The organism is Lactobacillus delbrueckii subsp. delbrueckii DSM 20074 = JCM 1012, assembly GCF_001433875.1.
In the GTDB taxonomy this organism is placed as follows: domain Bacteria; phylum Bacillota; class Bacilli; order Lactobacillales; family Lactobacillaceae; genus Lactobacillus; species Lactobacillus delbrueckii.
The window spans coordinates 22,462-73,952 of sequence record NZ_AZCR01000001.1; the positions used below are offsets into that span (position 1 = coordinate 22,462).

At 50.8% G+C, this 51,491-nt stretch carries 45 protein-coding genes and 4 pseudogenes; 47 read left to right on the forward strand and 2 right to left on the reverse strand.

Annotated elements, in window-relative coordinates:
• The 7 genes and pseudogenes from FD23_RS00130 to FD23_RS10030 all read left to right on the forward strand — a co-directional run.
• Window positions 1-678: tetrahydrofolate dehydrogenase/cyclohydrolase catalytic domain-containing protein (locus tag FD23_RS00130; RefSeq protein WP_236743847.1), on the forward strand; the 678-nt coding region annotated here is incomplete at its 5' end.
• Window positions 665-2,035, forward strand: coding sequence for an exodeoxyribonuclease VII large subunit (gene xseA, locus FD23_RS00135; RefSeq protein WP_025895742.1), 1,371 nt, complete (start codon window positions 665-667; stop codon window positions 2,033-2,035). The genes FD23_RS00130 and xseA, both read left to right, overlap by 14 nt.
• On the forward strand, window positions 2,028-2,267 hold the full coding sequence (locus tag FD23_RS00140; protein ID WP_002879682.1) for an exodeoxyribonuclease VII small subunit: 240 nt from the start codon (window positions 2,028-2,030) through the stop codon (window positions 2,265-2,267). Before xseA ends, FD23_RS00140 begins: the two co-directional genes overlap by 8 nt.
• Before the next feature lie 4 nt (window positions 2,268-2,271).
• The gene (locus FD23_RS00145) at window positions 2,272-3,135 is read left to right on the forward strand and encodes a polyprenyl synthetase family protein (RefSeq protein ID WP_025895743.1); all 864 of its coding nucleotides are present in this window, start codon (window positions 2,272-2,274) and stop codon (window positions 3,133-3,135) included.
• Entirely contained in the window at window positions 3,135-3,950 is an 816-nt protein-coding gene (locus FD23_RS00150; RefSeq protein ID WP_052933705.1) for a TlyA family RNA methyltransferase, read from the forward strand. The genes FD23_RS00145 and FD23_RS00150 overlap by 1 nt, the downstream gene beginning before the upstream one ends.
• A 21-nt stretch (window positions 3,951-3,971) precedes the next feature.
• Window positions 3,972-5,660 (forward strand): DNA repair protein RecN, encoded by a 1,689-nt coding sequence (gene recN, locus FD23_RS00155; RefSeq protein WP_025895744.1) that lies wholly within the window; start codon window positions 3,972-3,974, stop codon window positions 5,658-5,660.
• 209 nt (window positions 5,661-5,869) lie between these two features.
• Window positions 5,870-6,556, forward strand: a pseudogene (locus FD23_RS10030) (peptide ABC transporter substrate-binding protein); the annotation flags it as partial.
• Window positions 6,557-6,717: 161 nt separating this feature from the next.
• Here FD23_RS10030 and FD23_RS00170 read toward each other — a convergent pair.
• The gene (locus FD23_RS00170; protein WP_025895749.1) at window positions 6,718-7,023 is read right to left on the reverse strand and encodes a hypothetical protein; all 306 of its coding nucleotides are present in this window, start codon (window positions 7,021-7,023) and stop codon (window positions 6,718-6,720) included.
• Window positions 7,024-7,197: 174 nt separating this feature from the next.
• On the opposite strand from FD23_RS00170, the gene gmk reads away from it, so the two are divergent.
• The 13 genes and pseudogenes from gmk to FD23_RS00230 all read left to right on the forward strand — a co-directional run bounded on the left by gmk (window position 7,198) and on the right by FD23_RS00230 (window position 20,307).
• Window positions 7,198-7,812, forward strand: a complete 615-nt coding sequence (gene gmk, locus FD23_RS00175; RefSeq protein WP_002879689.1) for a guanylate kinase — start codon at window positions 7,198-7,200, stop codon at window positions 7,810-7,812.
• A 1-nt stretch (window position 7,813) separates the two neighbouring features.
• Window positions 7,814-8,035, forward strand: coding sequence for a DNA-directed RNA polymerase subunit omega (gene rpoZ, locus FD23_RS00180; protein ID WP_002879690.1), 222 nt, complete (start codon window positions 7,814-7,816; stop codon window positions 8,033-8,035).
• 62 nt (window positions 8,036-8,097) lie between these two features.
• Window positions 8,098-10,479, forward strand: coding sequence for a primosomal protein N' (priA, locus tag FD23_RS00185; RefSeq protein WP_052933704.1), 2,382 nt, complete (start codon window positions 8,098-8,100; stop codon window positions 10,477-10,479).
• A gap of 12 nt (window positions 10,480-10,491) precedes the next feature.
• A complete protein-coding gene (gene fmt, locus FD23_RS00190; protein ID WP_003611980.1) occupies window positions 10,492-11,439 on the forward strand; it encodes a methionyl-tRNA formyltransferase in 948 nt (315 codons plus the stop codon).
• A complete protein-coding gene (gene rsmB, locus FD23_RS00195) occupies window positions 11,429-12,745 on the forward strand; it encodes a 16S rRNA (cytosine(967)-C(5))-methyltransferase RsmB (protein WP_052933703.1) in 1,317 nt (438 codons plus the stop codon). The genes fmt and rsmB overlap by 11 nt, the downstream gene beginning before the upstream one ends.
• Before the next feature lie 5 nt (window positions 12,746-12,750).
• On the forward strand, window positions 12,751-13,506 hold the full coding sequence (locus FD23_RS00200; RefSeq protein ID WP_025895753.1) for a Stp1/IreP family PP2C-type Ser/Thr phosphatase: 756 nt from the start codon (window positions 12,751-12,753) through the stop codon (window positions 13,504-13,506).
• Entirely contained in the window at window positions 13,496-15,502 is a 2,007-nt protein-coding gene (pknB, locus tag FD23_RS00205) for a Stk1 family PASTA domain-containing Ser/Thr kinase (protein WP_052933702.1), read from the forward strand. Before FD23_RS00200 ends, pknB begins: the two co-directional genes overlap by 11 nt.
• Window positions 15,503-16,396 (forward strand): ribosome small subunit-dependent GTPase A, encoded by an 894-nt coding sequence (gene rsgA, locus FD23_RS00210; RefSeq protein WP_025895754.1) that lies wholly within the window; start codon window positions 15,503-15,505, stop codon window positions 16,394-16,396.
• Window positions 16,397-16,425: 29 nt separating this feature from the next.
• The gene (locus FD23_RS00215) at window positions 16,426-17,109 is read left to right on the forward strand and encodes a thiamine diphosphokinase (RefSeq protein WP_014565090.1); all 684 of its coding nucleotides are present in this window, start codon (window positions 16,426-16,428) and stop codon (window positions 17,107-17,109) included.
• A gap of 195 nt (window positions 17,110-17,304) precedes the next feature.
• The gene (locus FD23_RS09875) at window positions 17,305-17,442 is read left to right on the forward strand and encodes a hypothetical protein (protein ID WP_164477165.1); all 138 of its coding nucleotides are present in this window, start codon (window positions 17,305-17,307) and stop codon (window positions 17,440-17,442) included.
• Window positions 17,443-17,547: 105 nt separating this feature from the next.
• Window positions 17,548-17,811, forward strand: a complete 264-nt coding sequence (locus FD23_RS10035; protein ID WP_230844862.1) for a hypothetical protein — start codon at window positions 17,548-17,550, stop codon at window positions 17,809-17,811.
• A gap of 88 nt (window positions 17,812-17,899) precedes the next feature.
• Window positions 17,900-18,574 carry an LPXTG cell wall anchor domain-containing protein gene (locus tag FD23_RS00225; protein WP_074027712.1) on the forward strand — a complete coding sequence of 225 codons (675 nt, stop codon included), beginning with the start codon at window positions 17,900-17,902 and terminating at the stop codon, window positions 18,572-18,574.
• Window positions 18,575-18,737: 163 nt separating this feature from the next.
• Window positions 18,738-20,307 (forward strand): annotated as a pseudogene (locus FD23_RS00230) (ATP-binding cassette domain-containing protein).
• A gap of 100 nt (window positions 20,308-20,407) precedes the next feature.
• Here the strand turns inward: FD23_RS00230 and rpmB are convergent.
• A complete protein-coding gene (gene rpmB, locus FD23_RS09055; RefSeq protein WP_002879709.1) occupies window positions 20,408-20,593 on the reverse strand; it encodes a 50S ribosomal protein L28 in 186 nt (61 codons plus the stop codon).
• A gap of 175 nt (window positions 20,594-20,768) precedes the next feature.
• On the opposite strand from rpmB, the gene FD23_RS00235 reads away from it, so the two are divergent.
• The 27 genes and pseudogenes from FD23_RS00235 to FD23_RS10050 form a co-directional block, all read left to right on the forward strand.
• Window positions 20,769-21,131: an Asp23/Gls24 family envelope stress response protein gene (locus FD23_RS00235; protein ID WP_002879711.1), complete on the forward strand. Its 363-nt coding sequence runs from the start codon at window positions 20,769-20,771 to the stop codon at window positions 21,129-21,131.
• A gap of 19 nt (window positions 21,132-21,150) precedes the next feature.
• A complete protein-coding gene (locus FD23_RS00240; RefSeq protein WP_025896261.1) occupies window positions 21,151-22,815 on the forward strand; it encodes a DAK2 domain-containing protein in 1,665 nt (554 codons plus the stop codon).
• The gene (gene recG, locus FD23_RS00245) at window positions 22,815-24,854 is read left to right on the forward strand and encodes an ATP-dependent DNA helicase RecG (protein ID WP_025896260.1); all 2,040 of its coding nucleotides are present in this window, start codon (window positions 22,815-22,817) and stop codon (window positions 24,852-24,854) included. Before FD23_RS00240 ends, recG begins: the two co-directional genes overlap by 1 nt.
• Before the next feature lie 25 nt (window positions 24,855-24,879).
• Window positions 24,880-25,872, forward strand: coding sequence for a phosphate acyltransferase PlsX (gene plsX, locus FD23_RS00250; RefSeq protein ID WP_025896258.1), 993 nt, complete (start codon window positions 24,880-24,882; stop codon window positions 25,870-25,872).
• A gap of 61 nt (window positions 25,873-25,933) precedes the next feature.
• Window positions 25,934-26,176: an acyl carrier protein gene (gene acpP / locus FD23_RS00255; RefSeq protein WP_003611988.1), complete on the forward strand. Its 243-nt coding sequence runs from the start codon at window positions 25,934-25,936 to the stop codon at window positions 26,174-26,176.
• A 237-nt stretch (window positions 26,177-26,413) separates the two neighbouring features.
• The gene (locus FD23_RS00260) at window positions 26,414-27,415 is read left to right on the forward strand and encodes an ABC transporter ATP-binding protein (protein WP_025895407.1); all 1,002 of its coding nucleotides are present in this window, start codon (window positions 26,414-26,416) and stop codon (window positions 27,413-27,415) included.
• A 9-nt stretch (window positions 27,416-27,424) separates the two neighbouring features.
• Entirely contained in the window at window positions 27,425-28,381 is a 957-nt protein-coding gene (locus FD23_RS00265; protein ID WP_025895406.1) for an ATP-binding cassette domain-containing protein, read from the forward strand.
• Window positions 28,382-28,384: 3 nt separating this feature from the next.
• Window positions 28,385-29,344, forward strand: a complete 960-nt coding sequence (opp4B, locus tag FD23_RS00270; protein WP_025895405.1) for an oligopeptide ABC transporter permease — start codon at window positions 28,385-28,387, stop codon at window positions 29,342-29,344.
• Between the two features lie 10 nt (window positions 29,345-29,354).
• Window positions 29,355-30,260, forward strand: coding sequence for an ABC transporter permease (locus tag FD23_RS00275; protein ID WP_044880479.1), 906 nt, complete (start codon window positions 29,355-29,357; stop codon window positions 30,258-30,260).
• Between the two features lie 164 nt (window positions 30,261-30,424).
• Window positions 30,425-32,191: an oligopeptide ABC transporter substrate-binding protein gene (locus FD23_RS00280; RefSeq protein WP_025895404.1), complete on the forward strand. Its 1,767-nt coding sequence runs from the start codon at window positions 30,425-30,427 to the stop codon at window positions 32,189-32,191.
• Between the two features lie 136 nt (window positions 32,192-32,327).
• Entirely contained in the window at window positions 32,328-34,106 is a 1,779-nt protein-coding gene (locus FD23_RS00285) for an oligopeptide ABC transporter substrate-binding protein (RefSeq protein WP_052933701.1), read from the forward strand.
• Between the two features lie 124 nt (window positions 34,107-34,230).
• Window positions 34,231-34,926, forward strand: coding sequence for a ribonuclease III (gene rnc, locus FD23_RS00290; protein ID WP_025895403.1), 696 nt, complete (start codon window positions 34,231-34,233; stop codon window positions 34,924-34,926).
• Window positions 34,926-38,486, forward strand: coding sequence for a chromosome segregation protein SMC (gene smc / locus FD23_RS00295; RefSeq protein ID WP_025895402.1), 3,561 nt, complete (start codon window positions 34,926-34,928; stop codon window positions 38,484-38,486). Before rnc ends, smc begins: the two co-directional genes overlap by 1 nt.
• A gap of 2 nt (window positions 38,487-38,488) precedes the next feature.
• On the forward strand, window positions 38,489-39,760 hold the full coding sequence (gene ftsY / locus FD23_RS00300) for a signal recognition particle-docking protein FtsY (protein WP_025895401.1): 1,272 nt from the start codon (window positions 38,489-38,491) through the stop codon (window positions 39,758-39,760).
• Between the two features lie 2 nt (window positions 39,761-39,762).
• Window positions 39,763-39,978 (forward strand): annotated as a pseudogene (locus FD23_RS00305) (C69 family dipeptidase); the annotation flags it as partial.
• A gap of 51 nt (window positions 39,979-40,029) precedes the next feature.
• Window positions 40,030-40,371: a YlxM family DNA-binding protein gene (gene ylxM, locus FD23_RS00310; protein ID WP_025895400.1), complete on the forward strand. Its 342-nt coding sequence runs from the start codon at window positions 40,030-40,032 to the stop codon at window positions 40,369-40,371.
• 1 nt (window position 40,372) lies between these two features.
• Window positions 40,373-41,803 carry a signal recognition particle protein gene (ffh, locus tag FD23_RS00315; protein ID WP_025895399.1) on the forward strand — a complete coding sequence of 477 codons (1,431 nt, stop codon included), beginning with the start codon at window positions 40,373-40,375 and terminating at the stop codon, window positions 41,801-41,803.
• A 94-nt stretch (window positions 41,804-41,897) separates the two neighbouring features.
• Entirely contained in the window at window positions 41,898-42,170 is a 273-nt protein-coding gene (gene rpsP, locus FD23_RS00320) for a 30S ribosomal protein S16 (protein WP_002879737.1), read from the forward strand.
• A gap of 61 nt (window positions 42,171-42,231) precedes the next feature.
• On the forward strand, window positions 42,232-42,735 hold the full coding sequence (rimM, locus tag FD23_RS00325; RefSeq protein WP_003615480.1) for a ribosome maturation factor RimM: 504 nt from the start codon (window positions 42,232-42,234) through the stop codon (window positions 42,733-42,735).
• Window positions 42,735-43,472: a tRNA (guanosine(37)-N1)-methyltransferase TrmD gene (gene trmD / locus FD23_RS00330; protein WP_025895398.1), complete on the forward strand. Its 738-nt coding sequence runs from the start codon at window positions 42,735-42,737 to the stop codon at window positions 43,470-43,472. The genes rimM and trmD overlap by 1 nt, the downstream gene beginning before the upstream one ends.
• Window positions 43,473-43,585: 113 nt before the next feature.
• Entirely contained in the window at window positions 43,586-46,504 is a 2,919-nt protein-coding gene (locus FD23_RS00335; RefSeq protein ID WP_230844861.1) for a DEAD/DEAH box helicase, read from the forward strand.
• On the forward strand, window positions 46,458-47,036 hold the full coding sequence (locus tag FD23_RS10040; protein ID WP_230844860.1) for a DEAD/DEAH box helicase: 579 nt from the start codon (window positions 46,458-46,460) through the stop codon (window positions 47,034-47,036). Before FD23_RS00335 ends, FD23_RS10040 begins: the two co-directional genes overlap by 47 nt.
• Before the next feature lie 121 nt (window positions 47,037-47,157).
• Window positions 47,158-47,505 carry a 50S ribosomal protein L19 gene (gene rplS, locus FD23_RS00340; RefSeq protein ID WP_025895397.1) on the forward strand — a complete coding sequence of 116 codons (348 nt, stop codon included), beginning with the start codon at window positions 47,158-47,160 and terminating at the stop codon, window positions 47,503-47,505.
• Window positions 47,506-47,627: 122 nt separating this feature from the next.
• A complete protein-coding gene (locus FD23_RS00345; protein ID WP_230844859.1) occupies window positions 47,628-49,235 on the forward strand; it encodes a TerB N-terminal domain-containing protein in 1,608 nt (535 codons plus the stop codon).
• Window positions 49,236-49,257: 22 nt separating this feature from the next.
• Complete coding sequence (locus FD23_RS10045; RefSeq protein WP_230844858.1) at window positions 49,258-49,527, forward strand: tellurite resistance TerB C-terminal domain-containing protein; 270 nt, start codon at window positions 49,258-49,260, stop codon at window positions 49,525-49,527.
• Window positions 49,527-50,849, forward strand: a pseudogene (locus FD23_RS00350) (ATP-binding protein). Before FD23_RS10045 ends, FD23_RS00350 begins: the two are co-directional and overlap by 1 nt.
• 22 nt (window positions 50,850-50,871) lie before the next feature.
• Window positions 50,872-51,491 (forward strand): DEAD/DEAH box helicase (locus tag FD23_RS10050; protein ID WP_236743848.1); only part of this gene is annotated, 620 nt, incomplete at its 3' end.

Consider the following 51,491-nt stretch of genomic DNA (forward strand, 5'->3'; position numbering starts at 1 on the left):
CTGGGCATCAAGCAGGTAGTTTATCAATTGCCGGCTGATGAAAGCGAAGAGGATGTCTTAAAGTTGATCGACAGCTTGAACGCGGACCCGGAAGTTTCCAGCCTGATGGTCCAGTTACCGGTTCCCCCGCAGATCAATGCTGACCGGGTCATTGAAAGGATCGATCCGGAGAAGGACGTTGACTGCCTGACTCCGGCCAATATCGGCCGCCTCTGGCAGGGCAAGCACTTTGTCGAACCAGCTACGGCTGCCGGCATCATTGCTCTTTTGGACCACTACCAAATTGACTTGACTGGAAAGAACGCCGTGATTGTCGGCCGGTCAAACATTGTCGGCAAGCCCCTGGCTGCCTTGATGCTGGAAAGAAACGCTTCTGTCTCAATCCTGCACTCCCGCAGCCGGAACTTGGCTGACTTGACCAAGCAGGCCGACATCCTGGTCTGCGCGGTCGGCAAGGCGGAAATGATCAAGGCGGACATGGTTAAAGAAGGGGCGGTCGTGATTGATGTAGGCATCAACCGGGTGGACGGCCACCTGGTCGGTGACGTTGATTTTGCCCCCGTTAAAGAAAAGGCCAGCTGGATCACGCCTGTGCCTGGCGGGGTTGGCCCTTTGACGGTAGAGTTTTTAATGGAAGAAGTCATCAAATTGACGAGGAGACAGCATGGACTCGATTAAGGGGACGGACGAAAAGTACCTGACTGTCAGTGAATTAAATTGGTATGTTAAGCAGAAATTTGACCGGGATCCCTACCTGCGACAAATTTTTCTCCAAGGGGAATTGTCGAATTTCCGCTTCCGGAGAGGTGGTCACCAGTACTTTTCTTTAAAAGACGACAAGTCTAAAATCAATGTGGTGATGTTCCGCGGAGACTTTGACAAGGTTAAGTTCGAGCCGGAAGAAGGGATGAAGGTCTACGTGACCGGCCGCTTGTCAACTTATGAAGCCCAGGGCAGCTACCAGTTTTATGCCAAAAGCATGGAACCGGCCGGCCTTGGTGCCTTGTATGAACGCTTTAGGCAGCTGCAGGAGAAGCTGGCTAAAGAAGGCCTCTTTGCCCAAGAGCACAAGCGCCCTCTGCCCCTTTTTCCAGATAAGATCGCTGTTGTGACTTCAGCCTCCGGGGCGGTCATCCACGACATCATGGTAACGGCTAACCGCCGCTTCCCGCACGCTGAAATTGACCTTTTTCCAGCCCAGGTGCAAGGGGAAAGCGCAGCTGGCAGCTTGGTTTCTGCTATGCAGCAGATCCAAGCCCGGGCAGATGAATATGACGTGCTCATTATCGGCCGGGGGGGCGGGTCTTTAGAAGACCTGTGGCCTTTTAACGAAGAAGAAGTGGTCCGCCAGGTTTATGCCATGAAGATGCCGGTGATTTCATCAGTTGGTCACGAAACAGATACCACCCTCTGTGACCTGGCAGCTGACTGCCGGGCGGCTACGCCAACGGCAGCCGCTGAAATGGCGACGCCGGCCCTGCCCCTGGTCCTGGCTGAAATTGGCCAGCTGCAGACCCGGCTTTTGACCGACATCCGGGCCGTGATCCAGGTCCGGGCCCAGGCCCTGGCCCAGCTGGAGAATTCTTTTATCATGAAAGAGCCCCAGCGCCTCTATGAGCAGAAGATGCAGCAGGTCGACCAATTGTCCCAGCAGCTGAGCCGGATAATGGAAGTAATTGTCAAAGACCAGGGGCAAAAGCTCAGCCTTTTGACCCAGCGCCTCCAGCACCAGGCCCCAGACCGGAGAATCAAGCAGCTTAAGCAGGAAAACAGCTACCTGGCCAAGAGCCTGGAAATGGGGATCAAGCGGATTCTGGAACAAAAGCAGGCTGCCTGCCGGCAGGCCGTCCAGCAGCTGGACGACTACAGTCCTTTAAAGACCCTGGCCCGGGGCTACAGCTACACGACTGACGCGAGCGGCAACGTGGTCAAGTCAGTTCAGCAATTGGCTCCAGGCGACCAGGTTCGCCTGCACTTAAAGGATGGCCAGGCCATCGGCCGGATTGAAGAGATTAAGGAAGGAAAGAATGACTGAGAAGAACAATTTTGAAAGCCAGCTCAAGGAGCTGCAGGAAATCGTTGGCCAGCTGGAAAATGGCCAGTTGTCACTGGAAGAATCATTGGCCCAGTTCCAGACCGGAGTCAAGCTGAGCCGGGAATTGAAGCAGGAATTGACCAAGGCCGAAAACACCGTGGCCAAGTTGATCGAGTCTGATGGCAGCGAGAAGGAACTTGATCCAACCGATGCTTCAGCACCAAAGGAATAAAGCCATGACAACTTTTAAAGAATTTCAAGCTAAGTACACGCCAATCATCAATGATTTTTTAGAAGGACAACTGGCAAAAGAAAGCGATGACTCCCGTTTTGCTGAAATCATGGCTTATTCAGTTATGGCTGGGGGCAAGCGCCTGCGGCCTTTGCTCTTTTTGGCAACTTTAGACGCCTTGGGCGTTGAGATCACCGAAAAAGAAGTCCAGGCCGCCTGCGGGATTGAACTGATCCATACCTATTCTTTGATCCACGATGACCTGCCGGCCATGGACAATGACGATTACCGGCGGGGGGAATTGACCAGCCACAAGAAATGGGGCGAAGCTGAAGCTATTTTGGCCGGGGATGCCCTCCAGCCTTTAGGTATCCAGTGGATCGCCCAGGCTGAACATAACTGGAAGCTGGTCGAGATCATTACTGAAGCTGTGGGTCCAAAGGGGATGGTGGCTGGCCAATATCTGGACATCGATACCACCAACAATGAAGACAGCAGTGAAGAAGTGATTGACCACATGGAATGGTTGAAGACCGGCTGCTTGATTTTGGCCAGCGTTCAGATGGCCACGGCATTAGCTGCTTGCCCTGACCAGCAGGCCCAAAAGTACCTGGCCTTCGCCAAGCACTTTGGCCGCTCTTACCAGCTCTATGACGACCTGGTAGACATCGTTGAAAGCCAGGAAGAAGCGGGCAAGGCGACCCATAAGGACCGGGAAGTGGGCAAGAACAACAGCTTGACCATGCTGGGGGCAGAGGCAACCAGAAATGAACTCAAGCAGCTGATTGAAAAAGGCAAGGCTGACCTGGCCGGGGAAAAGGCAGAAGTTTTGCTGGGCTTTTTGGATTTATATCAGAAGGTACTGTAATGGCAAGTAAAGAACGCGCGGACGTATTATTGGCCGCCAAGGGAATTTTTAACTCCAGAACTCAGGCCCAAAGAGCCATCATGGCGGGTCTTGTAACTGACCACAACCACCAGCGGATCGATAAGGCCGGGGAGAAGTTTCCCGTTGACGAAGAATTTTTCATTAAAAAGGATAAGCTCAAGTATGTTTCCCGGGGCGGTTTCAAATTGGAAAAGGCGGTCAAGGTCTGGAACATTGACTTAAAAGACAAGGTCTGCCTGGATATCGGGGCTTCAACTGGTGGCTTTACCGACGTGGCCCTGCAAAATGGGGCCAAGCTGGTCTATGCCTTGGACGTGGGCTATAACCAACTGGCCTGGCAGCTGCGGGATAACCCCCGGGTGGTGGTGATGGAGCGGCAGAACTTCCGCTACTCGGTTCCCGCCGACTTTACCGAAGGCCTGCCGGACTTTGCCATGACCGACGTGTCGTTTATCTCCCTGGACTTGATCATGCCGCCGATGTATGAAATCTTGAAAGACCAGGGGGATGCCGTCTGCTTGATCAAGCCCCAGTTTGAGGCCGGTCCGGAAAATGTCGGCAAGCACGGGATCGTCCGGGACCACGCGGTTCACCAGGCAGTGATCGAGCACACTATGGCCAAGGCCCTGGAAATTGGCTTTTCCATTTTGGGCGTTGACTATTCACCAATCAAGGGCGGCAAGGGGAATATTGAATTTTTGCTTCACTTGAAGAAGGACCAGGCAAATCCAGGGCAGAATCTCTGGTCCAGCTCAGTCAGCGAGCTGGTTGACCGGGCTGCCCAGGGTCTGTAGAAAGGATGCTGTGGGACGCTTATGCTTGTAGAATTGGATATCCAGAATTTTGCTATCATTAAGAGTCTGAAAATCAAGTTTCAGCCGCAAATGACAGTCCTGATCGGGGAAACCGGGGCCGGCAAGTCCATTTTGATCGATGCTTTGTCACTTTTGCTGGGCCACCGGGCCCAAAAAGAAATGGTCCGGTCTGGCCAGAGCAAGGCAGTGGTGACGGGCCTTTTTACCCTGCAAGATGAGGAAATGCGGGAAGTTGAACAAATCGCGGATGACTACGGCCTGCCGATGGACGGTGATGACCTGATCATCAGCCGGGAGATTTCCAGCAAGGGCCGGAACGTCATCCGGATCAACGGGCAACTGACCACCATCACCGCTTTGGCAAAAATTGGTGAGTACCTGGTCGACATCCATGGCCAAAACGACCAGCAGATGCTGATGGACCAAAGCCGGCAGATTGACCTAGTCGATGAATACGCGGGCAAGGACTTCAAGCCCCTTTTATGCAAGTACCAGGCTGAATACCAGACCTGGCAAAGCCTTAACCAGCGTCTGGAGCACCTGCGCCGGGACAGCCGGGAACTGGCCCAGCGCCAGGACATCCTCCAGTTCCAGGTCGAAGAGTTGACCCAAGCGGATTTGACGGATGAGCAGGAAGACCAGAACTTGGAAGACGAGTTCAACAAGCTGAACAATTACCAGAAGATTGCTGAATCCGCCAACTTCATGATCCAGCTTTTTGACGATGACGAGCATGGCTTAACCAGCCTGCTGGGGGATGCCCAAGGAACGGCAGAAGATTTGGCCGACCTGGACAAGGACTTCAAGAATGTGGCCCAGTCCATTACTGACGGGGTATATTCGCTGAGCGATGCCCGCTCAGAACTGGGCGACATCATGGACAGCTTGGAATTTGATGAAGAACGCTACCAGTACGTGCAAAACCGCCTGGACCTCTTGAACAACTTGAAGAAGAAGTATGGACCAAGCCTGGCAGACGTTTTTGACTTCTATGCAAAAGTATCCAAGGAGCTCAGCCAGTTTGAAACTGGTGGCCTTGACGAAGAAGAACTGGTCAAGCAGATAGCCGCTGTTGAGGAAAAAATGTCAGTCATGGCGGCTGACCTCCACCAGGCCAGAGAATCTACCGCCTTGAAGCTGGAAGAAGCGATCAAGCATGAACTGGCTGACCTGTACATGGACAAAGCCCGTTTCTCCATCCGCTTCGCCAAGACTGATAATTTCACGGTCAAGGGGACTGATGACCTGGCCTTCTACATCGCGCCAAACCCAGGCGAAGAGCTGATGCCACTGGTCAAGATCGTTTCCGGCGGGGAACAGTCCCGGCTGATCCTGGCCCTAAAGGCTATCTTCTCCCGGGTTGAGCCGGTTGGCACCATGGTCTTTGATGAAATTGACACCGGGGTTTCCGGCCGGGTGGCAGCGGCCATCGGCAAGAAGATGCACGCGATTGCCGGCCAAAAGCAGGTTATCGCCATCACCCACTCCCCGCAGGTAGCGGCCAGCGCCGACCACCGCTTTGCCATCGCCAAGCAGGTTGCAGCCGGTGAGACCTTTACCCAGGTCAAGGAACTTAATGAAGACAGCAGCATCAAGATGATCGCCCAGATGATGGCCGGAGCTAATGTCAGCGAAGCTGCTGAGCAAAACGCGGCCGACCTGATTGCCAGTCAGCGGAAACAAGATTAGAAAATAATTATCAAAAAATAACTCTCTTGCCAGAAGGCAGGAGAGTTTTTTGAATGCGCATGGGAAGAATACGCAATTTCTGCTTTAATTGCAGGTGAAAAGCGTTGACAATGGATAATTGCTGTTTTGATTTAAGTTTAAACATACTCCCAGAAAATATAATGTATTTCTGGACCAGTAAAAATCTGCAAGAAAGAGAGGACGAAAAGATGAGATCAATTAAGAATAAAGCACCGCTGGCTCTGGCGGCCTTGTCAATGATTATGCTGACGGCTTGCGGCAAATCCAATAGCCAGGCCAGCAAGAAGCAGGAATTTTCCTGGTCGACTTCAGCTGAAATTTCGACCATTGACATGTCCAAGCCCAGTGATACTGTCAGCTTTGACCAATTGCGGAACACAATGGAAGGCTTGTACCGGACCGGGAAAAATGGCAAGTTGATGCCGGCCCTGGCCACCAGCAGCAAGGTTTCCAAGGACGGCAAGACCTCTATACCTTTTACTTTGTGCAAGTCCAAGTGGAGTGATGGCAGTCCGGTCACGGCCAAGGACTTTGTCTATTCCTGGTGAAGAACGGTCAACCCTAAGACGGCTTCAGAATATGCCTACTTGTTTGACGGCATCAAGAATGCCACGGCTATTACTGCCGGCAAGAAGCCTTTATCCAGCCTGGGCGTGAAAGCAGAAGGCGACTACAAGCTGGTCGTGACTTTGGACCGGCGGATTCTTTACTTCAAGAACTTGATGGCTTTCGCCCTCTTCTTCCCGCAGGCAGAAAAGGCGGTCAAGAAGTACGGGTCCAACTACGGGACGGCTTCAAAGTACATGCTTTATAACGGGCCGTATATGCAAAAAGGCTGGACGGGGTCCAACCTGTCTTGGAAGATGGTCAAGAACAAGTAGTATCTCAACTGCTTACTTGATCAGACCGGAAATCAATAATGTCTACAACGACAACTTCGGCGGCTGGCAGTTCAAGTACGCCAGCGTGAAATAACGAAAAGCGTAAGAGAACATAAGTGCAAAAAGAGTCTGGAAAAGCCAGGCTCTTTTTTGCTTTAAGGCAGCTCAACTGTTAAAATGTCATTAATGTCAAGCAAGTAAAAAATCTTGTTGTCGGCATCGCGGAAAACGAAGCGGCTGGGTGAAATCCGCTTGGTGATCTTGCCAACCCGCCAGCTGCCGTCATTCAAGGTGACCAGGAGATACTGCCTCTTCAAGAAGGCCAGCTGCAATTTAGCTAAGTTAACTGCCAGGCTGTCGCCGCGGAGGGTGAGCCGGTCTTCGTCATAAGCAAAGAGATAGTGAAAGACCTTCTTAAGGGGCTGAGCGGCTTGGCTGGCAAAGTTTTGAAATTTGGACATGGTGAATACTCCTTTAAGTAAATCATTTTCGAACGCCTGTTTGTAAACATATTATACGAACAAGTATTCGAAAAAACAAGCCCCTTTTTTTAAAAAAGCTTTTTTCGGCCTTAAGACTTGATAAGAAGGCGCTTATGGTCCAAAATAGAATTACTAGTCAAAAAAGGAGCTATCATGGCAGATAAAGGATTACTGTTGGTTTTGTCCGGCCCGTCCGGGGTGGGCAAGGGAACCGTCAAAAGCGCAATTGTTGAACACAAGGTCTTCCCCTTCGAATACTCAGTCTCAATGACTACCCGCAAGCCCCGTGAAGGCGAAGTGAACGGGAAAGACTACTACTTTGTGACCAGGGAAGAATTCAAGCAGGCGATTGCTGATAATCAGCTGCTGGAATACAACGAGTACGTCGGCAACCTTTACGGGACCCCTTTGGGCCCGGTCAAGGAAATGTTGGCTGCCGGCAAGGACGTCTTGCTGGAAATCGATGTCAACGGGGCCAGAACGGTTCGCCAACAAATGCCAGAAGGCGTCTTTATTTTCTTGACGCCGCCTGACCTGCACACTTTAAGAGACCGGCTGGAACACCGGGGCACGGAATCCGAAGACGTGATCCGGGGCAGAATTGCCCAAGCGCGCAAGGAAATTCTGGTGATGCAGGACTATGATTACGCGGTAGTCAACGACACTGTCGCCAACGCCGTCAACCACATTAAAGCAATCGTTGACGCTGAACACGTCAGCGTCAAGCGCGTGATCGGTGATTATCGGAAAATGGTTAAGGAGGACTAAGATGAGAATTACCTATCCATCAATTGACAAGCTGCTAGATGAAGTTGATTCAAGATACTCACTGTCAGTTCTGGCTGCCAAGCGGGCTGGTGAACTGGAAGCCGGCAAGCCGGGTGCTTTGGACAACTACCACAACTTGAAGCCGGTCGGCCAGGCATTGGAAGAAATTGCCGCCGGCAAGGTAACGATTGACGCTGACCCTCACGGTGAAGCTGACAAATAATCCTTGAAGAGGAGCGGACCAGAAGCCCGCTCCTCTTTTAGCATAAAGGAAGGGAGAAGGACTTGATCGCAGAAGTTATTGTCGATGTGGCCGCCCACCAGACTGACCGCGTTTTTGAATACCATATCCCTGATGACCTGGAAGTTGAAATTGGCAGCCGGGTAGTGGTGCCTTTTGGCCGTCGCAAGGTCCAGGGCTTTGTCGTCGCGGTAAAAAAAAGCAGCGACTTTACCGGCCAGTTAAAGGACCTGCTCTTAGTGGTCGATGAAATGCCGCCTTTGACTCCAGAGCTGGTCGCCCTGTCCAGCGACCTGGCCCGGCAGATTTTTGCCTACCGGATCAGTATCCTCAAGACCATGCTACCGGGGGTAATGCGGGCCAATTACCGGAAAATCCTCCTGCCAAATAGCCCGCGGGCAGAGCAAATGCCTCTTTTTGCGGGAGACCCGGTGGATTTGGCCAACTTAGAAGAGCCACGTCTGATCAAGCTGGTCAAGCAGCTCCTGAATAAGGGGGAGGCCAGGATAGAATACCTGGTTGAAAATAAGGCGAAAAAGAAGCTGGTTTCAGTCTACTATCCGCTTCTATCGGCCGCTGACTACCAGGAGATTTTTTTAGAAACTAGAAAAACGGCCAGCCAGCAAAGAAAATTGCTGGCAGATTTGGCCGGGGACTTTGCGGCTTATCCTAAAAGCCGGGAAGAATTGACCGGTCTGGGCATCAGTTCAGCAACTTTAAAAACGGCGGTCAGCAAGAAATGGCTGCAGGAAAAAGACCAGGAAAAATACCGGCGGCCAACCAAGCCGGTTGCTCTCAGCCGGCCTTTAGACCTAAATGACGAGCAGGCCGCGGCCTTGAGCCGGGTCAGCCAGGACATCAAGGGCCGGGTCAGCCAGACCATTCTTTTAGAAGGAGTGACAGGGTCCGGGAAAACCGAAGTATACCTGCAGGCGATCAGCCAGGCCCTGGCCTTGGGCAGGGCAGCCTTGATGCTGGTGCCGGAAATTTCCCTGACCCCCCAGATGGTCAAGCAGGTCCAGGCTCGCTTTGGCCAGCAGGTGGCGGTTTTACACTCGGCCTTGTCGGAAGGTGAGCGCTATGACGAATGGCGCAGGATCCGCCGGGGGCAGGCCCAGGTGGTCGTAGGCGCTAGAAGCGCGGTTTTTGCCCCCTTGGACAATTTAGGCCTCATCATTATCGATGAAGAGCATGAAGGCTCCTACAAGCAGGACAACAATCCCCGCTACCATGCCCGGGACGTGGCAATTTGGCGGTCCCGCTACCACCACTGTCCCTTGATTTTGGGTAGCGCGACGCCGTCTTTGGCCAGCCGGGCCCGGGCCCAAAAGGGGGTCTACCAGCTTTTGCGCTTAAAAAAGCGGGCCAAGAGCCAGCCTTTACCGCGAGTCGACCTGCTTGACTTAAAGCACGTGCAGTTTGCCGGCAGCCAGTTTGACATCTCCTGTCCATTGGCTGCGGCGATTCAAAAGCGGCTGGAGAAAAAAGAGCAGGTAATCCTGCTTTTAAATCGGCGGGGCTTTGCCAACTTCATGCTCTGCCGCAATTGCGGCTTTGTTTTAAAGTGCCCTAACTGCGACTTGTCCTTGACCATGCATAAGGACACTTGTACTATGCAGTGCCACTATTGCGGCTACCAAGAAGCTGTTCCGGAAATTTGTCCCAACTGCCGGGACCGGCAGATCCGCTTTTTGGGGACGGGAACGCAGAAGGTGCAAGAAGAGCTGGCTGAGCTTTTTCCGCAAGCTAAAATCCTCCGCATGGACGTGGACACGACCCGGAGGAAGGGCAGCTATGACAAGATTTTGACCAGTTTTGGCCAAGGAGAAGCCGACATCTTGCTGGGCACGCAGATGATCGCCAAGGGCCTGGACTTCCCTAATGTAACTTTGGTTGGGGTAATCAATGCTGACACTGGTTTATGGCTGCCCGACTACAACGCTTCTGAGCGGACTTTTGAGCTGCTCACGCAAGTAGCTGGCCGGGCAGGGCGGGCCGACAAGGAAGGGCAGGTCATGATCCAGACTTATAATCCGGACCACTACGCTATCCACCTGGCGCAAAAGCAGGACTATGAGCTTTTTTACGCTAAAGAAATGCAGGTCCGCCATGCCGGCGACTACCCGCCTTACTTTTACACGGTCCTGGTCTCCGTTTCAGCCAAAAATGAGCAAAACGCGGCCCGGGAGGCTTTTAAAATCAAACGGCAATTGCAGAGGGAATTGCGGGCGCCGACTATTATCTTAGGGCCGGCTCCGGCAACGATCAGCCGCTTAAATAGCCAGTATTATTACCAAATACTGGTAAAATATAAAAGAGAAAAACACTTAAATGAGCTCCTGCATCAGATCCAGGACCAGGCCCAGGAAGTGAAAAAGTACGGCTTGACTGTTGAGATCGATTCAGAGCCAGAGAGAATTATGTAAAGGAATAAAAACGTGAATTCAGTAATCTTTTTAGGAACGCCGCAATTCGGCGCTACAGTTTTGGAAGGCCTAATCAAGGCCGGTTATCATATTTTGGCTGTGGTCACCCAGCCGGACAAGAAGGTTGGCCGCAAGCAAAAGGTCGTTTACTCCCCGGTCAAGGAAGTGGCTTTGGCCAACGACTTGCCTTTATACCAGCCAGTCCGCCTGTCCAAGTCAGCTGAACTTGACGAATTGCTGCAGCTTGACGCCGATTTCATCATCACCGCGGCCTTTGGCCAGTTTTTGCCGACCAAATTCCTGAAGTCCGCTAAGATCGCTGCTGTTAACGTGCACGGATCCCTTTTGCCGAAATACCGGGGCGGGGCACCGATCCAGTATGCGGTCAGAAACGGGGATGCGGAAACCGGGGTCACCATCATGGAAATGGTCAAGGAAATGGACGCCGGCGACATGTATGCCCAGGCCAGCCTGCCGATCAGACCAGATGAGACCAGCGGGGAAGTCTTCGAAGAACTGGCTCCGCTTGGCCGGGACCTGCTTTTGGAAACTCTGCCAAAGATTGCCAGTGGCGAAATTGTCAAAAAGCCGCAGGATCCAAGCCAGGTAGTCTTTTCCCCAACCATCAGCAAGGCTGAAGAAAGAATTTCCTTGAAATTGACGGCCAAGGAGGCCAAGGACTTGATCCGGGCCCTCAATCCGGACCCAGGCGCCTACCTGGTCATCAAGGGCCAGCGCTTAAAGGTTTGGAAGGCAGAAGTGGCTGACGACAACACCAGTCTGCCAGCTGGCCACCTTTTGACCAACCAGGGCCGCTTTGCTATCAGCTTTGCCGGCAACACGGTCTTGAACCTGCTTGAAGTCCAGCCAAATGGCAAGAAGGCCATGGCCATCAAGGACTTTTTGAACGGGCAGGGGAAGAAGTTTGCAGCAGGAGAAAAGATCGTAGATGAAGACTAACGCCCGCACCGTGGCTTTGGCCACCTTGATGAAGGTGATTAACCAGGGCTCATATTCAAATATCAGCTTAAACCACGCGTTAAAGGCGGCTAAGCTGCCGGGTGAAGAGAGCCGGCTGGCCACCAACCTGGTCTATGGGACCATCCAATACCAGCTTTACCTGGAATACCAGCTCAAGGACCTGGTCAAGGCCCGGCTGAGAGAGCCATATATCAAGCCCCTTTTATTGATGTCGGCCTACCAGATCTTCTTTTTAGATAAGGTGCCAAATCGGGCAGTCTTAGACGAGGCCAACAAGCTGGCTAAGGCCTATGGCCGGCCAAAATCTAGCGGCTACCGCCTGGTTAACGGGATTTTGCACTCGCTTTTACGGCGAGGAGAGGTCCTGCCGGAAAAAGACGCGCCAGACTATCTCAGCGTCAAGTGCAGCATGCCCCTTTGGCTGAGCGATTATTTCGTAGCCAACTGGGGCAAGAGCAGGGCAGAAAAAATCATGGCCAGCTTCAACAGCAAGGCGAAAAACGAAATCCGGATTTCGGCTTTGGCTGATGAAAAGCGGGTCGTCCGGGACCTGGACCGGGCCCATTTTGCCCCTCAGGAGTCGCCTTTGGCCAGCCGCAGCTATGCCTTAAGCCGGGGCGGGATCGTGATGACCGACTTTTTCAAAGATGGTGAAGTGACGGTGCAAGACGAAGCAGCCAGCCTGGTGGCAGAAGCCTTTGACTTTAAGGGAAATGAGCAGGCCCTTGATGCCTGCAGCGCCCCAGGCGGCAAGACCATTCAAATAGCTGAGCAATTGCCTGACGGGCAAGTGACTGCTCTGGATATCCATGAAAAGAAATTGCGTCTGGTCAAGGAAAATGCCGCCAGAATGCGGGTTGCTGACCGGGTCAAGGTCAAAGCTTTGGACGCGCGGAAGGCAAGGGAGTATTTTTCCGGGCAAGAATTTGATAAGATATTGATAGACGCACCATGTTCCGGTCTGGGACTGCTGCGCCGCAAGCCGGAAATCCGCTACACGAAAACAGCGGAAGACATCAGCCATTTGGCTGAAATCCAACTGGACATTTTGAACGAAGTATCCGGCTTGCTGAAAAAGGGCGGGGAGTTAGTCTACTCCACCTGCTCAATCTCTGTAGAAGAAAACGAAGAAAACGTGCGGAGATTTTTAGCCGCGCATCCAGATTTTGCATTGAAACCATTTGAAACGGCCAAGATCTCCGCGCCCAAGGGGATGCTGAAGATCCTGCCCGACAGCTACAACAGTGATGGATTTTTCATTGCCAAGTTTACGACAAGAGGTTAGTACTTGTGATTAAAACGGCATTTGCTTCAAGCATTGGTAGAGTTAGAGAGAGCAATCAAGACTTCGTTCAGATTTTTCAGAATCGCGTTGGGGCAACCATGGCCATCGTCTGTGATGGGATGGGGGGCCACCAGGGCGGCGACGTTGCTTCCACGATGGCAGTCAGCCACTTGGGCCACAATTTTGCTAACACCGACCTGCACGACAAGAATCTGGCTAGAAAATGGCTGGACGTCCAGCTGCGCTCAGAAAACGAAACGATTCTGAAGGCCGCAGACCGCTTCCCGGACTTGAACGGGATGGGCACGACGATTGTCCTGGCCATGTTCTTTGACCATGAAGTCTTGCTTGCCCACCTGGGTGACTCCCGGGCCTACAGCTACTCTGAAGGGAATTTCCGCCAGATCACTGAAGACCACTCTTTAGTCAATGAACTGGTCAAGATGGGGCAGATCACCAAAGAACAGGCGAAGACCCACCCGCAGAAAAATATCATTACGCAAGCCTTAGGCGTTTCAAGCACTATTGATCCGGAATATAATGAACTTGAAATGAAGACTGACGACGTGCTCCTTCTCTGCACTGACGGCTTGACCAATTCCCTATCGGATCCTTTGATTCAACAGGTTTTGGCGACCAAGGGCCTGAACCTGCAGGAGAGGTGCAACAAGTTGGTCAATGAAGCCAATCGTCTGGGCGGCGGCGACAATATCACCGTCTGCCTGGCCGTAAATGAGGAGGATGGCGCGAGTGATCAATAAAGGTTATTTGCTTGGAGACCGTTACCGGATCGTCGACACCCTGGGTGAAGGCGGAATGGCCAACGTCTACCTGGCTGATGACATAATTTTGAAGAGACAGGTCGCCGTTAAAATTATTCGCCTTGATTTGCAGAAGGACTCCCAGGTTCTGGCCCGCTTTCAAAGAGAGGCCCTGGCCACCAGTGAACTGAGCCATCCTAATATTGTCTCCGTTTTTGACGTGGGGACCGACCATGGCCTGCCATATATGGTCATGGAATACGTGAAGGGACCTGACTTAAAGGACTATATCCGGGAAAACAGCCCGATTCCCCTCCCGCAGGTCATCAACATCATGGACCAGATTTTGTCAGCGATGGAGCTGGCCCACAAGCACAATGTGATTCACCGCGATTTGAAGCCGCAGAATATTTTGATGGATGAAAAAGGCAACATCAAAATTGCTGACTTCGGTATCGCGGTCGCCTTGAACCAAAGCGCGATTACCCAGACCAACTCGGTCCTGGGTTCGGTGCACTATATGTCTCCTGAGCAGACCCGGGGCGGGATGGTCACCAAGCAGTCTGACATCTATTCTTTGGGGATCATCCTGTATGAGGCCTTGACTGGCCATGTACCCTTTAATGGGGAAACGCCGGTGGCAATTGCCCTCAAGCATGCTGAAGACGATATTCCGTCCCTTAGAAAGCAAAACAAGGCCATTCCCCAGGCCCTGGAAAACGTTGTTTTAAAAGCGACGGCCAAGGATCCGCGGGACAGGTATGCTTCCGTGGCTGAAATGAAGGCAGACCTGGACTCCAGTCTGGATCCGAGCAGGGCAGGCGAAGCAATTTACCGGCCAAGCTACGGCAATAATGATGAAACTAAGATCCTGCCAGCCTTGAACGGCAAGGTCATGCAGGCTGAGAAGGCCAAGGAAGGCAAGGCTGAAGAACCAAAGAAGCGGTCTTTCTGGGCTAGTATCAAGAAATATAAGTGGTGGTGGATTGGGTCATTATTCCCGTTTTTTGCCATCCTGCTCTTCATGTTTTTGGCAGTTGGCCATAACAATGTCCGGGTGCCGGACGTCGTGAACATGACGGAGAAGGCAGCCAAGACTTCTTTGAAGAGCTCGGGCCTGGCAGTAGGTGCTGTTAAGCGGACTTACTCCAGCGATGTTAAAAAAGGCAAGGTGATTTCGACCACGCCGAAGGCCAACAGTCCCGTTGACAAAAGGGAAAAGGTCAACCTGCTGGTGTCTAAGGGACCAAACTTGCCCAAGGTGCCCGATGTTGAGGGCCTTTATTTGTCGACCGCCAAAAAGAAGCTGAACAAGCTGGGCTTCAAGGTCAAGAGCCGGGAGGCACCATCAAATGAGTACCTGCCAGGCTTGATCATTTCCCAAAGCGTCAAGGCCGGCCGCAAGGTAGATGCCTCTAAGACAACGATCACTTTGGTGGTAGCCGTGGCTTTAGAAGACCAGCCTAAGCCTTCAAGCTCCTCCAGCAGCAAGAAGGCAACTTTTAAACTGGCCGATCTGACGGGCAAGAGCCTGGAAGACGCCCAGTCTTACGCCAAGAGCAAGAAGCTCAACGTCAAGGTTGAGAAGGACCACTCGGACAGCGTGGACAGCGGTGACGTGATTTCCACTGATCCTGCCGCTAGCAGCGAGGTCTCTGAGGGTGATACTTTGACGATTACTGTCTCCAAGGGGGCTGAGAAGAAAGAGGTCAAGAAGACCTTCACGGTTGACTACCAGGCTGCAGAGAGCTCATCAAGCTCAAGTGAGTCAAGCTCCAGCTCTTCCTCCAGCCAGGGCAACCATGTCCGGATTTATATCCAGGATGACAACCACAGTCTCGGCAATATTTACCGGGACCTTTACATTACCAAGGACACGGACTTTACGATCACTTTTTCTGTTACTAAGGGTGACGGTAAGATTAAGATTGTCCGTGATGACCAAACTGTAGTTGATGAGACGATTTCGGCAGATGACAGTGAAAGCGGGAATTAAATGGCAGAAATAGTACAAGGAACGGTAGTTTCTTTAATTGCCGGCTACTACGACGTGCAAACGCCGGCAGGAGTCGTGCGGACCAGGGCCCGGGGCGTTTTCCGCAAGAACCGGGAGAAGCCCCAGGTCGGTGACAGCGTGCAGGTCAAGCTGGATGAACAGGGCTTGGCTTATTTGGTGAAGATTCTGCCCCGGAAGAACCGGATCGGCCGGCCGGCGGTGGCTAATGTCGATCACGTGCTTTTGGTAATTTCGGCAGTTGAACCAGATTTCTCCACCGCTCTTCTGGACCGCTTCTTGGTCTTTTTTGCCTGGCAGGGAGTAAAGGTAACGATCTACCTGTCAAAGAGCGACCTGCTGGAAAAGGAAAAATTGGCAGAAATTGAAAGCCAGCTGGCTTACTACCAAAAGATCGGCTACCGGGTTTACCTGGACAGGGAAAGCCTGGCAGCAGAACTTCCCAAACAGATCGGGGAAAGCGAGATCTGGACTCTGGCTGGCCAGTCAGGGGCGGGGAAGTCAACTTTGCTGAACTTTATCAAGGAAGACGCGGGCCAGGCGACGGGGGCGATATCAACCAGCTTGAACCGGGGAAAACATACAACCCGGACGGTTACCCTTTTCAAATTAGGGGAAGGCTTTTTAGCAGACACCCCAGGCTTTTCGGCAATTGATCTGACCCCGATCAAGCTGAATGAACTGTGTACGTATTTTAAGGAATTTAAGGCCTTGAGTACGGGTTGCAAGTTCCGGGGCTGCCAGCACCTGCACGAACCGAAGTGCGCGGTCAAGGACCAGCTGGCTCTAGGTGAAATCGCAGCTTTCCGCTATGATGACTATCTGGCCATGCGGACGGAAATCGAGGAAGGCCGGATGCCGGAATATTTGAAGTGATGAAATAAGTTAGGGTAGGGTGTTTTGTGATGGACGCGGCAGTGTTGCTTGGCGGGCCAAAGGAAGAATGGCCGGCTGATTTGAAGGAGCAGCTGAAGCAGGCGCAAGCTAAGGGTGACCTTTTGATTGGGGTCGACCGGGGAGCGCTGCTTTTGCTGGAATTAGGTTTTAAGCCGGATTTGGCAATCGGGGATTTTGACTCGCTGAAGGCTGATGAACTGGCCTGGGTAGAAGGGACGGTCGCGGATATCCGCTATTCGGTGCCCAAGAAGGACTGGACTGATTCAGAATTGATGCTGGGGATTGCTTTTGGCGATTATAAGATTGACCAGCTAAAGGTTTACGGGGCTACTGGCGGCCGGCTTGACCACGCGGCGATCAATGCTTTTGGCATTTTGAACCCGGACCTGCGCAAGTATGCCAACCAGCTGACCTTGATTGACAAGCAGAATCTGATTTTTTACCGGCAAGCTGGCAGCTACGAGATGAAGAAGCAGGACTATAGCTACTTTGGGGTGACCTGCCTTCTGCCAGTAGAAGATTTGACGATTGAGGGGGCCTTGTATGACCTGGCTCCTTATAGCGGCGACTACCTACGCTCCTTTACTTCTAATGAGTTTTTGCCGGATAAGGATAGCTGCCGGTTATCCTTGAAGAAAGGCTTAGTAGCGGTTGTTTATTCTAAAGATTTAGACCGCTACCAAATGGCTTGATTTGCAAAAGATAGTTTAATTAATATTATAAAAAAGTCTCGCTGAAAAGCGGGACTTTTTTGCACCTTTGACGTGATTTTACAAAGAAATGCAAATATTCTTCCATGAAAGCGCTCAGCAGTAAATGACTTATTTATATAATAAAAGTTAAGAGATATTATCTCGAACTATTGTGTGTTTATAGAGGTGAGTCATATGGAAAATAAAGCGAAGAAAGATTTACGGAAAATTGCTGTAGTCGCGACTGCCGGGATTGGCGTGGTCGGTGTAGGCGCGGTTAGTCAAGGCAGCGTCAAGCTGAAGGAGCGCAGAAAAAGGCGCAAGATGATTTAAGCAAGTTTGGCGTAAGCTGCTGCTAAGGCGGCCACTGACAAGAAGGCCCAAGCTGCTAAGGCAGCTAAGAGCGCGGCAGACCAAGCCCAAAAGAGCGAGGAAAACTTGTCAAGCGCGCAAGAGGCAGAAAAGGCTGCCGAAGATGAAGCAAGTGCAACTGAAATGACGGCAGACTCAGCCAGCCAGAAGGCGCAAGCAGCCAAGACGGCTGATGATGAAGCTCAAGCAGCTTTGGCTGACCAAGAAGGCAAGGTAAGCCAAGCTCAAGATAAGGTTGATCAAGAGAAAAAGGCAGTTGACCGGGTAAACGGCCAGGTTAAGGAACTGACGAGGCTAAGGCTGCCAGCGACGCCGCAAATAAAGACTTAGCTGCAAAGAAGGCAGCCGAAAGCGAAGCTGAGCAGGAATACCAGGCTTTACCTAAGGTAGTGGCCAATGACGCCTTGAAAAGGAAAAATTGACTAAGGCGCAAGAAGCAACTTCTGCCGCTCAAAAGACGATTGATGAAAAGGCTGACGCGCTCAAGGCAGCTGACGCTAAGCTTTCTCAAGCCAAACGAGAACTCGCAAGCGCCGAAAGCAACCTGTCTGCTAAGCAAGCAGCTTTGACTACGGCAAATGAAACTCTTGCTGCGGCTAAGCAGGAAAAGACTGCTGATGCCCAAAAGGCATTGGAAGCCGATAAAGAAGCTTCTGCAGCAGACAAGGCAGCACAAAGCAAACTGGCCAGCGTAAACAGGGAAGCAGCGGATTTGGCACTTACTGAAGCAAAGAAGCACCTGGCTATTTTGGAAGCTTTGGAAGAAGCAAACGAGCCGAGCGAAACTCCGACTGCTCCAAGCGAAGACGAACCAAGTGAAAATCCGGCTGACTCCGGGGAAACCGAAACTATCGTAATTCCAGCTGGCAAGAGTGAAACCAAGACAACTGGCAAAAAGCAAGCCGCTCCAGCCAGCCCTGTTCAAAAGACTGCTCCAGCAACCTCTGCTGTTAAGGATCCGGCAAAAGCAAGCGTAACTTTGCCGCAAACCGGCGAAAGCCAGAATAAGTCCGCCTTTTTGGCAGGGATTGTGGCACTGCTGGCCAGTGCAAGTCTCTTCGCCTTTGGCCGGCGTAAGAAGAACGAAAAGTAATTGTATAAATAATAAAAGTATTGGAAAAGCGACTCTATTTCAGAGCCGCTTTTTGTATACAGTTTTTTAAAAAATTATAATAGCATATTTACATTTTAATTTTTCAGTAGTATTATTTTAATCATATTTGGAAATGCTTTATTATTTAATGAGGAGGAAAGAAATGACGTTAAAATATGCTAGCAAGTGGGAGTTGCCGGTCTTTGCGGTCTTCGCCGCCGCCAAGGCACTGCAGGCAGTTTTTATCGCTTATGTCTTCCAGGAATTCATTAATTTTGCCGGAAATCCTAAGGGGAGTTTATTACAATTAACTATTAAAGCGGTTGTGGGTATTGTCCTTTTTGCCTTCCTGGCCTTAATCTACCAAATTATGCAGGCGAATATAATTAAGGACGTCAACTTGAAAATCAAGGAGCAGGCAACAAAATATTTGTTGTATTCAGATAATTCTAATCCCAAATTTGACCTGTCTTTTATGACTAATGACCTCAAGCAGGTGGAAAGTCACCGGGTGGAAGCTGAACTGGATATTATTTTCAATGGTTTGCAGTTTATCGCGGCATTTGCGGCAGCCATGCTGTCTTCCTGGGCTTTATCCTTGATCTTCCTGGTCGCCTCCCTGGCTCCCGGCCTTTTGCAGAATATTTTCGGGCCAAAAATTGAAGCTGCTTCTTCTGCCTGGGAAGGGGAGAACAGCAAATATACTGAGGCAATGACGGACACCATCAATTTTGCCGCTTTTGCCAGACTCTATGACGCTGAAGACAGTATTTACAGTAGAATGCTCCACTACAGCCAGAGAATGGAAACGGCCCTGGCCAAGATGAAAAAGGTGGAAATGGTGACAACAGAAGTCATCACTTCCTTTGCCTACGTCTGCAGCATGATCATTCCTTTCAGCCTGGGGATCTACTTTGTGACTCAAGGGCAGATCACTTTGGGGACCTTCATGATGATCTCCCAGCTGGCCAACAACTTTATCAATCCGATTGTCGGTATCTTTTCTTCGGTCAATGACATTAAAACCAGCAATCCGATCTGGGAAAAGTTTACTGCCGTGGCAGATTTTACAGCAAAAGAAAGTGCTGCGGACCGGGATGAATTTAAGGAACTCTCTTTAGACGATGCAAGTGTGCAAAGAGGGGACCGGAAGCTTTTAAACAATCTCGATTTGACTGTTAAAAATGGTGAAAAAGTCTTGCTGGAAGCACCGTCTGGCTGGGGCAAGACAACCTTGCTTAACGTCTTGGTTGGCCGGATCAAGCTGGCAGATGGAGATTACGAGATCAACGGTGAAGACGCCAATGGTGACTGGAGCAAGGACCACGAGTACTTCTCATTTGTCCAGCAGAAGCCTTATATTCTTGATGATACAATCGAATATAATATCTCTTTACAGGGAAGTCAGCCGGGAAGACCTGCTGGCAGTTTGTCAAAAAGCCGGTTTAACCAGCTTGATTGAGGAAAAAGGTCTGGACTACCAAGTCGGAAAAGAAGGCAAAAACTTGTCCGGCGGTCAGGGGCAGCGGATGGAAATTGCCAGAGCTCTGCTGGCCAAGCGGCCGGTATTATTGGCCGATGAAGCGACCTCAGCCCTGGATCCCCGCTTATCAAAGCAAATTCACCAGACAATTCTACAGAATTTCCCTGGCACCGTAATCGAAGTAGCTCACAAGATTTCAAATGAAGAAATAGCTATGTTTGACCGGGTGGTCAATTTAGCCGAGAAGTAACAAAACAGGCAGCTCAATGAGCCGCCTGTTTTTATTGCTGATGAATTTTTGTCAAAAATAAAACCCGGCAGATCATTGATCTACCGGGCTCGTTTCGTCACTAGACACGGGTAACTTTACCAGACTTCAAAGTCTTGGTTGAAACCCAAACGCGCTTAGGCTTGCCGTTTACAAGAATGCGAACTTTTTGAAGGTTTGGCTTCCAAGAACGACTTGATGAGTTCAAAGCGTGTGAACGCGTTTTACCAAAAGTGGTCTTCTTACCGGTTACGAAATCTTTTGCCATGCTGCTAAACCCCCTTTACATGTCATGTCATACTATTAGACTTTACCATAAAGTTTGACCTTTTTCAATTATTATTTTGAAAAGTATTTTCCAGAAAATAAAGTTGGAACTGTTAGCTTTTGATCTCGTTATGATAAAATAAGGATGTATATTGGAAATAAGACGGAGGATAAACATGGCTGTTAAAATCAAGACAAAGTATGGTTTGATTGATATTTCAAACGGTGTAATTGCAACTGTTGTTGGTGGTGCAGCTACGTCTAACTATGGCGTTGTCGGTATGGCATCCAAGAATGCCATCAGAGACGGAGTCGACAGCATTTTGAGTCGGGCAAACTACAAGCGCGGCGTCGTTGTTAAGTCTGACGAAAATCAAGTAACTGTTGATGTCTATATTATTGTTGGCTACGGCTTGAAAATTTCTGAAGTAAGTCGTAATGTACAAGACAGTGTCAAATATAACTTAAGAAGCCAGCTGGGGATCGACACCAAGGCGGTCAACGTCGTTGTTCAAGGTGTAAAGGTTCTCGACGACTAGATAAGTGGAGGATTCAATATTGGTTTTAAGTGAAATTAGCAGTAAAGAATTTAGAGACATGGTGCGGATTGCCTCTCACCGGATGAGCAAGAACGTGCAATTCGTCAATGATCTAAATGTTTTCCCAGTTCCTGACGGCGACACTGGCACGAATATGAATCTCACGATGGAAAGCGGGGCTAAGGCCGTTTACGAAAACGCAAGCAGCAGTGTCGGCGACTTGACCGAAAGCCTGGCTAAGGGGATGCTGATGGGCGCGCGCGGCAACAGTGGGGTTATCACCTCCCAGCTCTTCCGCGGCTTCTACAAGGCAACTCAAGGCAAGACCACTTTGAACGCCCAGGAATTGGCAAATGCCTTTAGCAATGGTGTAGCTACTGCCTACAAGGCTGTGATGAAGCCGGTTGAGGGGACCATCTTGACTGTGGCCCGGGTCGGCGCTCAAGCAGGTGCTAACAAGGCAAATGAAACCGATGATGTAGAAGAAGTAATGCAGGCGATCGTTGAAGGCGCCAAGGAAGCTTTGAAGAGCACTCCTGACCTGCTACCAGTTCTTAAGCAAGTCGGCGTGGTTGACTCCGGCGGCCAAGGTCTGGTCTTTATCTATGAAGGCTTCCTGGAAGGCCTTTTGGGTGAAAACTTCGATGACAAGTACGTGCCAGATGCTGACGACATGAACTCCTTGATCAACGCTACCCACCACCAGGCAGTGCAAGGGCAACTGGCAACTTCCGACATTGCCAACGGCTACTGTACTGAAATCATGGTTGACCTCAAGGCTGACGTGCCAAACAAGAAGCCATTCGACCTGGAAGAATTCAGAAGCTACCTGTCAGAACTGGGTGACTCCCTCTTAGCAGTTTCTGACGGAGAAATCGCCAAGGTTCACGTTCACACTGAATACCCAGGCAAGGTCTTCCTTTACGGGTCACAATTCGGCCAATTGGGCAAGATCAAGATCGACAACATGCGGATTCAGCACGAAACGATCGTTGACAACGAGCAAGAACAACAAGAAAGCGTTGACTTTGCAGTGATCGCAGTGGCTTCCGGCAACGGTGTCCGCAAGCTCTTTGAAAGCGAAGGGGTCAACCGGATCATCTCCGGCGGGCAAACCATGAACCCTTCAACTCAAGACATCATGGACGCCATCACCAAGTCTGGCGCCAAGCAGGCGATCATCCTGCCAAACAACGGCAACATCATCATGTCCGCCAAGCAGGCTGCTGAAGTTGCTGAAATCCCAGTCGGCATCGTGCCTTCCAAGACTATCCAGCAAGGTTTAACTGCTATGCTGGCCTTCAACCCGGAAGCCAGTGTTGACGCGAACGTTGAAGCCATGACTGATGAACTTGGCTCTGTCAAGTCCGGTGAAGTAACCCGGGCAACCCGTGACACTGAAATCAACGGCGTTGAAATCCACAAGGGCAACTTCATTGGTATCGTTGATGGCACTATTGTGGTTGACGACGTTGATCCAATTGTCGCAACTGTCGCTATGACAGAAAAGATGCTGGATGAAGACTCTGAAATCGTGACCGTGATGTACGGCAGCGATGCTACTGAAGAAGAAGCCCAGGCAGTTGTTGACCGCCTGGAAGCAGCTCACGAAGATGATGACTACGAATTCGAAATTCACGACGGTGGCCAGCCAGTTTACAACTTCTTGATTTCTGTAGAATAATGACTTTAAACGAAGCTATTTTCAGACCGGTGACGGCCTTGAAGGGCGTGGGGGCCAAGACGGCAGAAGCTTTGCAGTCGCTGGGCATTTATAGCATCTACGACTTGCTCTTCTACTTCCCTTACCGCTATGACGAACTGGAGAACCTGCCGCTGGACCAGCTGGAGGACGGACAGAAGGTCATGCTGAAGGGGATCGTGGCCACCAACCCCTACCAGAATTACTTTGGCTACCACAAGAGCCGGGTCAGCTTCAAACTACGAATTGATCATGATATTATCATGGTCAATTTTTTTAACCAGCCATGGCTGACCAAGCAGCTGAGCGTGGGCCAGGAAATCGCCGTCTATGGCAAATATGACCTGAGAAAGCAGTGCCTGTCAGCTTATAAGCTCTTAGCCAATAAAAACAGTGATGACGGGATGGCGCCGATTTATTCGGTCAACCGGCAGATCAAGCAAAAGAAGCTGCAGACCATGATCGACCTAGCGATTGCCGAAAGCATGGATGAGATGGGCAATGCTGTGCCAGAGGACTTGCGGAAGCACTACCGGCTCATGGCTGACCAGGACCTGGTCATCGCCATGCACCACCCTAAAGACCTGACTGAGGCTAAGGAGGCCCGCCGAAGCGCTGTTTTTCGGGAATTCTTCCTCTTTCAAATGCAGCTGGCCTTGATGTCCAGCCAAAATAAGAGCCACAGTGGTTATGCCAAGCATTACGACCTGGAAGAAATCGGCAAGCTGACCAAGTCTCTGCCTTTTGCCCTGTCTCCTGACCAGAAAAAGGTGATTAATGAGATTTTTGCCGATATGTTTGTTGACCAGCAGATGCAGCGCCTTCTTCAGGGGGACGTTGGGTCCGGGAAAACCGTAGTGGCCGTGTTTGCCATTTACGGGGCAGTGACAGCTGGCTACCAGGCCGCCTTGATGGTGCCAACTGAAATTCTGGCCAATCAGCACTATCACAAAATTTCCGCCATGCTGGAAGATTTCGGCGTCCGGGTGGCCCTCTTAACGAGATCAACTAAAACCATGGAGCGGCGGGAAATCTACAAGGAGCTGGCTGATGGCAGCATTAATGTGGTGATCGGCACCCATGCCTTGATCCAAGAGCAAGTGTCCTTTAAAAAGCTGGGCCTGGTTATTATCGACGAGCAGCACCGTTTTGGCGTTGTCCAGCGCCTGGCCTTGATCAACAAGGGGGACCGGCCGGATATCCTGGCCATGACGGCGACCCCGATTCCCCGTTCATTGGCCTTGACTGTTTATGGCGACACCGCCTTGTCAGAAATCAGACACTTGCCAGCCGGCCGTAAGCCGATTAAATCCTACTGGAAGACCAGCAGCCAGCTAGATGAGGTGTATTCATTGATGCGCCAGCAACTGGCGGAAGGCTTCCAGATTTATGCGGTTACGCCCTTGATCAGTGAGTCGGAAACGATTGACCTGGAAAATGCTGAAGCCCTGCACGACAGGCTGGCCGGCGAATTTCCAGACCAGGAAGTTGTCCTTTTGCATGGGAAAATGGCGGCAACTGACAAAGAGCAGATCATGGACCGCTTTGCGGCAGGGGAGGTCGATATTCTGGTTACTACCAGCGTGATTGAAGTTGGCGTTGACGTGGCCAATGCCAACTTGATGGTTATCTTTGACGCTGACCGCTTTGGCTTAAGCCAGCTCCACCAGCTGCGTGGCCGGATCGGCCGGGGGCAGACGCAAAGCTACTGCGTCTTTTTAGCTGACCCGAAGACAGAAGCCGGCAAGCAGCGAATGAAGATCGTGGCTGAAACTAACGACGGCTTTAAGCTCGCCGAAGAAGACCTCAAGATGCGGGGCGAGGGTGACCTCTTTGGCAAGGCTCAGTCAGGCCTGCCGGAATTCAGGACGGGCAGCGTTGTCAGCGACTACCAGGTCATGGTGGTAGCCAGGGATGAGGCCAAGCGGATCGTCCAGGCTGATCCGGACCTGAAAGCAGAAAAGTTGGCAGACCTGCAAGCTGTGATAAAATATAAGAAAATCGTACAAGCGAGAGCTTAGTCCAATATAGAAAAAGAGATTATTGATGAGAAAAATCGCGATTGACGCCATGGGCGGGGAAAACGCTCCTGAGGCGATTGTAGAAGCAGTTTTAAAGGCCAAGCCTGAACTGCCGGAAGACAAGTTTATCTTCTTCGGCGATGAAGGAAAGCTGAAAGAGCTGCTGCCAGCAGGCGATGACCAGATCGAAATCGTGGCCACCACGGAAGTTATTCTTGATGAAGATGAGCCAGTCAAGGCCATGCGGACCAAGAAGGATTCTTCCATGGTCGTGGCAGTTAACTGGGTCAAGGAAGGCAAGGCAGACGCTTTGCTGTCACTAGGCAATACCGGGGCCCTGTTAACCTGCGGGATCTTCATTGTCGGCCGAATCAAGGGCGTGGCCCGGCCAGGCCTCATGCCGACCATGCCAGTTGAATCTTCAGATGACGGCTTCAACATCATTGACGTTGGCGCTAATGCTACTAGCAAGCCGGAATACCTGCTGCAATGGGCGGAAATGGCCTCCTACTATGCGGAAAAGGTTCGTGGCGTTTCCAAGCCAAGAGTAGCTCTTTTAAACAATGGGGCTGAATTTGACAAGGGCGACGACCTGCACAAGGAAGTCTACCAGCTCTTGCAGGACAGCTCCCTGAACTTCACCGGCAACATTGAAGGGCACGAACTCTTGCAAGGAAAGGCCGACGTTGTGGTCACAGACGGTTTTACCGGCAACGCGGTCTTAAAGAGCATCGAAGGAACGGCCAGCGTCATCATCCACATGCTGAAAGACGGCCTTTTGAACAATGGTGTTAAGGCCAAGCTGGGGGCCCTGCTGGCTAAAGACGCCTTGAAGTCTGTAGCCAGCCGCTTTGACACGGCCAAGTATGGCGGGGCGGTTTTGCTCGGCTTAAACTCACCAGTCGTCAAGCAGCATGGCCGGTCAGACGCCCGGGCCGTCTACTACGCGGTTAAGCAGATCGACAAGATTTTGGCTGAAGACTTAACAAATACCTTTAAGCAAGAATTCAGCAAGTAAGGATAAGAAAAAGAAAATAGCCCAAGCAAGCGGGCAGTTAGAAATTATAGGAGAAAGAATAATGACTGAAGCAGAAATTTTTGACAAGATTGCCACTTTGATCGCTGACAACTTCCAGCTGGACAAAGACAAAATCACTATGGACACTAACTTTACCAAGGATCTGGACGCTGACTCCATCGACTTGGTAGAATTCATCATGCAGCTGGAAGACGAATTCGGCGCTGAAATTCCTGATGAAGACGCTGCTAAGATTATCACAGTCGCTGACGCGGTAGCTTACATCAAGAGCCACCAAGGCTAAAGTGCATTGAAAACGAAATGAAAACAACTAATATTTAATTAGCATTTGCCAAAGAAAGATCTGCGGCAAATGCTTTTTTTGTGGTCTCTTTCCAAGAAATGGCGGCAAATATGATAAAAAGCAAACAATAATTTAATGATTATGATGTGGATTGGCAGAAACGATGAAGAAATAACTAAAAAACACTGGAAAATAATTAAAAATACTGACTAATAATTATTTTGAAGGAGAAAAAAGTTGGATAATCAGCAAAACGTTTTACTAGACGTCGAAAAGCTTCATACCGGCTACCGCCTGCAGGGCGAGTTCTATGACGCGGCTGATGGCATCGGTTTTACTCTCAAGTGCAACGAAATTTTGGCTATTGTCGGCGAAAGCGGCTGCGGCAAGAGTACGATTGTCTCCAGCATCGTTGGCCTGTATGACCGAAAAAACACCCGGGTCGAAGGAGAAATTAGGTACAAGAACCTGAACTTGGTCAATTTGAGTGAGGATTTGTTTAACCAAGTTCGCGGCAACAATATTGGCATGATTTTTCAAGACCCGATGGCCAGTTTGAACCCTTTGATGAAGGTTGGGGACCAGGTAGCGGAAGCCTTGCTTTACCATACGGATATGAACAAGCAGCAGCGCCGCGACCGGGTGATTGAACTCTTCAATCAAGTAGGGATGCCTAAGCCGGAAGCCATGTATGACATGTACCCGCATGAACTTTCCGGTGGTTTGCGGCAAAGAGTTGTCATCGCGATGGCGGTGGCCTGCAAGCCGGAAATTATCATTGCTGACGAACCAACGACTGCTTTGGACGTGACCATTCAAGCCCAGATCCTGGACCTGCTCAAGAAGATCCAGAAAGAATCGGACTCTGGCATCATTTTGATCACCCACGACTTGGGCGTTGTAGCGGAAACGGCTGATGAAGTAGCCGTGATGTATGCGGGACAAATTGTAGAAAAAGCTGATGTGAAAACTTTGTTTACTCATCCTTTGCACCCGTACACCCGGTCATTGTTAAATTCCATTCCACAGTCAGATGGTGACAAGGATGACCTGCATGTAATCCAGGGAACTGTTCCTTCACTGAAAAACATGCCGCGGACCGGCGACCGCTTCGCGGCTAGAATTCCTTGGATTCCAGCTGAAGCGCATGAAGTAGACCCGCAGCTGCACGAAGTTGAGCCAAATCACTTTGTCCGCTGCACCTGCTGGAAAACTTTCCACTTTCAAGATGAAGGATAGGTAGCAAGTATGGCAGAAGAAATTATCCAAGTTAAAGATCTGAAAGTCCACTACCCAGTCCGGTCGGGCTTTTGGAACAGAATTACTGATTATGTCCGGGCAGTTGACGGGGTTTCTTTTTCAATCAAGGAAGGGGAAACTTATGGCTTGATCGGTGAATCAGGCTCCGGCAAGTCCACGACTGGCAAGGCAATCGTTGGCGTGGAGAAGGTTACCAGCGGGCAGATTCTCTACAAGGGTGAAGACATAACCAAGGAATCCGTCCGCCGGAAGGTGAACTACAACAAGGACGTGCAGATGATCTTCCAGGACTCCATGTCCAGTCTTAACCCCCGCAAGCGGATTGAAGACATTATCGCAGAACCGATCCGGAACTTTGAAAACTTGACCACTGACCAGGAACGTGACCGGGTCCAGGAACTGCTGAGCATCGTCGGAATGCCAAGTGACGCGATTTACAAGTTTCCCCATGAATTTTCCGGTGGTCAGCGGCAGAGAATTGGGATTGCCCGGGCAGTTGCCACTAATCCGAAATTAATCGTGGCCGATGAGCCAACGAGTGCTTTGGACTTGTCAGTTCAAGCCCAGGTTTTGAACTTCATGAAGCACATCCAACAGCAGTACAACATTGCCTTCTTGTTCATTTCCCATGACCTGGGTGTGGTCAAGCACATGTCAGAAAATCTGGCAATCATGCACCGGGGCCGGTTGGTGGAAGTGGGCAGCCAGGAAGAAATTTACAAGAATCCGGCGCACATTTATACCAAGCGCCTCTTGTCCGCGATTCCGAAGGTTGATGTTGAACACCGGGCGGAACACGCGGCTAGACGGCGGGAAATCGAACGGGAATTTTTGCAGGACCAGGCAAACTGGTATGATGCAGATGGCCGGGTCTACCCATTGACCGAGGTTGGCCCCAACCACCAGGTTGCCCTGCCTAAAGAGCAGATCAGGGGAGGAGAATAGCAAATGTGGAAAACAGTATTAAGACGGGTTTTGATCATGATCCCGCAATTGATCCTGCTTAGCATTATTGTCTTCATGCTGGCCAAAATGATGCCAGGGGATCCCTTTACCGGTTTGATCAACCCTAACTCAAGTCCTAAGGAAATTGCCCGCTTAAAGCAGGCATATGGTTTGAATGACCCGGTACCGGTGCAATACGTACGCTGGATTAAGAACCTCTTGCATGGTGATTTGGGGCAAAGCTACATCCAGCACGTCCCAGTAGCATCTTTGATTGCCGACCGGGCCCAGAACACTTTCTGGCTTTCGCTTTTGTCAACCATCTTTCTTTACGGCATTGCTATCCCGATGGGGATCAGCGCCGGCAAGCATGAAGGTGAATGGCAGGACCGGGCAATCTCAGTTTTTAACTACGTGACATATGCTATCCCAGGCTTTGTCTTCTACCTGCTGGGCCTTTGGCTTTTCGGCTTTACTCTGGGCTGGTTTCCGATCAGCGGGACGGTTGCCGCCAATGCCAGTGGCTTCTGGGGAGTTTTCTTTAGCCGCCTGCAGCACATGATTTTGCCGGCAATTCTCTATGCGATCATCGCCACGACTGGGACAGTGCAATACCTGCGAACCGGGATCATTGACAACAAGGTGGAAGACTATGTTAAGACTGCCCGTAGCAAGGGCGTGCCGGAAAAAGTCGTCTTCAACAAGCACATCTTGCGGAATTCTTTCCTCCCGATCGCTGCCTTTATGGGGAACACCATCACCGGTCTGCTTGGCGGGTCACTGATCATTGAAACGGTCTTCTCCTTCCCGGGGATGGGTAAGCTTTTCCTTGACTCAATCAGCCAGCGTGACTATACCACTTTGACGGCTTTGATTATGATTTTCGGGACCTTGACCCTGCTGGGCAACCTGCTGTCTGACATTATCATGAGTCTGGTTGACCCGAGAATTCGCGTGAAGTAGAGGTGAAATGATGGCTTTATTTACTGTTGGTAAAAAGAAGCAGGATGACCGGGCCCAAATTCCACCATCCGCTTTAAAGATTACTTTTAGAGAAATTTTTAAAAGCAAGGCTGCGACTATAGCCTTTTGCACCATTGTCGTTATTTTGCTACTTACCTTTGGCGGTTCTTTATTCCTTGACAGCAGCAAGGTTACTGAAATGCACATTTTGGAATCATACGCCGGCTGGGGACAAAACGGCCACTTGTTGGGAACTGATGACGGTGGCCGGGATATTTTGAATCTGTTGATCATGGGCGGGCGCAACTCGATTATGATTGGTCTCTTGGTCACTCTTTTCTGTGAACTGGTTGGCTTAATAGTCGGCCTTGTAGCCGGCTACTATGGCGGCACTACTGACTCCATCATCATGAGAATCGTCGACTTCGTGCAGATTTTGCCGCAAATGCCAATTTTGATCGTTTTGGTAACGGTTCTGCCAAACTATAATGCCATGACTTTGGTTCTGCTGATTTCGATGTTCGGCTGGACGGGTGAAGCCAGATACTACCGGTCATTCATTCTGTCACAAAGAGAAAGAGACTATGTTCTGGCGTCTAAGACTTCAGGCTCTTCAAATACCAAGATCATGTTCCAGGAAATTCTGCCAAATATTGCATCAATGATCATCATAGATGTCGTTTTGAGCGTTTCCGGCAACATCGGGATTGAAACTGGCCTGTCTTTCATCGGCTATGGTTTGCCAACCAAGATTCCATCTTTGGGGACCTTGATCGGTTTTGCCAATGACCCGGTTAACATCATTGACCGGCCGTGGCTCTGGCTGCCGGCAACTGTCCTGCTTTTGGTGATCTGCTTGAGCATCAACTATGTCGGCCAGGCCCTGCAAAAGGCTGGCGACGCCCGGCAAAGATAAAATTAAAATAATTAGCATTAAATTAAATTTCTCATTGACTTTTAAAAATGAAAATGTTAAAGTAAAAGGCATGAAAGATAAACTTTGTGAATTGCTATCTCGATAACTATTCATATGCTGTGTGTTTTATCTTTTGAATATATTGTGTGGAGGTAAATTAAATTATGAAGAGAAGAATGCTCGGAACATTTGGAGTACTTCTGGCCGGGGCAGCTTTGCTGGCCGGTTGCGGCAAGAGCAGCTCCAGCTCCAGCAACAGCGGGGCTAAGGATGCCAAGAAATTCCCGGAAGCTACGGCAACTGCAACTGCCAAGAAGGGCGGCAGCATCACTATCGCAGAAGAATCTGACACGCCAGTCAAGGGTGTTTTCTTGAACGAACTTTCTGACAGCCAATATGACCAAGACTTTATGGCTTTTGGGAATGAAGGTCTGTTCGCAACCGATGATCAATACAAGATCAATAACAAGGGTGCCGCTACCTTCAAGATGGACCGGAAGGCCAAGACGGTCACTATCGAAGTTAAGAAGGGGGTCAAGTGGTCTGACGGCAAGCAGGTAACTGCCAAGGACGTTGAATACTCTTACGAAATCATCGCCAACAAGGCCAGCCAGTCATCCCGCTACACCAGCTCACTTGCCGACATCGTCGGCTTGGCAGAATACCACGATGGCAAGTCCAAGAAGATCTCCGGGATCGAAATGCCTGATGGTGAAAACGGGCGCAAGGTGGTTCTGCACTTTAAGGAAATGAAACCAGGCATGACCCAGTCCGGTAACGGCTTCTTCTGGGAATATGCCGCACCTTACCACTACTTGAAGGATGTACCGTTCAGCAAGTTGCAATCCAGTGACAAGGTCCGGAAGAATCCACTTTTCTTTGGTCCTTACAAGCTCTCCAAGCTGGTCCGGGGCCAATCAGCTACTTGGGTAAGAAACCCTTACTACTACCGTGGCAAGGCCAAGCTGGACAAGATCACCATCTCAGTAATCTCACCAAACTCTGCTTCCCAGTCAATCAAGTCCAAGAAGTTTGACATGATCGACGTTGTTAACTCCCAATGGAAGGAAGTTAAGGGGACTAAGGGCTATAACTTCGTTGCCCAAATTCCATTGTCATACTCATACATGGGCTTCAAGGTCGGCAAGTGGGACAAGAAGACCGGCTCAGTCAAGATGAACAAGAACTCTAAGATGAGCAACCGCTATCTCCGTCAAGCCATGGGTTATGCCATGAACGTTGATGAAGTAACCCAGCACTACACCCAAGGCTTGTCTTTCAGAGTTAAGACTCTAGTGCCAGAAGCCTTCGGTGACTTTTATGACAAGAGCGTGAAGGGCTTCCCACTGAACATCAAGAAGGCCAACGCTTTGTTGGACAAGGCCGGCTACAAGAAGAAGAAGGGTGAAACCTACCGCCGGGATCCAAATGGCAAGAAGTTAACCATCCACCTGGCAGCCATGAGTGGGTCTCCAAACCAGGAAGCAATCGTGCAAAACTACATCCAGCAATGGAAGAAGATCGGCCTGCACGTAACTTTGACCACTGGCCGTTTGATCGAATTCAACTCCTTCTATGACAAGGTACGAAACGATGACCCATCAGTAGACGTCTTCATGGCCGCATGGTCCCTGTCCAGTGAACCTACCCAAGATGACCTCTACGGTCCTAAGGCTCCTTACAACTTTACCCGTTTTGCAACTAGTGAAAACACTAAGCTGCTGAAGGAAATGAACAGTGACAAGGCCTTTAACCACAGCTACCGGGTACAAAAGTTCCACGAATGGCAACAATACATGCAAAAGGAAGCCTTTGTAATTCCTTTGACTAACTCATACTCGATCACTGCGGTTAACAGCAAGCTGGTCAACTACTCAACTAAGCCATCAAAGGCAGCTACCCTGTGGTACGAAACTGGCTTTAAGAAGTAAGAGATAATAAATAATTTCTCAAAAGAGGAGGTTTTCCCTCCTCTTTTTTCTGTTCTCCCGGCTTAGGACCCGGTCTTGCCCCTTTTGTTATGGTAAACTATATTATGTAGCAATTTAGCAAAAGGACTCTTGATTGATGAAAAGACTAACGAAAATAACGCTTTGCCTGTTAGTGGCCCTAAGTCTGGCGGCCTGCGGGCAAAAGACGGATAAAAGCAAGCAAAATGGCAACAGCGGGGCAGAAGATGCCATGCAGTTCCCAGTGGCTACCAGCTTTGCCAAGACGAAAAAGGGTGGTAGCATCAAGGTAGCCTTAGAAACTGATACTCCTTTCACGGGGATTTTTTCTGATGAACTGGCTGATTCAACAACTGATGCCACTTTGGCCCAGTTTGGCTCTGAATCTTTATTTGACACGGACAACAGCTACAATATCACAGACAGCGGGGCGGCAAGCTTCAGCCTGGACCGGCAGGCCAAGCAGATCACCATTAATATAAAAAAAGGGGTCAAGTGGTCTGACGGCAAGCAGGTCGTGGCTAAAGACGTGGAATATGCCTATGAAGTAATTGCCAACAAGGCTACAAAAAGTTCTCACTATACTTCTTCCCTGCAGGATGTGGTGGGCTTGAAGGAATACCATGACGGGAAAGACAAGACGATCAGCGGGATCGAAATGCCGGATGGGGAAAATGGCCGCAAGGTCGTGATTCACTTTAAAGAAATGCACCCGGGGATGCTGAAGTCCGGTAACGGCTACTTCTGGGAATCTGCCCTGCCATATCACTACCTTAAGAATGTGCCTTTCAGCAAGCTGAGAACCTGCATCGAAATCCGCAAAAAGCCTGTTTACTTTGGACCTTACAAGGTCCAGAGCATTGAAGCGGGCCAGAAGGTGGTTTGGACCCGCAATGAATACTACTGGCGGGGGACGCCGAGCTTGAGCAAGATCACCATCTCCATTATTTCGCCAAAGTCGGTCTCCACGGCCATTAAAGAAAAAACTTACGACATCATCGAAGTTGTTAACTCCCAGTGGCAGCAGATCAGGACTACCAAAAACTACAGGTTCGTGGCCACGATTCCTTTGAGCTACAACTATCTGGGCTTCAAGCTGGGGAAGTGGGACGAGAAGACCAACTCAGTCAAGATGAATAAGAATTCCAAGATGGCCAATAAGTCTCTGAGACAGGCTATTGGCTACGCGATGAACGTCACCCAGATCCAGCGCAAGTATACGTCTGGCTTGACCTTCCGCATCAAGAGCTTGATCCCGTCGCAATTCGGCGACTACTACGATGACAAGAGCAAGGGTTATCCTTATAACCCAGCTAAGGCGAAAAAGCTTTTGGACAAGGCAGGCTACAAGCTCCGGTCGGGGGAAAAATATCGGCGTGACCCGCAGGGGCATAAGCTGGTGATCCACCTGGCTGCCATGACCGGTGACGCCAGCCAAAGCAAGATCATCAACAACTACATTAAGAAGTGGAAAGAAATTGGCTTAAACGTCAAACTGACCACTGGCCACCTGCTGGAATTCAATACTTTTTACAACCTGCTCTTCCAAGATGACAGCCAAGTCGACATGTTCATCGCCGGCTGGACTTTAAACAATGAGCCTTCCCAAAATGGCATCTACGGGGCGGGGACCCAGTACAACCTGGAGCGTTTTGCTACCAAGACCAATACCCAGCTTTTGGAAGCGATGGACTCAGATGCCGCCTTTAACATCGACTACCGGATCAAGGTCTTCAAAAAGTGGCAAAGGTACATGCAAGAGCAAGCCTTTGTAATTCCTTTGACCAGTTCCTACAAGATTACAGCCATCAACAAGCAGCTGGTCAACTTCTCTTATGAACCGGCAGAAATGAACAACAGCCATCCATTATGGTATAAAATCGGCTATAAAAAATAATCTGCGACTCTGTTTTGTCCATTTGCCGGACAAGGCAGAGTTTTTTCTTGGATTTAGGTAAAAAAGCCGCCCTTATGGCGGGCTTTTGATATAATTCTTAGTGTTATGAAAGGATGTATAGTTCATGGTCTCAACTAAATTTATTAAAATGCTGGATGAAAAATACGGGATCCGCTTCAAGGATGTCCGCTTGCTGGAGGAAGCCTTTACCCATTCCTCCTATGTCAATGAAAATCCCGGCAAGACTTTGGGGAATTATGAAAAGTTGGAATTTCTGGGAGACGCGGTATTGGAATTCACAGTCTCTGACTACCTTTATCGCCACTTCCAGCACTTAAATGAAGGGGAACTGACCAGATTGAGATCAAATATCGTCCGCACTGAAGGCTTCTCAAAAGTGGCCTTGGACTGCGGCTTTAAAGAAGAAATCAACCTGGGCGTTGGCGAGGAAAAAGCTGGCGGCCGCAAGCGCAAGGCCCTTTTGGAAGACGTCTTCGAAGCCTTCAACGGTGCCTTGTTCTTAGACCAGGGGATTGAAGCTGTCGAAAAGTTCCTTAGCCAGACCGTTTATCCTTTAATCGCGGCTGGCTACTTTACCCCGTCCCGGGATTTTAAGACGGACCTGCAGGAACTTTTGCAGCAAAACGGCAGCGTGACCATCGAATACCGGGTGTTGAATGAGAGCCAGCAGCCGCCCCACTTTGAAGTTGAAGTCCTGGTCGACGGAAAGAAGCTAGCTAGCGGGGAAGGACGCAACAAGAAGAAGGCTGAGCAGGACGCGGCCAGCCACGCCTTGGAGAACTTGAATGGAGGAAAATAGTGCCTTTAACTAGTTTGATTTTGGAAGGCTTCAAGTCTTTTGCAGACAAGACGGTGATTGACTTTACTAAAGGGATTACCGGCATTGTCGGCCCTAACGGGTCAGGCAAGAGCAACATTACTGAAGCCATTCGCTGGGTCATGGGGGAAGGCAGTGCTAAATCACTGCGTGGCCGCAACATGAAAGACGTGATTTTTGCCGGGAGCCAGTTCCGCAAGCCCTTAAACCGGGCAGAAGTGACCATGGTTTTCGATAACCGGGACCGGGAACTAGATTTTTCAGCTGACCAAGTCTCAATTACCAGGCGGATCTTAAAGTCCGGCGACAATGAATACTTGATCAACCAGCAGCCGGTCCGTCTGCGGGATGTCCGGGCTCTCTTTCTGGATTCCGGCATTTCCCAAAACAGCCTGGCTATTATTTCCCAGGGGCGGGTGGACCAGATCCTCAATTCCCAGGCCCGGGAAAGACGAGGAATTTTCGAAGAAGCAGCCGGGGTGCTCCACTTTAAGCAGCAAAAGCAGCAGGCTCAAGGGCAGCTGGAGACGACCAATGACAACCTGATCCGGATCAACGACCTGGTCAACGAGCTGGAGAAGCGGCTGGAGCCCTTGCATGAACAGAGCTCCTTGGCCCAGGAATACCAATTCCAAAAAGCCGCCCTTGATGAGGACTTAAAGACCCTGCTGGCCTTTGAAATCGCCGACTTGGCCCAGGAAGAAAGGGAAGTTTCCCAGAAATTGGCCAAGAGCCAGGAACTTCTAAGTCGGCTGGACGCGGAAGTCAAGCAGTCCCAGGCCAAGCTGGCAGCTAAGCGGCAGGAATTCCAGCTGGAAAGCCAAAAGCGGGACCAGGTGCAAGCGGAAGTCCTTAAATTGACCAACCGGCTCTCAGAAATCAACACTTCCTTGCAGGTTTCCCAGCAGTCCCGGCAGTTTGACCAGGCAACCAGGCTGGAATACCAAAGACAGCTGGCTGATTTAAAGGAAAATCTGGCGGCTACGGATGCGGAAATCAGCAAATTGGCTGACCAGGAAGCTGAATATGCCGGGCAATTGGATCAGCTGAAAGGCAAAAGACAAAAGCTGGTCGACCAGCTGAAAGAAGACCCGGCCAGCCTCAAGTTGAAAGTAGAAGACCTGCGCTCGCAATACATTCAGACCTTGCAGGACCAAACCAGTGCCAACAACCAGCTGGTTTACCTGGAAGGGGAAATTAAGCGGGCCAAAGAGAGCAAGGACCAGCGCTATGAAGATGCCTCCAGCCAATTGGCCAAGAGCCAGGAAGAACTGGAAGGCTTGCGGTTGAAAAGGCAAAAGCTGCGGGCAGAAAATGACCAGCTGCAGGCGGAATTAAAGGAAGCCAGCGACCAATTAGGGAAATTAGCTGCCGAACAGCAGGTTGCCCAAAAGCAGCTGCAGGCAGATTTGACCAACCTCCAGCGGCTAACTGCCCGCCGGGATGCCCTGGTCAATATCCAGAAGCGGCATGATGGCTACTATGCGGGGGTCAAACAGGTTTTAAACCAGCCAGACCGCTTCCCGGGCATTATCGGGGCAGTTGGGGAGCTTTTAACCTTCCCGGCTGACCTGGAAGCAGCCATGACGACTGCCCTTGGCGGTAGCGTTCAAAGTCTGGTAGCTAGAGACCGGATGGTGGCTAAAGATGCCATCCAGCAGTTGAAGGTCAGAAGACTGGGCCGGGCAACTTTTTTGCCCCTGGATGCATTAAGATACCGGGCAATTCCCGCTTCAACCCGGCAGGCTCTGGAACGCTTTGCCGGCTTTCAAGGCCTGGCCAGCGAATTGGTTGAGGCTAAGGGCGATACTGACATTTCAGAAGCTATCCAGTACCTGCTAGGCAGCATCATTATCGTTGACAATATGGACACGGCCCTGGCTGTCTCCAGGCAGATAGGCCACTACCGGGTCGTTACCCTGGACGGGGATGTTATCAGTCCCGGTGGGGCCATGACTGGCGGGGCCCACAACCAGCGGAATAATTCCCCTTTGCAGACAACGGCTGAAATCAACAAGACGACCGACATGCTGGAGGAATTAGAAAGACAGTTCCATATCAAAGAAGAAAAGCTGGCAGACTTAGACAAGCAAGTTAAAGACAAGCAGGAGACCCGGGAGCAAATCAGTCGGGACCTACAGAGCCTGCAGCAGGACTTGAGCGCGGCAGTCTTGACCTTCCAAAGCCAGGAAAAAGAAGTCAAGCGCCTGGAAAGCGCCGTTCAGCTCTACCAGGCCCAGCAGGCTGAACAAGCTGCCTACCTGGCAGATTTGACTGACAAAGTAAAGGCCCAAAAGATTAAGAAGGAAGAGCTGGCCGCTTTGGCCGACCAGCAAAAACGCGACCTGGCCAGCCTGCAAGAGACCATTCAGAACTACACTGATTTAAACCAGGGCGTGCAAGAAAAATTGGCTGAGCTTGACCCGCAATTGGCGGTTTTAGCCAACAAGCAGGAAAACCTGCAAGCCAGAAAGGCTGAGCTCGGCCGGCAAAAGGCGGCTATCCAGAAGCAGATCGGGCAGCTGGAAGAAAAACTGGCTGCTTTGGACAATTCCAGTCAATTGTCAGCCAGCAAGAAAGAGGAGCTGGGCCTGGAGAAAGACCGGCTCCTGGCTGAGCAAAAAGACAAGCAGGCTGACCTGGATGCAGCCAGCCAGCTTTTGGGCCAGCTAAACGGGCAAATCAACCAGCTGGAAGCCGTGGCGACCAGAAACTATGACTTGCGAAAAGACGCGGCTAGTGAACAAGAAGAGTTCTCAGTCAAGCTGGCCACGGTTAAAGGTCAGCTCAAGCAGCGCCTAGACAGTTTAAGGGAAGACTACTCTTTGACTTATGAAGCCGCGCTTTCCCAGGCCAAGCTGGAAAATACGGAAGAAAACCAGCAGAACCTGCGCCGCAGCGTCAAGCTGCACCGGATGTCTTTGGAAGACATCGGCCCGGTCAACTTGGGCGCGATTGACGAATATAAGGAAGTCAAGGACCGCTATGACTTCTTGAAAGGGCAGCAGAACGACCTGCTGGAAGCAAGAAGCAACCTGCAGCAGTCGATGGATGAATTGGACCAGGAAGTCAAGGACCGCTTCGGTCAGACCTTCCAGCAGATTTCGGCCTCTTTCAGCCGCCTTTTCCCGGTGGTCTTTGGTGGGGGCAATGCCCGCTTGACCTTGACGGATCCAGACGATTTGCTGGAGAGCGGGGTGGAAATCATCGCCCAGCCGCCTGGCAAGAAACTGCAGCGCTTGAGCCTTCTGTCCGGCGGAGAGCGGTCGCTGACGGCGATCACCTTGCTTTTTGCCATGCTGGAAGTCAACCCAGTGCCATTCTGCGTGCTGGATGAAGTGGAAGCGGCCCTGGACGATGCCAATGTCGTCCGCTTTGCCCGTTTCCTGCGCCAATATGACAGCCAGACCCAGTTTATCGTGATTACGCACCGGCGGGGGACCATGGAACAAGCCGACCAGCTCTACGGGGTGGTCATGCAGGAATCCGGGGTATCCCAGATTTTGTCGGTCTCCTTGAAAGATTTAAAAGATGAGGTATAATCGTGGGATTATTTGATCGAATCAAAAAGAGCCTGTTCGGCCAAAAAGACGAAGAAAAGCCAGAAGAAGTCAAGGCTGACCAGGAAGAAGCCGCAGAAGAAAATGCTGAAACAGAAAATGAGGCAGTTGCAGAGACTACTGAAACTTCTGAAGAAGCGGTAGCAGAAAAGGCTGAAGAGCAAGAAGAAACCGCTGATGAAGAATCTACTGAAGCAGCTGAAGAAGAATCTGCTGAAGTTACAGAAGATGTAGAAGAAGAAACAGAAACTACTGAAACTGCAGAAGAAAAGACTGAAGCTGAAGAAGAGACCACTGAACCAGCAGAAGAAAGTACAGAAGAAAAGACAAACGAGCTCTATGAAAAGGGGCTGGAGAAGTCCAACAAGGGTTTTGGTGCCCGCCTCAATGCCTTTTTGGCTAAATTCAGAACGGTTGACGAAGACTTCTTTGACGACTTGGAAGAATTGCTGATTGAATCTGACGTTGGCTATGAGACCAGTGAAGAACTGACTGACCAGCTCAGAGAAGAAGCCAAGCTGCAAAAGGCCAAGAGCCGGGATGACTTAAAGCGGGTCATTGTTCAAAAGCTGGTGGAAGTCTATGACGAAAATGCCAACAGCGAAAACGAAAAGCTGGCCTACGATCCAAACGCCAAGCCAAATGTCTACCTCTTCGTCGGCGTCAACGGGGCCGGCAAGACCACTACGGTCGGCAAATTGGCCAAGCGTTTCCACGACCAGGGCAAGAAGGTTCTGTTAGTCGCTGCCGACACTTTCAGAGCCGGCGCGGTTGAGCAGCTGGTTGAATGGGGCAAGCGGACCGGTGTTCCAGTCGTAACTGGCCCAGACAAGGCTGACCCGGCTGCCGTGGTCTACGACGGCTTAGAGCGGGCGATCGCGGAAGAAGCAGACTATCTCTTGGTTGACACGGCCGGCCGTTTGCAAAACAAGGTCAATTTGATGAACGAGTTGGAAAAAATCCAGCGGACCATCAAGAAGCGCCTGCCAGATCAGCCGGCTGAAACCCTCCTGGTTCTGGACGGGTCAACTGGCCAAAACGCCCTCCTGCAGGCCAAGGACTTTGACAAGACGACCAAGCTGTCTGGTTTAGTCTTAACCAAGCTGGACGGGTCCTCCAAGGGTGGGGTGGTTCTGTCCATCCGCCACGAAATGAAGCTGCCAGTCAAATTGGTTGGCCTGGGCGAAAAGGCAGAAGACCTGGCCGACTTTGACGCGGCCAACTATGCCGTCGGCCTCTTCCACGACCTGCTGTAGTTTTAAAAAAGCTGAACCGCTACTTCCGCGCCTGGGTGGCCGAAGTAACCGACCAAGCCCAAGGCCTCACTGGCGAAGAACTGACCACCTTTTTGACCAAGGCTAACCAGGAAACGGTGGCCCACTGCCGCCAGGAAAGCGAAAAGCTTTGGGGCCAGCTCTTTAAGGAAGCCATCAAGCTGTCCAAGCTGACTTTTAATATGGATAAAAATCTCTAAAAGTACTGCACTTGCAGTACTTTTTGCTATACTGGTAATTAGGTGAAAAAGATGGATGAATTGAGCAAAAACGAAGCTCTGGGTGACCTGTACGCCATGTACGGCGCCTTGCTCACCCAGGGCCAGCAGGATTATTTTGAAGATTATTACTACAACGACCTGTCTTTAGGCGAAATTGCCGACAACCGGAATGTTTCAAGACAAGCGGTCTATGATAATTTGCGGCGCAGCGCCAAGTCTTTGGAAAAATACGAAGACAAGCTGCGGCTGCTGGCCAGTTACGGCCAATTGGAAGAAGGCATCAGCCAGGCCTTAGCCAGCCTGGCCGCCGGTGACCAGGAAACGGCCAAATTGCAGCTGGAAGACTTGCTGCAGATAATTAGAGGAGAATAAAATGGCATTTGAAAATTTAAGCGAACGTTTGCAGAAGGCCCTACGCAACTTGACCGGGAAGGGGAAGATCTCTGAAGAAGACATCAACGCCGCCTCCCGGGAAATCCGCCTGGCCCTGCTTGAAGCCGACGTCAACTTCAAGGTGGTCAAGGACTTTATCAAGACCATCAAAAAGCGGGCCCTGGGCCAGGAAGTGCAGGAATCACTGACTCCAGGCCAGCAGGTCATCAAGATCGTCAATGAAGAACTGACCAAGATGATGGGGGAAGAAGCGGTCGGCTTAACCAAGTCACCGCACATCCCAACTGTTATCATGATGGTCGGTCTGCAAGGTACTGGTAAGACCACCACGGTCGGCAAATTAGCCTACCGCTTGATGAAGGAAGAAAAAGCCCGGCCGTTTTTGATTGCCGGCGACATCTACCGGCCAGCGGCCATTGACCAGCTCAAGCAAATCGGGGCGGACTTAAAGGTCCCGGTTTACAGCGACCCGGAAGAAAAGAGCGTGGCCAAGATTGTAGAAGACGGTCTGGCAGAAGCCGCCGTCCACAGAAACGACTACGTGATCATCGACACGGCCGGCCGGCTGGAAATCGACGAACCTTTGATGAAGGAACTGGAAGAAGTCAAGGCGGTTACCCAGCCGGACAACATCCTCTTGGTAGTTGACGCCATGACTGGGCAAGCCGCTGCTGACGTGGCCAAGACCTTCAATGAACGCCTGGACGTGACTGGGGTCATCTTGACCAAGCTGGACGGTGACACCCGAGGCGGGGCCGCCTTGTCTATCAGAGCCATCACCGGCAAGCCAATCCTCTTCACTGGGCAAGGGGAAAAGCTGACCGACCTGGAAGTCTTCCACCCGGACCGGATGGCTTCCAGAATCCTGGGCATGGGGGACATGCTGACCTTGATCGAAAAGGCCCAGCAGGACTACGATGCCAAGCAGGCGGAAAAAGTTGCCCAGAAGATGCGGGAAAACACTTTTGACTTCAACGACTTTATCGACCAGCTGGAACAGGTGCAAAAGATGGGGCCGCTGGATGAAATCATGAAGATGATTCCCGGTATGGCCAATAACCCGCAATTGAAGAACTTCTCAATCGATGAGAAGCAGATCGCCCACACCAAGGCCATCGTCTACTCCATGACGCCAGCCGAAAGAGAAGACGAAAGCCTGCTTAACCCGAGCCGGCGCCGGCGGATCGCGGCCGGGTCAGGCGTGCCGATTGTGGAAGTCAACCGGATGATCAAGGAGTTCAAGACGGCCAAGGACATGATGTCCAAGGTGACCAAGGGGAACTTTAAGGACTTGGAGAAATTGCCTGGCATGAACAGTCCGATGGCCAAGATGGCCATGCGGCGGATGGGGAAGAGCTTCAAGAAGAAGAAGGTCAAGAAAATGAAGAAGGTCAAGCGCTTCCACTCATAATTTTAAAAAAAGAGCAGGCTGTTAAGTAAAAACACTTTACAGGCTGCTTTTTGGGTGTTATAGTATAACTATTAAAATTTAGGAGGACTAATTAATGTCAGTTAAGATTCGTATGCGCCGTATGGGTGCCAAGAGAAAGCCATTTTACCGGATTGTTGTAGCAGATTCACGTGCACCTCGTGACGGCCGCTTTATCGAAGAAGTTGGTTACTACAACCCAGTTTCACAACCAAAGGAATTGAAGCTTGATGAAGACAAGATCTTTGAATGGCTGAAGAAGGGTGCACAACCTTCAGACACTGTTCGTTCACTTCTTTCAGGCGCTGGCTTGATGGCTAAGTTGCACGACGAAAAGTACAACAAATAATTGGAAAAGGTTTGGGGCACTAGCTTCAAACTTTTTTTGTTGAAAAGGAAAAATATACACCATGAATTACTACAATGTTGGCAAAATTATCGCGACCCATGGCTTGAAAGGTGAAGTCAAGGTCGCTTTGACCACCGACTTTCCAGAAGACCGTTTCAGAGCTGGTTCCCGCCTTTACCTGGGCGACGATAGCCGGGAAGTGACGGTAGCTGCTGGCCGGCCCTTTAAGCAGTTCTGGCTGGTAACTTTTGCGGAAATCACTGATATTGACCAGGCGGAAAAGCTGAAGGGGACAGAAATCTTGATCAGCGAAGAAGACCAGGGGGAACTGCCTGACGGGGTCTACTACTACCGGGAGCTCTTGGGCTGCAAGGTCCTGGACGATGAAAGCGGGGAAGAAATCGGCGAATTGACTGATATCGAAGCGCCAGGCGCCAATGACATCTGGGAAGTAACTGACGAAAACGGCAAGAGCTTCTGGCTCCCATACATCCCGCAGGTCGTTAAGAGCGTGGATATTGATAAAAAAGAAGTCCGGGTTGAATTAATGGAGGGCTTGAGATAGTGAACATCAACGTATTGACTCTGTTTCCTGAAATGTTTACCCCCTTGCAGGTTTCCCTGCTGGGCCGGGGCCAGGAAGATGGCAAGTGGAAGCTGAACCTGGTCAACTTCCGCGATTTTTCTGACCGGCCGCACAAGTCAGTCGACGATACTCCTTATGGGGGCGGGGCCGGGATGGTTCTCCAGGTCAAGCCGATCAAGGATGCCCTTGATTCACTGGAAAACAAGGGCAAGGTCATCATTACGGCTCCCCAGGGGAAGACCTTCAATGAACAGATGGCCCAGAAATGGTCTAAGGAAGAAAACCTGACCTTCATTTGCGGCCACTTTGAAGGCTTTGACCAGCGGGTTTACGACCTGGCTGACGAAATGGTCTCAATCGGTGACTACGTTTTGACTGGTGGGGAACTGCCGACCATGAGCATGATCGATGCCACTGTCCGCCTTCTGCCAGGGATTCTGGGCAATGCCCTGTCTACAGTTGAAGAATCCTTCTCAGACGGCCTTTTGGAATATCCGCAATACACCCGGCCAGCTGATTTTGAGGGGCAAAAGGTGCCGGAAGTCCTCCTTTCAGGCAACCATGGCAAGATCAATGAATGGCGGCACTACCAGGCTTTAAAGGCCACCAAGCTGCACCGGCCGGACCTGCTGGAGAAGCGGGACTTGACCCCGGAAGAGGTCAGAATGCTGCGGCAGATCAGAGAAGACGAGCAGGCTGAAGAAGACAAGCTATAGAAAAGGGAAATTAGATGACCCTGCAATGAAGAAAGCTTTTTTCCAACCGGATCCTGGACCGGGGAAGGGACTACTGGAAAAAGGACTGGGTCTACGCGCCCAGCTACAGTGAATTGCCGGCCGGCATCCACTGCCGAGTTGGCAAGCCCGAGCAAAGCTATGACGTAACGATTGACTTCTCTGATGACTGGAGCGAGATCAAGTGGATGGACTGTGACTGCCCTTACGCGGCTGAAGGCTACAACTGCAAGCACGAGGCAGCCTGCTTGTACGCCACGGAGCTTTTTATTGAAGGGATGCAGGCCATTCAAGAACCCTTGACCAGCGAATTGCCTGCAAGCGACCGCAAAAAGCGGCAGGAAGAGATTATTGAAAAGGTCTACGGCCTTGGCAGAAAATATGTCAACTATATTTTTGATCCTGGCAAGATTCTTGCATCGGTTGACTTTGACCCGGTCCTTTGGGAGCGGATCTTGGATAATCCGGCCCTGGCCCATTTGGTAGCCGTTAACCTGGATGACAGCCAGGCTAATGATAAGCAGCCCCTGTTAACGGCTACCGGCTTCAGCCATTTCGCCAACCGCGGGAACGGGAACAAGGTCAACGTTAAAGTTGGCCTTAAGCAAGTAAGCGAGCTGAAGTGCAATATTGCGGAATGCAAGCAAGACGAAATTACCGGCTCTTGCCGGCATGAAATTGCCCTCCTGCAGAAGCTGGTCTTGATGATCATGCGGGAAAACCCGGGTGAAGTAACTGACTACCAGGCAGACCGTGCCCTGGCCAGGGCAGATATGCTGGAAGAATTCGACCAGGATGCCTTAGAGGGCGTGAAGCTTTTGGCCCAGCTGGAGAAAGAGCCGGGCGGTTCTTTTTTAGTCAAGTTTAAAGTCGGCCAAAAGCGCCTTTACGTGGTGAAAAACATCCAGAATTTTGTCGACGATGTCTTAAGCTGGCGGCCAATATCCCTGGGCAAGGAAGAAGTCTTGGTATCACCAGATTCTTTTGACCCGGCCAGCCAGCGCTTGTTCAGCTTCTTGGCTACGATCGCGGCAGATGGGGCAGACATTTACGGAGAGTCAAAAAGAAGCATTGAGATTGCTTCCGGCCGGATTGACGGCTTTTTCGCGGCGATTGAAGGCAGCGAAGTCGAAAACTTGGACAATAAGCAGGTCGTCCCTGCTAAGCGGGGCGAACTGGAAAAAGCTGAGCTTGAGATCGATGTATACGGGGGCCGGGGGATCAGCATTACCGGGATTTGCCCGCCGGTTCTCCGGGGGATCCGGGCCAGCTACCAGCTGACAGATGAAGCATTTGTTGCTGGCAAGCTCGGCAATATGCTGTACGCCCTTTTTGGCAACAAAGAAAACATTGACGTGTCCTTTGACATAAACCATCTGAGCCAATTCAAGGCTACTGTCCTGCCTCTTTTGAAAAAATACAGCAACTTGACCATTAGCCCGGCTGCCCAGCAGCTTTTAGAAGAAGCAGGAGGCTTGGAAAATAGCCAGCTGCGCCTGGATGTTGAGGGCGATGAAGTAGTTGGCCAGGCCCGGGTCTTTTATCAAGGCAAGGCGGTCCGCTTGGGCGCAAGCGGGGAGCGGGCAATTAAGCGGGACTGGTACAAGGAAGAGAAGCTGGCTGCTCTGCTGGAGAAATTTTTTGACCTGGAAGACGGCGACTGCCGCTTGAATAAAGGGGATGACGAAGCGGTATACCAGCTTTTGGAAGGGATGCCGAAATTGTTCGCCGCCTTTGATGAAGTTGAAGTTACTCCAGCCTTTAAAAAGCTCAAGCTTAAAGACAAGCTGAATCTGGCTTTTGGCCTTTCCTTAAGTGACGGGCTTTTGCGCCTGGATCTGAAAAGCGAGCTTACGCCAGAAGAATTAGCGGAGGTCTTCAGCCAGTACAAGGATCGGAAGAAGTATATCCGCTTGAAGAACGGCAGCTTCCTTAATCCAGCCAGCCAGGACTTGGGAAAGCTGGCCCTTTTAGCTAAAAACTTAGATTTAACCGCTAAGGATTTTGGCAAAGAACAGCTGGAAATGCCGGCCTACCGGGCCCTTTACGTCGACCAGCTCTTAAAAGAGCAGGAGATGGGCGAAATTGAAAGAGACGACCACTTCCAGCAATTACTTGCTGACTTTGACCAAAAAGAAGCGCCACTAAAACTGCCAACCGGCCTAGAGAAGATCCTCCGGCCTTATCAAAAGACCGGGACTGCCTGGATGAACCGGCTGGCCCAGCATGGCTTTGGTGGGATTCTGGCGGATGAAATGGGCCTGGGCAAGACCTTGCAGGTGATCAGCCTCCTGGCCAGTCAAAAGGACCAGCCGAGCTTGATCGTGGCTCCGGCCTCTCTCGTTCTTAACTGGGAAGCTGAGTTTAAAAAGTTTGCCCCGGAAACGAAGACGCTGGTTTTGTCTGGCTCTAAGAAAGAACGAAGCGGGCAATTGGCAGACTTGACTGAAATTGACGTTGTAATCACGTCTTATGACCTGCTTAAGCGCGATATTGCCAACTATGAGCCGCATACTTTTGCCTATGAAGTAATCGATGAGGCGCAGATGATCAAAAATCCGCGGACAGCCGCGGCTAAGGCGGTTTCCGTGGTTAAAGCCAAACACCGCTTTGCCTTGACCGGGACGCCGATTGAAAACCACTTAAGTGAGCTCTGGAGTATTTTTAACTTCGTCATGCCGGGCTTTTTAAAGAGTTACCGGGAATTTAAGAAGAATTTTGAAAGTCCGATCGTTAAGGAAGACGACCAGGACTGCTTGAACCGGCTCAATCAGATGGTCGGTCCTTTTATCCTCCGCCGCTTGAAAAGAGACGTCCTCAAGGATCTGCCGGACAAGCTGGAGGAAGTCCGCTATGTCGGCATGGGCAAGGAGCAGAGAAAGCTCTATGACGCTGAAATTGCCCGCTTGAAAAATAAGGTTATGGCTGGAAGGTATCAAGCGCGAGCAGATAGAGATTCTGGCGGCATTGACCAGGATCAGGGAAATCTGCTGCGACCCGGGCCTGCTTTATGAAGACTACAATGGTGAATCTGAAAAGCGCCTGGCCTGCGTGGATTTGATCAAGAGCGCGATTGACGGGGGCCACAAGGTCCTGCTTTTCTCCCAGTTTACCAGCATGCTGGACCTGCTGGAAGAAAGCCTGAAGGCAGAGGAAATCGGCTTTTTACGGATCGATGGCCAGACTCCTAAAGCCAGACGGCTGACTTTAGTCAACGTCTTCAACCATAAAGACAGTCCGGCTAAGGTCTTCTTGATTTCCCTTAAGGCCGGAGGGACGGGCCTTAACTTGACCGGGGCGGATACCGTCATTCACTATGACCCATGGTGGAACGTGGCGGCCCAGAACCAGGCAACTGACCGGACCCACCGGATCGGCCAGGAAAAGAAGGTAACGGTCTACAAGCTGATTGCCAAGGATACGGTTGAGGAAGCTATTTTGGACTTGCAGGAAGCCAAGAGCCAGCTGGCGCAAGGCATCTTGACGGCAGAGTCTGTTTCCAGCGCCAGCCTGCAAAAGGAAGACTTGCTCAAGATTTTGGACTAAAGAAGCTTGCTTTGCCTGGCTAAAGATGGTATTCTATTAGACGTGGTATTTTGCCAATAAAAATTAGGGGTGTTCCGCTGGCCCAGAGAGGTTGATGAATGCCGTAGAAGGAGAAACAATAATGGATCCATTAATTCAAGAATTGACTAAAGAACAACTTCGTGACGACATGCCTGAATTCCGTGCCGGGGACACTGTTCGTGTTCACGTACGTGTTGTTGAAGGTACTCACGAACGTATCCAGATCTTCGAAGGTGTCGTAATCAAGAAGAAGGGCACTGGCATCGGCGCTACTTACACTGTTCGTAAGATCGCTTCCGGCGTTGGCGTTGAACGGACTTTCCCAGTTAACACTCCACGTGTTGCCAAGGTTGAAGTTACCCGTCACGGCCGCGTACGTCGTGCTAAGCTTTACTACCTGCGGACTCGTAGCGGTAAGGCTGCTCGTATCACAGAACGTCGTCGTTAATTCTGACAACGAATCTGAAACTGCTTTGCATTTTGCAAGGCAGTTTTATTTTTACTCGTTTTGGAACTAACGTTCGAAAAATCGTGCTATAATTATGATAAAAACAGCAAGGAGGGGCAGGCATGCATTTGGCGGAAGTAGACGACTACATTCAAAGCAAATATGGTATTGAAGCTAGCTATGTCGACCTGGCCGGGCAAACCCTGGCCGCCGTCACGGTCCCGGGAGCAAATGAAAGTTTCGCCTTGCTCCTTAAGAAGGACGGCCGCGAAACTGTTGAACTGAAAGCCGGGTCCTTGGCTAAGTTTTTGGCTGCCCAGTCGGCTTTTGGACCAGCCGTCTTCATGCAGGACCCGGCCTGGATCAGGGTTGATTTAGATAATCCTGCCTTAAACGACCGCTTTTTTTACAAGACCCTGGATTCTGCCTATCAGAGCTCCCGGCCCTTGGAAGCAGCGAAAAATACGGCAGAAGATAGGCAAGAGCATGAAATCTACCTGCTGGATGATGAGGGAGAAGACTTCCAAGAAGAAGTAATTCCTAAGCGGCCAGCCTTTTTCAAAGACAGCGACTTTGACCGCCTGCTGGTTGAAAAAGGCCAGCCCGTGATCCTGGAAGGGATCAAGCAGATGCAGGAGAGCTACGACTATTTGGCCGTACCCCGGCGGGAGAGCAATTTTTACCGGCAGGGGATGCTGATGGCTAATTATGAAGATGACTTTGCCCAAATGGTCCCAATTAACAAGCAGCGACCAGTCTATCATGATCCGACCGTCGACCAATTGCGGTCCTATTTTTCCTGGCGGACCAAGTTCCGGCAGGGCAAGTACAAGCCAGCTCCGGCTGCCTATGTCTATTTGCTGGCCAGTGAATTAGTCTGCCAGATCGGGGTTAAGGATAAAGCCGATGGCCTCCGTCAGCTCCGCCTTCTTTTTGCCAAGTGCGTGGAGCAAAGGGATATTTCCACTAGCTGGCAGGAAAAGCACATCCTGCAGAACTACCTGGTTTATTACGGTTTTGCTCTTGAGGAAATCCGGCCGGATTTTGAAGATGAGCTGATGCGGGGGGAAGTTTATCATAATCTTCTGTCTGGTGAAGCGAGCGGACAGGAACTCTACCAGGCCATCTGCTGCTTGTCTTCTTATTTGCCCAAGAACAATCCCTTGCTGAAAAAGGAGCCGGAGAAGTTTTATGAGCTTCTGGCCCAGGTCTGGCAGGAAGTCCGCCTGAATCCTTACCAGCTGCTTAAGCTTTTGGTCGGGGAAAAAACAACCTTGCCGGTAGAAATGTTTGCTGATACGGTTTTCTTCAGCCTTGATCCGGTCAAAGACGCTGAGCTCATTTTAGGGCCAGGCCTTGTCTACCGCTGCCAGGGCGGGCAGTGGAGTAATGAAGTCTACTGGCCTTCCGGCCGGCAGAGGCAGCTTTTGGCCAATTTCATGCATGAATTTGACCGCTTGAGCCGGCAGACCTTTAAGCAGGGGCGAGCCTTAAAAGAAAAAGACCTGCCTCCCGCTTTTAAGCAGGCAATCGTGCAAGGAATTGCTGACTACCAGGAAATTCTGATAGAAAGGGCCCGGCCAAAGGTTAAGATCAACCTGGCCATCCTGGACCAGATCCGGTCCGACGCGGCTGAAACCAAGGAAAGCCTGCTGACTGAAGAAGAGCGGCAGCTGGAGGCCGAAGAAGCTGAGAAAATTACTAGCGAGAGTAATAAGCAAGTATTCTGAGTCTTCTGCTGCAGAAGAAAAGATGACAAAGGACATTGATGAAACGGCTGCCAGCGGCCTGGGCTTAGACGAGAATGAAGAGCAGCTGCTTTTGGCTCTTTTTTCCGGCCAGCCCTACCAGGACTTTTTACGCCAGCGGCACCTGCTCTTAAGCGTGGTCGTGGACCAGATCAATGAGAAAATTTTTGACGAAATCGGCGATGCCGTAATCGACTGCGATGGCCAGAAGGCAGAAATCGTGGAAGATTACCAGAGCGACCTCGCTGACTTATTAGGAATTGAGGAGAAATAGTGGAGCAAAAGAAACGGATTCCAAAGCGGATTGCCCAAACGGTTATCAGTTCACTTAAAGGCGGGGTTGCGCCCCGGATCGGCCTGCCATATATCACGGTGGGCCGGAAGGCGGAAATCGAGGCCCTTTTACATGACGTTGACTTAGTCAAAGAAGGCGGGGCCTCCTTCCGCTTTGTTGTGGGCCGGTACGGGTCAGGCAAGAGTTTTTTGCTGCAGACCATCCGCAACTACGTGATGGACAGAAATTTTATCGTCTTAGATGCCGACCTGTCCCCGGAACGCCGCCTGCAGGGCAGCAAGGGGCAGGGCCTGGCCACATACCGGGAACTGATCCAGAACCTGGCCACCAAGACCCGGCCGTAAGGCGGAGCCTTAACTTTAGTCCTGGACCGCTGGATCAACAATGTCCAGACGGCAGTAGCCAGTGAAATTCCTTTTGATGCCCCCGGCTTTCAGACAGCCGTTGACCAAAAGATAGTCAGCCAGATTTCCTCTTTGAGCGAAATGGTGCATGGCTATGACTTTGCCCAGCTGTTAGAGCGCTATTACCATGCCTACCTGGCCGGCGACGAGGATACCAAGGGTAAGGTGGTTAAGTGGTTTAGAGGGGAATACCGGCTGAAAACAGAAGCTAAGCAGGATCTGGGCGTCAACATCATTATTTCTGATGAAGACTGGTACGAGTACTTGAAGCTTTTTGCCGTCTTTTTCCGCCAGGCTGGCTACAGCGGCATGTTTATCATGGTCGATGAATTAGTCAACCTCTACAAGATTCCTAACGCCATCTCCCGTCAGTACAACTATGAAAAGCTGCTCAGCATGTACAATGACGCCATGCAGGGCAAGGCCAAGTACCTGGGCATTATTATGGGGGCCACGCCCCAGGCAGTCGAAGACCGGCGGCGGGGCGTTTACTCTTACGAAGCCCTCAGGTCCCGCCTGGCCGAAGGCAAGTTTGCCAAGGAAGGGCAGCGGGACCTGTATGCTCCCGTGATCCACCTGGAACCCTTGACGGCAGAAGAAATGCTGGTTTTAACGGAGAAACTGGCCAACATGCATGCCAGCCTTTATGGCTATGAGCGGACGATCAGCGAAAAGGACCTGGCTGACTTTATCAAGATTGAATATGCCAGAGTTGGCACGAGCAGCATGATCACCCCAAGAGAAATCATCCGGGACTTTATCGAGCTGCTGGACATTGTCTTGCAAAATCCCGGCCAGACCGTGCAGAGTCTTTTGACAGACGGGGACTTTGCCTACACTAAGTCAGACGCCGTGTCTGATGAAAAGACCAGCGACTTTGCGGAATTTACGATTTAAGTTTTAATTAGGGAAGTTTTTTATGGATACTTTTTCCCGCTATGCTCCCTTCATCCAGGACTATATCTATTCCCGGGGCTGGGAGACCCTGCGGCCTTTGCAGACAGCAGCGGCCCAGGTAATTTTTGCTACTGACGACAATTTGCTTTTGTCGGCTTCGACTGCTTCCGGGAAAACCGAAGCAGCCTTTTTCCCCATCTTGACAGATTTGGCGGAAAATCCGGCTGACTCTATTGCCTGCCTCTATATTGCCCCTTTAAAGGCCTTGATCAATGACCAGTATGACCGACTTAAAGACATCTGTGAAGGCAGTGGTGTCCCGGTTTGGCGCTATCATGGGGATGTTTCGGCTGCTCAAAAGCGGAAAATGTTCAAAAGGCCCCAGGGGGTCCTGCAGATAACGCCGGAATCCTTAGAGAGCCTGATAATCAACAAGCACGCGGATATTCCCCGCTTATTTGGCGATCTGCGCTATGTTGTCATCGACGAGTTGCACTCCTTTTTAAGAAGCGGCCGGGGCGGGCAGACCTTCTGCCTATTAGAGCGCTTAAACCGGCTGGCTGGTGTTAAACCCCGCCGGATCGGCCTGTCAGCTACAATCGGGGACCTGAAAGCGGCTGGGCAGTTTTTAGGGGCCGGATC

Coding starts and splice junctions, on each gene's coding strand:
- xseA (WP_025895742.1), top strand. CDS start 665: ATGGACTCGATTAAGGGGACGGACGAAAAGTACCTGACTGTCAGTGAA.
- FD23_RS00140 (WP_002879682.1), top strand. CDS start 2,028: ATGACTGAGAAGAACAATTTTGAAAGCCAGCTCAAGGAGCTGCAGGAA.
- FD23_RS00145 (WP_025895743.1), top strand. CDS start 2,272: ATGACAACTTTTAAAGAATTTCAAGCTAAGTACACGCCAATCATCAAT.
- FD23_RS00150 (WP_052933705.1), top strand. CDS start 3,135: ATGGCAAGTAAAGAACGCGCGGACGTATTATTGGCCGCCAAGGGAATT.
- recN (WP_025895744.1), top strand. CDS start 3,972: ATGCTTGTAGAATTGGATATCCAGAATTTTGCTATCATTAAGAGTCTG.
- FD23_RS00170 (WP_025895749.1), bottom strand. CDS start 7,023: ATGTCCAAATTTCAAAACTTTGCCAGCCAAGCCGCTCAGCCCCTTAAG.
- gmk (WP_002879689.1), top strand. CDS start 7,198: ATGGCAGATAAAGGATTACTGTTGGTTTTGTCCGGCCCGTCCGGGGTG.
- rpoZ (WP_002879690.1), top strand. CDS start 7,814: ATGAGAATTACCTATCCATCAATTGACAAGCTGCTAGATGAAGTTGAT.
- rsmB (WP_052933703.1), top strand. CDS start 11,429: ATGAAGACTAACGCCCGCACCGTGGCTTTGGCCACCTTGATGAAGGTG.
- rsgA (WP_025895754.1), top strand. CDS start 15,503: ATGGCAGAAATAGTACAAGGAACGGTAGTTTCTTTAATTGCCGGCTAC.
- FD23_RS00215 (WP_014565090.1), top strand. CDS start 16,426: ATGGACGCGGCAGTGTTGCTTGGCGGGCCAAAGGAAGAATGGCCGGCT.
- FD23_RS09875 (WP_164477165.1), top strand. CDS start 17,305: ATGGAAAATAAAGCGAAGAAAGATTTACGGAAAATTGCTGTAGTCGCG.
- rpmB (WP_002879709.1), bottom strand. CDS start 20,593: ATGGCAAAAGATTTCGTAACCGGTAAGAAGACCACTTTTGGTAAAACG.
- FD23_RS00235 (WP_002879711.1), top strand. CDS start 20,769: ATGGCTGTTAAAATCAAGACAAAGTATGGTTTGATTGATATTTCAAAC.
- recG (WP_025896260.1), top strand. CDS start 22,815: ATGACTTTAAACGAAGCTATTTTCAGACCGGTGACGGCCTTGAAGGGC.
- plsX (WP_025896258.1), top strand. CDS start 24,880: ATGAGAAAAATCGCGATTGACGCCATGGGCGGGGAAAACGCTCCTGAG.
- acpP (WP_003611988.1), top strand. CDS start 25,934: ATGACTGAAGCAGAAATTTTTGACAAGATTGCCACTTTGATCGCTGAC.
- FD23_RS00265 (WP_025895406.1), top strand. CDS start 27,425: ATGGCAGAAGAAATTATCCAAGTTAAAGATCTGAAAGTCCACTACCCA.
- opp4B (WP_025895405.1), top strand. CDS start 28,385: ATGTGGAAAACAGTATTAAGACGGGTTTTGATCATGATCCCGCAATTG.
- FD23_RS00275 (WP_044880479.1), top strand. CDS start 29,355: ATGGCTTTATTTACTGTTGGTAAAAAGAAGCAGGATGACCGGGCCCAA.
- FD23_RS00280 (WP_025895404.1), top strand. CDS start 30,425: ATGAAGAGAAGAATGCTCGGAACATTTGGAGTACTTCTGGCCGGGGCA.
- FD23_RS00285 (WP_052933701.1), top strand. CDS start 32,328: ATGAAAAGACTAACGAAAATAACGCTTTGCCTGTTAGTGGCCCTAAGT.
- rnc (WP_025895403.1), top strand. CDS start 34,231: ATGGTCTCAACTAAATTTATTAAAATGCTGGATGAAAAATACGGGATC.
- ylxM (WP_025895400.1), top strand. CDS start 40,030: ATGGATGAATTGAGCAAAAACGAAGCTCTGGGTGACCTGTACGCCATG.
- ffh (WP_025895399.1), top strand. CDS start 40,373: ATGGCATTTGAAAATTTAAGCGAACGTTTGCAGAAGGCCCTACGCAAC.
- rpsP (WP_002879737.1), top strand. CDS start 41,898: ATGTCAGTTAAGATTCGTATGCGCCGTATGGGTGCCAAGAGAAAGCCA.
- rimM (WP_003615480.1), top strand. CDS start 42,232: ATGAATTACTACAATGTTGGCAAAATTATCGCGACCCATGGCTTGAAA.
- rplS (WP_025895397.1), top strand. CDS start 47,158: ATGGATCCATTAATTCAAGAATTGACTAAAGAACAACTTCGTGACGAC.
- FD23_RS00345 (WP_230844859.1), top strand. CDS start 47,628: ATGCATTTGGCGGAAGTAGACGACTACATTCAAAGCAAATATGGTATT.
- FD23_RS10045 (WP_230844858.1), top strand. CDS start 49,258: ATGACAAAGGACATTGATGAAACGGCTGCCAGCGGCCTGGGCTTAGAC.